This window comes from Stutzerimonas urumqiensis, assembly GCF_003640395.1.
Taxonomy (GTDB): domain Bacteria; phylum Pseudomonadota; class Gammaproteobacteria; order Pseudomonadales; family Pseudomonadaceae; genus Stutzerimonas; species Stutzerimonas urumqiensis.
Map to the genome: position 1 here is coordinate 1 of NZ_RBZQ01000005.1, position 54723 is coordinate 54723.

Annotated in this window: 56 protein-coding genes and 3 pseudogenes (1 of these 59 only partly in view); 18 read left to right on the top strand and 41 right to left on the bottom strand. The window is 65.0% G+C overall.

Annotation, left to right across the window (positions count from 1 at the left end):
- Positions 1 to 922: 922 nt before the first annotated feature.
- Positions 923 to 1162 carry a hypothetical protein gene (locus tag D7325_RS10770; RefSeq protein WP_120995583.1) on the top strand — a complete coding sequence of 80 codons (240 nt, stop codon included), beginning with the start codon at positions 923 to 925 and terminating at the stop codon, positions 1160 to 1162.
- Between the two features lie 82 nt (positions 1163 to 1244).
- Positions 1245 to 1526, top strand: coding sequence for a peptidylprolyl isomerase (locus D7325_RS10775; protein WP_120995584.1), 282 nt, complete (start codon positions 1245 to 1247; stop codon positions 1524 to 1526).
- A 42-nt stretch (positions 1527 to 1568) separates the two neighbouring features.
- On the opposite strand, the pseudogene D7325_RS19275 reads toward D7325_RS10775, so the two are convergent.
- The 4 genes and pseudogenes from D7325_RS19275 to D7325_RS10795 all read right to left on the bottom strand — a co-directional run.
- Positions 1569 to 1775, bottom strand: a pseudogene (locus tag D7325_RS19275) (AAA family ATPase); the annotation flags it as partial.
- A gap of 35 nt (positions 1776 to 1810) precedes the next feature.
- Positions 1811 to 2539, bottom strand: coding sequence for a DUF72 domain-containing protein (locus D7325_RS10785; protein ID WP_120995586.1), 729 nt, complete (start codon positions 2537 to 2539; stop codon positions 1811 to 1813).
- Between the two features lie 132 nt (positions 2540 to 2671).
- Complete coding sequence (gene mepA / locus D7325_RS10790) at positions 2672 to 3481, bottom strand: penicillin-insensitive murein endopeptidase (protein WP_162988038.1); 810 nt, start codon at positions 3479 to 3481, stop codon at positions 2672 to 2674.
- A gap of 8 nt (positions 3482 to 3489) precedes the next feature.
- Complete coding sequence (locus tag D7325_RS10795; protein WP_120995588.1) at positions 3490 to 4662, bottom strand: alpha/beta hydrolase family protein; 1173 nt, start codon at positions 4660 to 4662, stop codon at positions 3490 to 3492.
- A gap of 198 nt (positions 4663 to 4860) precedes the next feature.
- Here D7325_RS10795 and D7325_RS19205 point away from each other — a divergent pair, with 198 nt between their 5' ends.
- From D7325_RS19205 to D7325_RS19375, 3 genes and pseudogenes are all read left to right on the top strand, one after another.
- Complete coding sequence (locus tag D7325_RS19205) at positions 4861 to 5022, top strand: hypothetical protein (protein ID WP_218565182.1); 162 nt, start codon at positions 4861 to 4863, stop codon at positions 5020 to 5022.
- A 15-nt stretch (positions 5023 to 5037) separates the two neighbouring features.
- Positions 5038 to 5310 (top strand): annotated as a pseudogene (locus D7325_RS19395) (PAS domain-containing protein); the annotation flags it as partial.
- 54 nt (positions 5311 to 5364) lie between these two features.
- A complete protein-coding gene (locus D7325_RS19375; protein ID WP_342769573.1) occupies positions 5365 to 6279 on the top strand; it encodes a GGDEF domain-containing protein in 915 nt (304 codons plus the stop codon).
- A 25-nt stretch (positions 6280 to 6304) separates the two neighbouring features.
- Here the strand turns inward: D7325_RS19375 and D7325_RS10805 are convergent, their stop codons facing one another.
- Positions 6305 to 7171, bottom strand: a complete 867-nt coding sequence (locus D7325_RS10805) for a CAP domain-containing protein (protein WP_120995589.1) — start codon at positions 7169 to 7171, stop codon at positions 6305 to 6307.
- 117 nt (positions 7172 to 7288) lie between these two features.
- Here D7325_RS10805 and D7325_RS10810 point away from each other — a divergent pair, with 117 nt between their 5' ends.
- Both D7325_RS10810 and D7325_RS10815 read left to right on the top strand, forming a co-directional pair.
- Positions 7289 to 7723: a GFA family protein gene (locus D7325_RS10810; protein ID WP_120995590.1), complete on the top strand. Its 435-nt coding sequence runs from the start codon at positions 7289 to 7291 to the stop codon at positions 7721 to 7723.
- Positions 7724 to 7821: 98 nt separating this feature from the next.
- The gene (locus D7325_RS10815; RefSeq protein ID WP_120995591.1) at positions 7822 to 8796 is read left to right on the top strand and encodes a 2-hydroxyacid dehydrogenase; all 975 of its coding nucleotides are present in this window, start codon (positions 7822 to 7824) and stop codon (positions 8794 to 8796) included.
- 814 nt (positions 8797 to 9610) lie between these two features.
- On the opposite strand, the gene D7325_RS10820 is transcribed toward D7325_RS10815, so the two are convergent.
- The gene (locus tag D7325_RS10820) at positions 9611 to 9868 is read right to left on the bottom strand and encodes a DUF2789 domain-containing protein (RefSeq protein ID WP_120995592.1); all 258 of its coding nucleotides are present in this window, start codon (positions 9866 to 9868) and stop codon (positions 9611 to 9613) included.
- Positions 9869 to 10029: 161 nt separating this feature from the next.
- On the opposite strand from D7325_RS10820, the gene D7325_RS10825 reads away from it, so the two are divergent.
- Positions 10030 to 10764, top strand: a complete 735-nt coding sequence (locus D7325_RS10825) for a sulfite exporter TauE/SafE family protein (protein WP_120995593.1) — start codon at positions 10030 to 10032, stop codon at positions 10762 to 10764.
- Between the two features lie 6 nt (positions 10765 to 10770).
- On the opposite strand, the gene D7325_RS10830 is transcribed toward D7325_RS10825, so the two are convergent.
- Both D7325_RS10830 and D7325_RS10835 read right to left on the bottom strand, forming a co-directional pair.
- On the bottom strand, positions 10771 to 11031 hold the full coding sequence (locus tag D7325_RS10830) for a hypothetical protein (protein WP_120995594.1): 261 nt from the start codon (positions 11029 to 11031) through the stop codon (positions 10771 to 10773).
- Positions 11032 to 11189: 158 nt separating this feature from the next.
- Positions 11190 to 12032, bottom strand: a complete 843-nt coding sequence (locus D7325_RS10835) for an inositol monophosphatase family protein (protein ID WP_120995595.1) — start codon at positions 12030 to 12032, stop codon at positions 11190 to 11192.
- Between the two features lie 148 nt (positions 12033 to 12180).
- Between D7325_RS10835 and D7325_RS10840 the strand changes: the two genes are divergently transcribed.
- Complete coding sequence (locus D7325_RS10840; RefSeq protein ID WP_120995596.1) at positions 12181 to 12516, top strand: YajD family HNH nuclease; 336 nt, start codon at positions 12181 to 12183, stop codon at positions 12514 to 12516.
- A gap of 82 nt (positions 12517 to 12598) precedes the next feature.
- On the top strand, positions 12599 to 13072 hold the full coding sequence (locus tag D7325_RS10845) for a DUF3597 domain-containing protein (RefSeq protein WP_120995597.1): 474 nt from the start codon (positions 12599 to 12601) through the stop codon (positions 13070 to 13072).
- Between the two features lie 30 nt (positions 13073 to 13102).
- On the opposite strand, the gene D7325_RS10850 is transcribed toward D7325_RS10845, so the two are convergent.
- From D7325_RS10850 to D7325_RS10860, 3 genes are all read right to left on the bottom strand, one after another.
- Positions 13103 to 13702, bottom strand: a complete 600-nt coding sequence (locus D7325_RS10850; protein ID WP_120995598.1) for an exopolysaccharide biosynthesis protein — start codon at positions 13700 to 13702, stop codon at positions 13103 to 13105.
- Positions 13703 to 13786: 84 nt separating this feature from the next.
- The gene (locus D7325_RS10855; protein WP_120995599.1) at positions 13787 to 14995 is read right to left on the bottom strand and encodes an ammonium transporter; all 1209 of its coding nucleotides are present in this window, start codon (positions 14993 to 14995) and stop codon (positions 13787 to 13789) included.
- Between the two features lie 258 nt (positions 14996 to 15253).
- Entirely contained in the window at positions 15254 to 15667 is a 414-nt protein-coding gene (locus D7325_RS10860; protein ID WP_120995600.1) for a MerR family transcriptional regulator, read from the bottom strand.
- A gap of 63 nt (positions 15668 to 15730) precedes the next feature.
- On the opposite strand from D7325_RS10860, the gene D7325_RS10865 reads away from it, so the two are divergent.
- On the top strand, positions 15731 to 16339 hold the full coding sequence (locus D7325_RS10865; protein ID WP_120995601.1) for a cation efflux transmembrane domain-containing protein: 609 nt from the start codon (positions 15731 to 15733) through the stop codon (positions 16337 to 16339).
- 1 nt (position 16340) lies between these two features.
- Here D7325_RS10865 and dgt read toward each other — a convergent pair whose 3' ends face one another.
- Together dgt and D7325_RS10875 are read right to left on the bottom strand one after the other, a co-directional pair.
- A complete protein-coding gene (gene dgt / locus D7325_RS10870) occupies positions 16341 to 17834 on the bottom strand; it encodes a dGTPase (RefSeq protein ID WP_120995602.1) in 1494 nt (497 codons plus the stop codon).
- A gap of 119 nt (positions 17835 to 17953) precedes the next feature.
- Positions 17954 to 19894 carry a sodium:solute symporter family protein gene (locus D7325_RS10875; protein WP_120995603.1) on the bottom strand — a complete coding sequence of 647 codons (1941 nt, stop codon included), beginning with the start codon at positions 19892 to 19894 and terminating at the stop codon, positions 17954 to 17956.
- 132 nt (positions 19895 to 20026) lie between these two features.
- Between D7325_RS10875 and D7325_RS19280 the strand changes: the two genes are divergently transcribed.
- A complete protein-coding gene (locus tag D7325_RS19280; RefSeq protein ID WP_245962067.1) occupies positions 20027 to 20461 on the top strand; it encodes a GNAT family N-acetyltransferase in 435 nt (144 codons plus the stop codon).
- Positions 20458 to 20880, top strand: a complete 423-nt coding sequence (locus D7325_RS19285; RefSeq protein WP_245962068.1) for an NUDIX hydrolase — start codon at positions 20458 to 20460, stop codon at positions 20878 to 20880. Before D7325_RS19280 ends, D7325_RS19285 begins: the two co-directional genes overlap by 4 nt.
- A 1-nt stretch (position 20881) precedes the next feature.
- On the opposite strand, the gene D7325_RS19085 is transcribed toward D7325_RS19285, so the two are convergent.
- The 8 genes from D7325_RS19085 to ispF form a co-directional block, all read right to left on the bottom strand.
- Positions 20882 to 21025: a hypothetical protein gene (locus D7325_RS19085; protein ID WP_162988039.1), complete on the bottom strand. Its 144-nt coding sequence runs from the start codon at positions 21023 to 21025 to the stop codon at positions 20882 to 20884.
- Positions 21026 to 21493: 468 nt separating this feature from the next.
- Entirely contained in the window at positions 21494 to 22492 is a 999-nt protein-coding gene (gene rpoS / locus D7325_RS10885; protein WP_120995604.1) for an RNA polymerase sigma factor RpoS, read from the bottom strand.
- A 95-nt stretch (positions 22493 to 22587) separates the two neighbouring features.
- The gene (locus D7325_RS10890; RefSeq protein ID WP_120996118.1) at positions 22588 to 23421 is read right to left on the bottom strand and encodes a peptidoglycan DD-metalloendopeptidase family protein; all 834 of its coding nucleotides are present in this window, start codon (positions 23419 to 23421) and stop codon (positions 22588 to 22590) included.
- Positions 23422 to 23465: 44 nt separating this feature from the next.
- Positions 23466 to 24401 carry a polyprenyl-phosphate transporter gene (locus D7325_RS10895; protein WP_120995605.1) on the bottom strand — a complete coding sequence of 312 codons (936 nt, stop codon included), beginning with the start codon at positions 24399 to 24401 and terminating at the stop codon, positions 23466 to 23468.
- A gap of 16 nt (positions 24402 to 24417) precedes the next feature.
- Positions 24418 to 25053 carry a protein-L-isoaspartate(D-aspartate) O-methyltransferase gene (locus tag D7325_RS10900; protein ID WP_120996120.1) on the bottom strand — a complete coding sequence of 212 codons (636 nt, stop codon included), beginning with the start codon at positions 25051 to 25053 and terminating at the stop codon, positions 24418 to 24420.
- A gap of 41 nt (positions 25054 to 25094) precedes the next feature.
- Positions 25095 to 25844: a 5'/3'-nucleotidase SurE gene (gene surE, locus D7325_RS10905; RefSeq protein WP_120995606.1), complete on the bottom strand. Its 750-nt coding sequence runs from the start codon at positions 25842 to 25844 to the stop codon at positions 25095 to 25097.
- Positions 25844 to 26884 (bottom strand): tRNA pseudouridine(13) synthase TruD, encoded by a 1041-nt coding sequence (gene truD / locus D7325_RS10910; protein WP_120995607.1) that lies wholly within the window; start codon positions 26882 to 26884, stop codon positions 25844 to 25846. The genes surE and truD overlap by 1 nt, the downstream gene beginning before the upstream one ends.
- On the bottom strand, positions 26881 to 27354 hold the full coding sequence (gene ispF / locus D7325_RS10915; RefSeq protein ID WP_120995608.1) for a 2-C-methyl-D-erythritol 2,4-cyclodiphosphate synthase: 474 nt from the start codon (positions 27352 to 27354) through the stop codon (positions 26881 to 26883). Before ispF ends, truD begins: the two co-directional genes overlap by 4 nt.
- Before the next feature lie 164 nt (positions 27355 to 27518).
- Here ispF and D7325_RS10920 point away from each other — a divergent pair, with 164 nt between their 5' ends.
- Together D7325_RS10920 and D7325_RS10925 are read left to right on the top strand one after the other, a co-directional pair.
- A complete protein-coding gene (locus D7325_RS10920; RefSeq protein ID WP_120995609.1) occupies positions 27519 to 27821 on the top strand; it encodes an ArsR/SmtB family transcription factor in 303 nt (100 codons plus the stop codon).
- 35 nt (positions 27822 to 27856) lie between these two features.
- Complete coding sequence (locus tag D7325_RS10925) at positions 27857 to 28906, top strand: alkene reductase (protein WP_120995610.1); 1050 nt, start codon at positions 27857 to 27859, stop codon at positions 28904 to 28906.
- Positions 28907 to 29143: 237 nt separating this feature from the next.
- Here D7325_RS10925 and fghA read toward each other — a convergent pair whose 3' ends face one another.
- Entirely contained in the window at positions 29144 to 29989 is an 846-nt protein-coding gene (gene fghA / locus D7325_RS10930; protein ID WP_120995611.1) for an S-formylglutathione hydrolase, read from the bottom strand.
- A gap of 92 nt (positions 29990 to 30081) precedes the next feature.
- Positions 30082 to 31194 (bottom strand): S-(hydroxymethyl)glutathione dehydrogenase/class III alcohol dehydrogenase, encoded by a 1113-nt coding sequence (locus D7325_RS10935; RefSeq protein WP_120995612.1) that lies wholly within the window; start codon positions 31192 to 31194, stop codon positions 30082 to 30084.
- 103 nt (positions 31195 to 31297) lie between these two features.
- On the opposite strand from D7325_RS10935, the gene D7325_RS10940 reads away from it, so the two are divergent.
- The 3 genes and pseudogenes from D7325_RS10940 to D7325_RS10950 all read left to right on the top strand — a co-directional run bounded on the left by D7325_RS10940 (position 31298) and on the right by D7325_RS10950 (position 33851).
- Positions 31298 to 32212: a LysR family transcriptional regulator gene (locus tag D7325_RS10940; protein WP_120995613.1), complete on the top strand. Its 915-nt coding sequence runs from the start codon at positions 31298 to 31300 to the stop codon at positions 32210 to 32212.
- Positions 32213 to 32338: 126 nt separating this feature from the next.
- Positions 32339 to 32641, top strand: a pseudogene (locus D7325_RS10945) (HPF/RaiA family ribosome-associated protein); the annotation flags it as partial.
- Positions 32642 to 32693: 52 nt separating this feature from the next.
- Positions 32694 to 33851 (top strand): baeRF3 domain-containing protein, encoded by a 1158-nt coding sequence (locus D7325_RS10950; RefSeq protein WP_120995615.1) that lies wholly within the window; start codon positions 32694 to 32696, stop codon positions 33849 to 33851.
- Between the two features lie 6 nt (positions 33852 to 33857).
- On the opposite strand, the gene ispD is transcribed toward D7325_RS10950, so the two are convergent.
- The 18 genes from ispD to D7325_RS11040 form a co-directional block, all read right to left on the bottom strand.
- Positions 33858 to 34568, bottom strand: coding sequence for a 2-C-methyl-D-erythritol 4-phosphate cytidylyltransferase (ispD, locus tag D7325_RS10955; protein ID WP_120995616.1), 711 nt, complete (start codon positions 34566 to 34568; stop codon positions 33858 to 33860).
- Positions 34565 to 34843 carry a septum formation initiator family protein gene (locus D7325_RS10960; RefSeq protein WP_120995617.1) on the bottom strand — a complete coding sequence of 93 codons (279 nt, stop codon included), beginning with the start codon at positions 34841 to 34843 and terminating at the stop codon, positions 34565 to 34567. The genes ispD and D7325_RS10960 overlap by 4 nt, the downstream gene beginning before the upstream one ends.
- Positions 34844 to 35011: 168 nt before the next feature.
- On the bottom strand, positions 35012 to 36301 hold the full coding sequence (gene eno, locus D7325_RS10965) for a phosphopyruvate hydratase (protein WP_120995618.1): 1290 nt from the start codon (positions 36299 to 36301) through the stop codon (positions 35012 to 35014).
- Positions 36302 to 36339: 38 nt separating this feature from the next.
- On the bottom strand, positions 36340 to 37185 hold the full coding sequence (gene kdsA, locus D7325_RS10970) for a 3-deoxy-8-phosphooctulonate synthase (RefSeq protein ID WP_120995619.1): 846 nt from the start codon (positions 37183 to 37185) through the stop codon (positions 36340 to 36342).
- Entirely contained in the window at positions 37182 to 38813 is a 1632-nt protein-coding gene (locus D7325_RS10975) for a CTP synthase (protein ID WP_120995620.1), read from the bottom strand. The genes kdsA and D7325_RS10975 overlap by 4 nt, the downstream gene beginning before the upstream one ends.
- A gap of 150 nt (positions 38814 to 38963) precedes the next feature.
- Positions 38964 to 40289, bottom strand: a complete 1326-nt coding sequence (tilS, locus tag D7325_RS10980) for a tRNA lysidine(34) synthetase TilS (protein WP_120995621.1) — start codon at positions 40287 to 40289, stop codon at positions 38964 to 38966.
- 56 nt (positions 40290 to 40345) lie between these two features.
- Positions 40346 to 41296, bottom strand: a complete 951-nt coding sequence (locus tag D7325_RS10985; RefSeq protein ID WP_120995622.1) for an acetyl-CoA carboxylase carboxyltransferase subunit alpha — start codon at positions 41294 to 41296, stop codon at positions 40346 to 40348.
- A 117-nt stretch (positions 41297 to 41413) separates the two neighbouring features.
- A complete protein-coding gene (dnaE, locus tag D7325_RS10990) occupies positions 41414 to 44935 on the bottom strand; it encodes a DNA polymerase III subunit alpha (protein ID WP_120995623.1) in 3522 nt (1173 codons plus the stop codon).
- A 115-nt stretch (positions 44936 to 45050) separates the two neighbouring features.
- Positions 45051 to 45695: a ribonuclease HII gene (rnhB, locus tag D7325_RS10995; RefSeq protein WP_120995624.1), complete on the bottom strand. Its 645-nt coding sequence runs from the start codon at positions 45693 to 45695 to the stop codon at positions 45051 to 45053.
- Positions 45679 to 46824, bottom strand: coding sequence for a lipid-A-disaccharide synthase (gene lpxB, locus D7325_RS11000; protein WP_120995625.1), 1146 nt, complete (start codon positions 46822 to 46824; stop codon positions 45679 to 45681). Before lpxB ends, rnhB begins: the two co-directional genes overlap by 17 nt.
- A 1-nt stretch (position 46825) precedes the next feature.
- Positions 46826 to 47602, bottom strand: a complete 777-nt coding sequence (gene lpxA / locus D7325_RS11005; RefSeq protein ID WP_120995626.1) for an acyl-ACP--UDP-N-acetylglucosamine O-acyltransferase — start codon at positions 47600 to 47602, stop codon at positions 46826 to 46828.
- A complete protein-coding gene (gene fabZ, locus D7325_RS11010) occupies positions 47599 to 48039 on the bottom strand; it encodes a 3-hydroxyacyl-ACP dehydratase FabZ (RefSeq protein WP_120995627.1) in 441 nt (146 codons plus the stop codon). The genes lpxA and fabZ overlap by 4 nt, the downstream gene beginning before the upstream one ends.
- A 90-nt stretch (positions 48040 to 48129) precedes the next feature.
- Complete coding sequence (gene lpxD / locus D7325_RS11015; protein WP_120995628.1) at positions 48130 to 49176, bottom strand: UDP-3-O-(3-hydroxymyristoyl)glucosamine N-acyltransferase; 1047 nt, start codon at positions 49174 to 49176, stop codon at positions 48130 to 48132.
- Positions 49177 to 49192: 16 nt separating this feature from the next.
- Entirely contained in the window at positions 49193 to 49696 is a 504-nt protein-coding gene (locus D7325_RS11020) for an OmpH/Skp family outer membrane protein (RefSeq protein ID WP_120995629.1), read from the bottom strand.
- Positions 49697 to 49726: 30 nt separating this feature from the next.
- Positions 49727 to 52087 carry an outer membrane protein assembly factor BamA gene (gene bamA, locus D7325_RS11025; protein ID WP_120995630.1) on the bottom strand — a complete coding sequence of 787 codons (2361 nt, stop codon included), beginning with the start codon at positions 52085 to 52087 and terminating at the stop codon, positions 49727 to 49729.
- 64 nt (positions 52088 to 52151) lie between these two features.
- Positions 52152 to 53501, bottom strand: coding sequence for a sigma E protease regulator RseP (gene rseP / locus D7325_RS11030; protein WP_120995631.1), 1350 nt, complete (start codon positions 53499 to 53501; stop codon positions 52152 to 52154).
- Between the two features lie 12 nt (positions 53502 to 53513).
- Positions 53514 to 54704, bottom strand: coding sequence for a 1-deoxy-D-xylulose-5-phosphate reductoisomerase (gene ispC, locus D7325_RS11035; protein WP_177431791.1), 1191 nt, complete (start codon positions 54702 to 54704; stop codon positions 53514 to 53516).
- Positions 54704 to 54723 carry the final stretch of a phosphatidate cytidylyltransferase gene (locus tag D7325_RS11040; RefSeq protein ID WP_120995633.1) on the bottom strand. It continues 793 nt past the right edge of the window, so only the last 20 of its 813 coding nucleotides appear in the window; its start codon lies off the right edge, out of view — the gene reads right to left on this strand; its stop codon occupies positions 54704 to 54706. The genes ispC and D7325_RS11040 overlap by 1 nt, the downstream gene beginning before the upstream one ends.

The window sequence follows — 54723 nt, forward strand, 5'->3', positions numbered from 1 at the left end:
GAGGGGACCCCGGCAAAGCCGGGGCCGGATGCAGGGGCAAGCGGTTTTGGTTACTTTTGCCGCGATTGGCAAAAGTGACGCGCCGTGCAGGGCGCAATCGGTAGTTCGGGCCGAGGAAAGCGCGGCGGCCAAAACACCTCAGCGAGACGCCAAGAAACAGAAGCAAAAGCATCGCCCGCAAGCGGGCTCCTACAAAAACATTTCGCGCCGTGCAAGGCACAACAGAACGCCGCCGATGCCAGAGTGTGCATTGCTTCGCGAATGCACCCTACGTGTACGGTTGCCGCTCGTTCGAGACTACAACAGCTCCGCTTTCTGCTTTTCTGGCTTTGCCACACCCAAACCATCAGGCCACACCACTCGCCCCTTCAGCAGGCCGAGCGCAGGTGTCGTGGAGGGGGTTGAGCGGCAGGGATGCCGCGAGAGCCGCGAGGGCCATGGATGGCCCTTCGTGGCGGGCCCCTGGAACGGCACCGGAGCGAGGGAACCCCGGCAAAGCCGGGGCCGGATGCAGGGGTCGCCTTCTCTTTGGTTACTTTCTCTTGGCGAGACAAGAGAAAGTGACGCGCCGTGCGGGGCGCAATCGGTAGTTCGGGCCGAGGAAAGCGCGGCGTCCAAAACCCAGACCCGCAAAGCCAAGAGACAAGAGCATCGCCCGCAAGCGGGCTCCTACAATTTTTCCGCCATGCAAGGCGCAACCTGTCGTCCGGGCCGAGGAAAACGCGGCGGTCAGAACACCTCAGCGAGATCCGAGAAACAAAAACAAAAGCATCGCCAGCAAGCCGGCGCCTACACCCCCACGCCCACACATCCAGCAAGGCCCACCACGCCGGAACACATCCCCCCAACCGACGGTCGCAAGAAAACCATGCCGCCCAGAGCGGCCACTCACCCGCAGGGATGCGTCGACCGGAGACCTGCCATGCCTCGAACCCTGCCCCCGACCCATTCCCTGCCCCGCCGCCTGCTGGGCGTTTGCCTGCTCGGCGCCTGCCTCGGTCTTGCGGCGTGCGATGGCGAAGCCGAAATGCCCGAGGAAACCCCCGCCTCGGTCACCGAAGACGTGGTCGAACCCGTGAACCCGGGCGAAGAACCCGCCCAGACCGTCGACCCGAACGTGCTCGAAGAAACCGCGCCGCAGGATGAGGACGCCAGCCGCTGATCACCTGCCGGCCTGAACGCGCCAGAGCAAAACACGCGACGATTGCGCTACCCTCGCGCCTCCATTCATCGAGGAACACACCATGCCACGCGCCACTGCCCGCCACATCCTGGTTCCCAGCGAAGCCAAGTGCAACGAACTGAAGGCCGCCATCGAAGGGGGCGCCGATTTCGCCCAGGTCGCCAAGGACAACTCCACCTGCCCGTCCAGCCGCGACGGTGGCAACCTCGGCTCGTTCGGTCCGGGCCAGATGGTTCGCGAGTTCGACCAGGTCGTATTCAGCGCACCGGTCGGCGTCGTCCAGGGGCCGGTCAAGACCCAGTTCGGCTACCACCTGGTCGAAGTGACCAGCCGCCAGGACTGATCCTGCCGGGGCCTCGCACGAGGCCCCTCCCCTGCCCACTCGTCATCCCTGATCGGGCCAGCGCCACGCGGGCTGATCGAGCAAGCCCTCCTGTCCCTGAATCGCCGTCTGCCCGACGTGTTTCTCCAGCACCAGGCAGTTGCAGTCCGAGGCCTCCCGCAAGGCCGCGACCAGCCGGTTCGCATGCGAGACCACCCAGACCTGACCCCGCCTCGATGCCTGCACGATCAGCCGTCCCAGCGCCGGCAAATAGGAAGCACGCCATCCATTTCGGCTGGTCGCGGCTACTCGCCCATCCGCTCCAGCAGGTCCAGCGCATTCCCCGTCGCCGCGCCGCTGGCGGTGTTGTCGAAGATGCACCACACCTGCGCGCCGTCGGCCAGCGCCGTTTCCAGTCGCCGTGCCAATGCCTCGAGCCAGGCCGGCTCATACGCCGAGAAGTAGAGGCGCGGCGAGCCGTGCAAGCGGTAATAACGCAACCCGCTCCAGCCACCCGGTTCGTCCCAGTGCGCGACCGGCGGTGGATCGGCCGCCACCCTGGCGATGCGCTGCTCGACCAGCAGCGTCTCGGCCGTCTGCCAGCTCGCATGGCGCGGCTCCAGCGCGATATTGCCGGCGTACCGCGCGCGCAGGTGGCCGAAGAAGGCGCGCGCCACCTCGGCGTCGTAGGCCAGTGAAGGCGGCAACTGAACGAGCAGGCAATCGAGCCGCTCACCGAGTGCGCCGCACTGCGCGAGAAAGGTCTCCAGCAGCGCCTCGCAATCCACCAGCCGGGCCGCGTGGGTGATCTGCTTGGGGACCTTGACGCAGAAGCGAAACGTCGCCGGTACGCTGTCGGCCCACTTGCGGTAGGTCTCGGGTCGGTGCGGGCGGTAGAAGGACGTGTTGATTTCCACCGCGGGCAAGCGTGTCGCATAGCGCATCAGGTGCGTGCCCTGCGCACCGAAGGCTGGCCAGTGCTCGCGCGGCAGGCTCCAGCCGGCACAGCCGAGTCGCACGCCGCCCGCCGTCATGGTGCGTGCCCCGGTAGCGCAACCCCGTAGATCATCCGCCCGCGGGCTTCGCTGGCGATGCGAATGTGCAGACGCTCGGCTCCGGCCGCTCGATCGCACCCTGCCAGACGGCCGCCAAGCGGCGCCGTGGCCCTACCCATGCGGCTGCTCCAACACGGACTGGCAGGCGGCGGGCAGGGGCGGTGCAGGGCTCGGTTCGGCCGCGACCACCGCACGAGGCGTTGCCGCGATCGCGTCGCAGCCCTCGCCCGGCGGAGGCTCCGGCTGGTCGATGCAGGCCTCGTCGCCTGGCGGGCAGCGCAGCCGTACGTGCAGGTGTTCGTCGTGAGCGGGCCAGGGGCGAATCCGCCGCAGCCAGGCGCGGTCATCCCACTCGCGCGCGCAGAGATCGCGCTTGATCGCGGCATCGACGAAGACTCGCGCCACCCGCGGATCATCCGCCGCCAGACGGACCAGCCGCGCGTGCGCCGCGCTCCAGCGCGGATCGAGCCGCCCCTGGGCGTCGACCAGCACCGGTTGCGCCAGCCCGGTGCGCTGGTCGGCGGGCAGAGACGGCACATCGAGCCGGAACCAGATGTCGACGTCGAGCCCGGTCTGATGGCTGACGTGGCCGTAGCTCATCGGTCCGCCGCGCGGCTGGGCCAGGTCACCGATCAGTACCGGGCCGATGCCGGCGTGCGACAGCCGCTCGCCGAGCGCCTGCAAGTAATCGATCAACGTCGGGTGGCCGTAATAGCGGTTGCGCTGCAATTCGACGGCCTGGTAGCCGGGGCCTTCCGAGGGAAGCGCCTGGGCGCCGGCGAGGCAGCCGGCACCAGGCTGGCCGATGCTGCGTGCCGGCCCGGCGACCGGCGCGGTGACCTCGCCCCACCCCTCGGCCAGCAACGGGACGGGCATCGCGAGGCCCAGCCCAGCGCACAGGCGGGCAAGCGATCGCCGCATCGCAGGCTTCATTCCTGGCGCTGGCGCGCGAGCCATTCCAGCGCCGGTCGATACAGCATGTCGTGCCCGCCCTTGAACAACACCAGCTCGGCCGGGCCGGAGCGCAGGTACAGCAGCACGTCGGCGCCGGCTTCGGCGAAGCGCGGGAATTCGCGACCGCCGTGCAGCGAGCGTTCGCGCAGTGCGGGCGGCAGCTCACGGCGATCGTTGACGTACTCGATGTGATGTTCGGGAATGCGATCGTCCTCCAGGGCCAGGTCGTTGAAGACACGCAGCGACTGGCCCGGCGGGACCACACGATCGCCCATCCCGTGGGCGATGAAGACGCGCAGTTCGCCGGCCACCGCGGGCAAATGCGCACGCGGGCTGCGCGACAGGCACTCGGCATGGGCCGCGCTGCCCTCGGTCGGCGCACCGCCGCAGGCCTGGCTGATCTCGCTCGCGTATTTCTCGCCGCGGCGCGCGGTGTAGTCGTACCAGCGCGTCAGGTCATGAATCGGCACCCACACCGACACCCCGGCGAATACCTGTGGGTAGCGCGCCGCCGTGCGCAGGGCATTCATCGCCCCGCCGGAATAGCCGAGCAGGTACAGGCGGGAAGGATCGACCCGCGCGTTGTCACGGGCATAGGCCAGCGCGTCGGCAATATCGGTCATCACGGTGTCGGACGCGGTGGTCTGCGGCCGGCCGTCGTTCGGGCCGCGAGAATCGGGGTGCATGAACACCCAGTCGTTGGCGATCGCGAACTGCGCCAGCGGGATGTCGACGCTTTGCAGGTAGTTGGTGCTCCAGCTATGCAGCACCAGCAGCAGGGGCTTGGCGCGGTCGGAGCCGGAATCGTAGAACAGCGCCGGCTGCGTGGTGGCGTCCGCCGAGGAGGCGATTTCGACCTGCCGCACCGCCGGCACCTGCTCGTTCCAGGTGGCGAGATCGGCGTGGGTGAGGTCGGTGGGATAGCGCGTCACCCTCAGGTAATCGCTGGGATGCCGCACCTTGACCGTGCCATCACCAAGCTCCGCACTCGCATCCGCCGGCCGCCCGGCGGCCTGGTCCTCGGCCAGGATGAGCGCCTCCTCGGAACCGTTGCAGGCGCACAGCCCCAGCAGGATGGCCAGCGACGCGACGAGACGGACACAGCCTCTGCCGAGGCGCGGCGGAACGAAACGACGAGATGACGTCATGGGCGTACTCCTGGCTGCGTCCATGCCGATTGAACGGCACGCCGAAACGGCCGCCCTCATAACGCTGCGACCTCCCGCCGCAGCGGGCGTTCCTTGGCGTCGTTCGGATCGCCACCGCTCAAGCACGGCGATCGGGGACCGGTAGCGCCGCCTCGGCGGTCGGCCGTTGCATCGGGCCGTCCGACTGACGAGCGCACATTGCCGATACCCCTCGGCTGGACTACATTTCAGCGCCTCGCCGACACCCTGCGGCGCCAGCGCTTGACCACGACCATGACCACCGACGCCGCGCGCGATGCCGACCGCCGCGAAATCAAGCGCTTGCGCGAACTTATCGCGCACAACTCCGACTGGTTGTGAGAGGTCGATGCGCAAGGTCGCTACACCTTTTGTTCGGAGCACAGCCTGGCGCTGCTCGGCTATCCGCCGCAGGAGGTGATGGGCCGTACGCCCTTCGATTTCATGCCGCCCGCCGAAGCCGAGCGGGTGGGCGCCGAGTTCGCGGCGATCGTCGCCGAGCGCCGTCCCTTCGCCGGTCTGATCAACCGCAACCTGCACGCCGATGGCCGCATACGGGTGCTGGAGACCAGTGGCATCCCGCTGTTCGCCGAGGACGGGAGCCTCGCCGGCTACCGGGGCATCGATCGCGACATCACGCCCCTCATCGGCTCGCTCAGCCCTCGACTGGTCCAGCTCGAAGCGCTGTACGCCGCCGCGCCCGTCGCGCTCGGCCTGATCGATCGCACCGGCTGCTTCGTCACGGCCAACCGGGCGTTATGCCAGTTGCTGAGCCCTGGCGGCGATGCCTCGCTGATCGGCCAGCACGCCGCCGATCACCTGCCGGCTGACCAGTTGGACGTCACCGACCTGTTCACCCGCCTGCTGGACGCCGAGCGATTGCCCGCGCAACCGCTCGAGCGGGATGGGCGCACCTACCAGGCCAGCGTGCAGGCCGTACGCGCCTCCGACGATGCGTTGATCGGCCTGACCCTGGCGATCACTGACGTCACGGAGTTGCAGCGAATACGCCGGCAGCTCGCCGAGACCAACGCGCAGCTGGAACGGGCCAACGCGCGGCTCAGCGAGCTGGCCGAAACCGACCACCTGACCGCCCTGCCCAACCGGCGCCGCTTCGACGAAACCCTGCAGATCGAGACGGCGCGAGCGCTGCGCGAAGGCACCCCGCTGTCGCTGCTGCTGATCGATGTGGATTTCTTCAAGCGCTACAACGACCGCTACGGGCACCAGGCCGGCGACGAATGCCTGCGGCTGCTGGCCCGGCTCCTGCGCGAGATCGTCCAGCGACCGACCGACCTGCCCTGCCGCTTCGGCGGCGAGGAATTCGCCATCGTGCTGCCGGCGACCGGTGCGGCGGCCGCCCAGCAGGTGGCCGAACGCCTGCGCCACCGGCTGCATGGCTGCGCCGTGCCCCACGGTAGTTCGCCCGCCGGCCGGATCACCGTCAGCATCGGGACGGCGACGCTGGACGAGCAGCCCACGGTGACCGGCCCGCTACGCCTGGGCGAGCTCGCCGCCAGCCTCGTCGAGGTCGCGGACCGCTGCCTGTACCTGGCCAAGCGCGAGGGGCGCAACCAGGTGATGGCGGCGCGGGTGTGATCCGAAGCGTCGCCCTTTGCCTTTATCAGCGCGGCGTGCCGAACAGCTGCGTCCAGTAGATGACGCCGTCGCTGTCGGCATTGACCGCATAGGCGGCGCCCATTTCCTCGAACGCCGGGTTCATCAGGTTGCGGCAATGCTCGGGGCTTGCGAGCCAGCCCCGCACCGCCTCGTCCGCCGAACCCGGCCCGCTCGCCAGGTTCTCGCCGATCCGCAGCCAGCGATAGCCCGCCCGGCGCGCACGCTCGTCGGCGTAGCTGCCGTCGGGTGCGCGGTGGGCGAAGTAGTTCTGTGCGGCCATGTCCTGGCTGTGGGCCAGCGCGGCGTGGGCCAGGGTCTCGTTCCAGACCAGCGGATCGGCCGCCTCGAACGCCTCGCCACCGCAGCGGCGCGGCTCGGCGCGGGCTCGGTTGGTCGCCGCCAGGACCGCCTTGCCGGCCTGCGTCCAGGTGCCCAGGGCATCGGTCAGCAGCGGCTGGGCGAGCACGATCAGCCAGCGGTTGCCGGCCTGCTGCACACCGATGGCGGAGAAGCGTGGATCGAGCAGAACCTGGCAATAATGCTGCTTCAGGACGCCCATCACGGCCGCTGGATCAGGCGATCCGGACAGGCTGATCGCCTGCGCATGGGCCGCCGGATAGCCGGCCTCGCGCAAGGCATCGGCCCACTGCGCCGGGTCGCTCAGCCGAACCTCAGTCAGGCGCGGATCGGAGGTCAGCGGACCGGGCACGCCGTCGGGTCGCCCGGGACAGCCGGTCGGGAGCTGGCGATAGTCGTTGATCAGCGCAACCAGCGGCCGGTGCTCATCGTGAGCCGGGGCCTGGGCGTGAACATGGGTCAGCAACGCCAGCGCAAGGATCGCGCCGGTCGTCGCGCATGCAACAGGGGACATGGTCGTCTCTCGTCAACCTTTCAACCTTCGACCCGCCTCGCCCCGCGGCGTGCCCGTCGCTCGTCTATGCTCGACGCCAGGCCGGCCATCCCGGACGGCCGCGACGGAGCCATCAGCATGACCCAGACCGAGCGACAAGGCCGCTGCCTGTGCGGCGCGGTGAGCTTCCACCTCGAACTCGACAACCATCAGGTCGGCGCCTGCCACTGCGACATGTGCCGGCGCTGGGGCGGCGCGCCTTCGATGATGGTCGAATGCGCCACACCGCCGCGCTTCGCGGGCGACAGCCATGTGCGCGTCTATGCCTCGTCCGACTGGGCCGAGCGCGGGTTCTGCGACCAGTGCGGCAGCCACCTGTTCTACCGCCTGAAGGACGGCGGCTTCTACGCCGTTCCGGTCGGCCTGCTGGAGGGCGCCGACCAGCCCTGGACGCTGGCGATGGAAGTGTTCATCGACGAGAAACCCGCCTTCTATGCCTTCGCCAACGACACCCGGAAGCTGACCGGCGCCGAGCTGTTCGCCCAGCACAACGACGGTGGACAGGACGGGTGAGCGAGAAAAACGCAGCAGGGGCACCCCGCTGGGTTATGGTTGTCTGACAACCCCAACCCAGCGATAGCCGCGCCACGGTGCGCGTACGGACCCTGCCCATGAAAAAAACCGTTCTTGCCTTCAGCCGCCTCTCGCCCGCCATGCTCGACGCCCTCGCCGAGCGCTACGAGGTGATCGCCCCCAGCCCGGACAAGGGCGACCTGGACGCGCAGTTCGCCGAGGCGCTGCCTCACGCCCACGGGCTGATCGGGGTCGGGCGCCGGCTGGGACGCGAGCAGCTGGCCGACGCCGCGCGGCTGGAGGTGGTCTCCAGCGTCTCGGTCGGCTACGACAGCTACGACGTGGGCTACCTCACCGAACGGGGGATCATGCTGACCAACACCCCGGACGTGCTCACCGAAAGCACCGCCGACCTCGCGTTCGCCCTCATCCTCGCCAGCGCCCGGCGCGTTGCCGAGCTGGACGCCTGGACCAAAGCCGGCAACTGGCGGCGCACCGTGGAACCGGCGCTGTTCGGCTGCGACGTGCACGGCAAGACGCTCGGCATCGTCGGTCTCGGCAACATCGGCGCGGCAATCGCCCGGCGCGGCCGACTGGGCTTTGGCATGCGCGTGCTGTACAGCGGCAACACGCCCAAGCCGGCACTCGAACGCGAGCTGGACGCGCGCTTCGTCCCGCTGGATGCATTGCTGGCCGAAAGCGATTTCGTCTGCCTGGTCGTGCCGCTCAGCGATAAGACCCGCCAGCTGATCGGCCGACGCGAGCTGGCGCTGATGAAGCCATCCGCCATCCTCGTCAACATCGCACGCGGTCCGGTCGTCGACGAAGCCGCGCTGATCGAGGCGCTCCAGAGCGGCCGCCTGCGCGGTGCAGGGCTGGATGTCTATGAAAAGGAACCCCTGGCCGAGTCGCCGCTGTTCGCCCTGCCCAACGCCGTGACGCTGCCGCACATCGGCTCGGCCACGCGCGAAACACGCCAGGCGATGGCCGAGCGCGCGATGGAAAACCTCCAGGCCGCCCTGGAAGGCCGACGCCCGCGCGACCTAGTCAACCCGCAGGTATGGCGCGGCTGAACGCGGCATCGCCAGGTCAAAATGCCGCTCGCGACGGCAACGCTCTTGTAGGAGACAGCTTGCTGGCGATTGCGCCGCCACGCCGTTGGTTCTGTCCCGCCCGCCATCGCCGGCAAGCCGGCTCCGACAGGATTTGCTACGTTCCGGTGAAGGAAAACGCCGCTTGTGTAGGAGCCAGCTTGCTGGCGATCACGCCGCCACGCCGTTGGTTCTGTCCTGCCCGCCATCGCCGGCAAGCCGGCTCCTACAGAATCCGCTGCGTTCCGGTGAAGGAGACGCCCGCCTGTGTAGGAGCCAGCTTTCTGGCGATCACGCCACGCTGTTGGATCGGTCCCGCCGCCATCGCCGGCAAGCCGGCTCCTACAGGATCCGTTGCGTTCCGGTGAAGGAAACACCCGCCTGTGTAAGGAGCCAGCTTGCTGGCGATCGCGCCGCCACGCCGTTGGTTCTGTCCCGCCCGTCATCGCCGCCACGCCGTTGGTTGTCCTGCCCCGCCATCGCCGGCAAGCCGGCTCCTACAGAATCCGTTGCGTTCCGGTGAAGGAAACGCCCGCTTGTGTGGGAGCCAGCTTTCTGGCGGTCACGCCACGCTGTTGGATCGGTCCCGCCGTCATCGCCGGCAAGCCGGCTCCTACAGAATCCGTTGCGTACCGGTGAAGGAAAGGCCCGCTTGTGTAGGAGCCAGCTTGCTGGCGATGGCGCCAACTCGGTCCTTAGACGGCCACGTATCCAGATGCCGCCTCAGACCGACGGCACAACATCACCGCCGCTCGCGTAGAAGCCCGTTCGGCACAGGGGCTCGCCCGCTCGCCGATTACACGGCGCCTGCGCCGCCCTTGTTCTGGTGCAGACGCACGTTGAGTTCGTCGATGAAGGGCTCCCAGTCGTCATCGGCGACCCAGTGCTCGCTCAGCATCGCCACCTGGCCGGGCGACCAGAACGGCGCCTCGGTCAGCTTCATGTCGTCGGGCAGCGGGTAATGCTGCTCGATGAAGGCGTCGATGCTGGCCGGATCGCCGTCCAGGCCGAGTTGCTCGAACAGTAGGCCAAGGGATTTGTTTTCCGCGTCCATCAGTACTCCAACAGCCGGCGCATGGCCGTGCGGTGATTGCAGTGGGTGTCATCGATAGAGGCGTCGGGGCGGCGACAGTTCCGGCGAACGGCACGCGCCGACGTGCCAGCCTCCTTCGCGCTTGCTAACCTGCACGCCCTTCCCGCCGGCGCTGTGCCCCGATGTCGCTGACCGAGTTCCTGCTGTTCGCGCTGCCTGCAATCTTCCTCACCGGCTTGTCCAAGGGCGGCTTCGGTGGCGCGCTCGGGGGTATCGCCGTGCCGCTGCTGGCCTTGGCGGTCTCGCCCAAGCAGGCCGCGGCGATCATGCTGCCGATCCTTTGCCTGGCCGATGTGGTGGGGTTGAAGGCCTATTTCGGCCGCTGGGACGTGGCGAATCTCAAGGTGATGATGCCGGGCGCGCTGATCGGCATCGGGCTCGGCTCGCTGACCTTCGGCTTGCTGGACGAACGCATGGTCGGCCTGATGATGGGCGGCATCGCCGTCGGGTTCGTGCTGCTCGGGCTGGTCAACCGCAGTGCCGCGCCGCGACCGCTGCAACGCGGGCGCGGCACGCTGCTCAGCGCGATCGCCGGCTTCACCAGCTTCGTCGCGCATGCCGGCGGCCCGCCAGCGATGATGCACCTGTTGCCGCAGCAGCTTCCGAAGCTCAGCTACATCGCGACGATCAACGCCTTCTTCCTGCTGACCAACGCGCTGAAGCTGATTCCCTACGCGGCACTCGGCCAGTTCAGCCGGGAGAACCTGCTGCTCAGCCTGACGCTCGCGCCGATCGTGCCGCTCGGGGTGTGGACCGGGCTGTGGCTGCAGTCGCGCATCAACCACACCTGGTTCTACCGGATCGCCCGGCTGGGCATGTTCCTCGCCGGGCTGCAACTGATCTGGCGAAACCTCTGATTGCGCTCAGGCCGCCTGCGCCATCAGCGCACGGCCATGATCGAGGCATTGATCCACCAGCCATTTGCCGTGGGCGATGGACGCACGCTGGGCCTGCTCCAGTTCCGCCAGGAAGGCGTGCCCCACGGGCAGCGGCAGGCGGCGGGTGGTAGTCCCGGCAGGGTCGGTGATCCGGCAGCCGCCGGCCCAGGGCAGCGGCATGCCGGGGTGTTCGCGGACGTCGGCGACGATGGTGTGGTCGCGGTAGGTGCATTGCATGGTCGTCATGGCGCGTTCCTCCTCGCTGGGTGAAGAGACCCGCCCGGGGACGGGCCCGCTCCGCGTCGGCGGGGGCGCTACGCCCCCACGACCGGTATAGCACAGGGCCGGCCCGTCGGACCCCCGCCGGCCGGTCGGCGCGACGAGCGTTGCTTCGCTCCGACCGATCAACCGTTCATGGCCGGCGCATCGAGCCAGGGGCCGATCATCTCGGCGATCTGGTCGTAGACGCCCGGTGCGGCCACCAGGTAAGGGTTGCCCTTGAGCAGCCCGTCGTCGCGGAAGAAGTCATTCAACCGGCCGCCTGCCTCGAGCACCAGCACCACGCCGGCCAGACAGTCCCAGCTCTTGAGGTGCGTCTCGTGGTAGGCGATCAGACGACCCGCCGCGACGTAGGCGGTCATCAGGGCGCCGGAGCCATTGCGCACGAACATGCCGCCGGCGCCGAGCAACCGCTCCAGGAAGGGGATGAAGTGCCGCTTGCCGGGCTCGTGGAAGGTGCCCACGCCCATGACGCCGTCGCGCACGTGGGTCGCCGCGCTGATGGCCAGCGGCGTGTCGTTCACATAGGCGCCCCGCCCCCGGCAGCCATGAAACAGCTCGTCATGGTTGGGATCAGCGATCGCACCGAGCGCCGGCTCGCCGTCGACCATCAGGCCCACCGAGACGCACCAGCTGTGCAGGCCGTTGACGAAGCAGGCCGTGCCGTCGATGGGGTCGATGACCCACACGCAACGGGCGTCCAGATCGGCCGAGCCGCTCTCCTCGCCGAGAAAACCGTCCTGCGGGAACGCGGCGGCCAGCTCGGCGCGGATGAAGTCCTCCAGGGTCTTGTCCGCCAGGCTGACGACGTCCTGCCGATTGCCGCCCTTGTGCTCGACCACCAGCTCGTTGCGCTGGCGATAGAAAGCCATGCCCTGCTCGGCGGCAGCACGGGCGATGCGACGCGCAGCCTGATAGCGGCTGTCCAGGTCGATGCCATCGAAGGAAGGGGTATGCGCGGACTGCATGGTAGGCCTCGTGATTGCCGGAACGGGCCGACAGGGTAGCCGGATCGGGCGCCGCTTTCTTGCCTGGATGACGAACCACGCCGGGGTATTCGGCGCGGCCGGCTTGCGCCATGATCGCCCAAAGGCATGACCACACGACGGAGTTTCCATGAGCACCAAACCGGTTCCCTACAGCCAGCGCGAAGCGGGTTACCGCGAGAAGGCGCTGAAGATGTACCCCTGGGTCTGCGGACGCTGCGCACGGGAGTTTTCCGGCAAGCGCCTCAGCGAGCTGACCGTCCACCACAAGGATCACAACCACGACAACAACCCCGAGGATGGCTCGAACTGGGAGCTGCTGTGCCTCTATTGCCACGACAACGAGCATTCGCGCTACACCGACGCCCAGTACCAGGCGCCCGCCACGCCGGGCGGCGACCTGGGGCCGAAGGAGACCTACAAGGGCCTGGCCGGATTGGCCGAGCTGCTCAAGGGCAAGGGCTGACGGCGGCGATCCGACCTGCGGAGCGAATCAGCCTGGCTGGCGGCGGTCTGAATCTGCGATCCCCGCAGAAGAGGTAACTCCGATGAGCCTGTTCAATCGCATCAAGGAAGCGCTCGGCGTCGGCCCGGGCGTCGGCAACGAGCCGCACGTCAAGGCGCCGCCGCCCGGGCCGGGTGCTCCCTCGGCCAGTTCGCTGACCGACCGTCCCACCACCACCGAGAATGCCACCACCGCACCGGCGGCTCCGTCGACCACCTCGGCAGCCGCCACCGCCGCACCGGCTTCCACGACGCCTCACGTCGACATCGCCGGCAAGCTCGACGGCATGGCCGCCCAACACGGCGAAACGCTCAACTGGCGCACCTCGATCGTCGATCTGCTCAAGCTGCTGGGCATCGACAGCAGCCTGGAGTCACGCCGCGAGCTGGCCACCGAGCTGGGCTGCCCGGCGGACAAGATGGGCGACTCGGCACAGATGAACATGTGGCTGCATCGCGCCGTACTGAAGAAGCTCGCCGATCACGGCGGCCAGGTCCCGCCCGAGCTGTTGCACTGAACCCGACCGGCAGCTCGCGGGCTGCCGGCTTCAGCTACCGGTCAGCATCGACAACACCAGATAAACCGTGCCGCCCGAGGCGAGCAGGCCCAGCAGCACGACCAGTCCGTCACGCGCCGTAAGGCCGAGACCGAACAGGCAGATCGCGGCGAACGGCGCGCTGCTCGCAAAAGGCACCAGCTCCAGCGGCGGCACGGTGCAGGCCAGCAGCAGGCATGCCAGGGCGATCAACCGCACGAAGGCACCGCGCGCGGCCCAGCCGAGACGAGGCCGCACCAGGCGATCGAGCCAGCGCACCAGCGGGCGCATCTTCCGTAACCCCTTGACCAGCTTGCCGCTGTGCAGCGACCGGTCGCGCAGCACGTGCGGAATCCAGAACCGCTGGCGCCCGAGCGCCATCTGGACGCAGAAGATCGACACCAGCAGCGCCAGCAGCGTCGGCACGCCCGGTATGCCGCCGACCGGGCTGATCTCCACCAACGCCGGCAGGAACAGGAACGGCCCGTAGCTGCGCGGACCGATGCATGCCTGGATGTCGCCGACCGAAACGCTTTCCCGCGTCTGGCCCAGTTCGATCACGGTGTCCAGCACCTCTTCCAGGCGCTGTTCGCCCTGCTCGCTCGACGGCATTCGGCTTCTCCGGCAACGCCCTCCGTGCGAGGGCCTACCGGGTTAGAGACCGGTCGCCGACGGGGATTCCCTTCCTCGCTGCGTTCAGTCGTGGCTGACCGCGCCGATCTTGTGGATCGACAGGTCCGCGCCGTAGTACTCGGCTTCCTGGCTCAGGCGGATGCCGACCGTGCGCTTGAGCAGCCCGTAGACGGCGAAGCCGCCGATCGTCGCGACCACGATGCCGAGCGCGCTGCCGATCAGCTGACTGGCCAGGCTGACACCGCCAAGCCCGCCCAGGGCGGTCTGCCCGAACAGGCCGCAGGCGATGCCGCCCCACACGCCGCACAGGCCGTGCAGCGGCCAGACGCCGAGCACGTCGTCGATCTTCCAGCGGGTCTGGGTCGCTGTGAATGCCCAGACGAACAGCGCACCGGCCACCGCCCCGGTGGCCAGCGCACCGATCGGGTGCATCAGGTCGGAGCCGGCGCAGACCGCCACCAGCCCGGCCAGCGGGCCATTGTGCAGAAAGCCCGGGTCGTTGCGACCGACCAGCCAGGCCGCCGCCGTGCCGCCGACCATCGCCATCAGCGAATTGACCGCGACCAGCCCGCTGATGCCGGCGACGGTCTGCGCGCTCATGACGTTGAAGCCGAACCAGCCGACGATCAGGATCCAGGAGCCCAGCGCCAGGAAGGGAATGTTCGACGGCGCGAACGCCACCAGGCGGCCGTCGCGGTAACGACCATCACGCGCGCCAAGCGTCATCACCGCGCCGAACGCCAGCCAGCCGCCCATCGCGTGCACCACGATGGAGCCGGCGAAATCATGGAACGGCGCACCGAACTGACGCGTGAGCCAGTCCTGCACGCCGAAGTTGCCGTTCCACACGATGCCCTCGAAGAAGGGATAGACGAAGGCGACGATCAGCAAGGTGGCGCACAGCTGCGGGCCGAAGCGGGCGCGCTCGGCGATGCCGCCGGAGATGATCGCCGGAATCGCCGCGGCGAAGGTCAGCAGGAAGAAGAACTTCACCAGCGCATAGCCATGATCGGCCGCAAGCGTCGCCGCCGGCTGCAAAAACGTCACGCCATAGGCGATCCAGTAGCCGACGAAGAAGTACGCCAGGGTCGAGACGGCGAAGTCGGTGATGATCTTCGACAGGGCGTTGACCTGGTTCTTGAGCCGCACGGTGCCGACTTCGAGAAAGGCGAACCCTGCGTGCATGGCCAGGACCATGACGGCGCCCATGAGAATGAAGAGCGTGTTGGAGCCGTGGACGAGCGTCTCCACGGCACTGCTGAGATTTTCCATGCGGCCACTGCCTCCGGTGCACCAAAACGAACGACGCGCCGGCACCGCGCCCTGCATTGGGGCGTCGGCGGTCGGGCGCCGCGTGGGCAACCCTTCTTCATCGTGCGGGCGGCCGGACCGAACCAGCCACCCAAGCTCTTGATCTGGCAAAGCAAAGCGCACAACGAAGGAGATTGCGCGCCAGCGGGTCACGCCCCATGCGGGGGCAGCCGGACCCGCCGACGCACCGTCGGATTGCAAGGGCCGTACCAGCGCTGCTCAAGCGTGGGGCAGCGGTGCTCCGGCAAGCGCCTCGATGATCCGGCAATCGCTGGCACGCCGCTCGCTGCAGCACGCCAGTCCGGCAAGCTCGGCGTGCAGGCGCGACAGGTCGGCGATGCGCTGCTCCACTTCGGCCAGGTGTTCCCTGACCAGCCGATCGGCTTCTGCGCAGGGTTGCTCCGGCTGTGCCGCGAGCTGGAGCAAGGTGCGGATCTCATCGATGGAGAAGCCCAGCTCACGGCCGCGTTTGACGAAGCGAAGCCGGCCGATGTCGTCGTCGTTGTAATGCCGGTAGCCGGATTCGGCGCGCCGCGGCGGTGGCAGCAGGCCGATGCGCTCGTAATAGCGGATGGTTTCGATGCCGACGCCGGCCTCGCGACTCAGCGCGCCGATGGTGCGGGAACTGGCCATGTATTGACCCTGTAGTGGCTACAGGGTCTAGGGTAGCCGCACCTCATCCCGGTGGAGAACCGCATGTCCGCTTGTTGCCAAGGCCCGCGCCCGCCCGCTCAGGATCCTCGCTACCGCAAGGTGCTGTGGATCGCGCTTTACATCAACGTCGCCATGTTCCTGGTCGAACTCGCCTCCGGGATCGGTGCCGGCTCGGTCTCGCTGCTGTCCGACTCGCTGGATTTCTTCGGCGACGCCGCCAACTACGGCATCAGCCTGATGGTGCTCGGCATGGGCGTGGTGGCGCGGGCTCGCGCCTCGTTGCTCAAGGCGGCAACGATGGGAGCGTTCGGTGCAGGGGTGTTGATTGTCGCCGCGTGGCGGTTCGCCGAAGGCGGCGCGCCCCATGCCATGACTATGGGCGTCGTCGGCTTCCTGGCGCTACTGGCCAACGTGGGCGTCGCCTGGATGCTCTTCGCCTTTCGCCAGGGCGACAGCAACATGCGCAGCGTCTGGCTGTGCAGCCGCAACGATGCGCTGTCGAACATCGCGGTGATGCTCGCTGCCCTGGGCGTGTTCGGCACCGGTTCGGCCTGGCCCGACCTGCTGGTGGCCTCGATCATGGGCCTGCTGGCGCTCTCCTCGGCCTGGCAGGTCAGCCGTCAGGCCTTCGGAGAGCTGCGCACCGCCTGAATCAGGTCGCCGACAGGGTGCGGAATTCGTCCTGCGCGTGCTGATCGGTCATTCCGCTGACCAGGTCCTGCAGCAGTCGGCAGCGATGGTAGAACTCCCACAACGGAGCATCGCTGCCCGCGGCCTGCTGCCGGACCGCCTCGCGATAAGCCTGCACCAGATGGCTCGGCAGGCGGCGCATCAGCATTTGCAGGTGCGGGTGCGCACGGCCCCGCCCATCGATCAACCCATCGAACACCGGCGCCGGTACGCCGAGCAGCGGCGCGTAGAAATCCAGCAGCCCCTGGATGATGCGAAAGCCCTGAAGTTGCAGCGTCTCGACCTCGCGATGGCAGAACACCTTGTCCATCGCGACGTCCTTGAAGGTCTGGACGATCGCGTGCGGCACGCTGTCGTCTTCCATCAGGGCGCGATCGAAGGTGCCGTCGTATATCGGCTCGATGTGGGCGATGAACTGCTCGGCGGCGTGATGAACCAGCGGGTGGATCATCCGCACCCGCAGGCCGATGAAGAACTCACCGATCCGATTGATCTCCTCGGCCCGCGCCCGTACCAGCGCGCCCTCGACCAGCTCGGCGAAACGGCGCCCGGTGCCCGGCACGGGCTCATCCGCCGGCGCCAGCTCGGCAAAGCGCGTGATCAGCAAGCGCGCCACCGTCTCGATGTCGAGGATGCCCTTCTCCACGGAATCTTCGATGTCGGCCAGGCAATAGGCGATGTCATCGGCCGCCTCCATCACATAGACGATCGGATGCCGCGTGCCGGCCGCCATGCCGAGCGAATCCCTCAGCCCTTCGATGAACGGCGCCTCGGACAGGTAGAACCCCGGCTTCTTGTTCAGGTACGCCCCAGGCGCGGTCTTGCCGGGGCGTGGTTCGGCAGCCGGACGGACGTACTTGAGCAGGCCCGCGGTCTGCGTATAGGTCAGGTTCAGGCGCAGCAGCTTGACCACCAGCCGCACGGCCTGGGCATTACCTTCGAATGCCGAGAGATCGGCGAGCATCCGTTCGCGCAACGCCGCGTCGCCGGTCTCGACCGGTACGGCCGCGGCGAACAGCCCACGCAGACGCTGCGCGAACCAGTCGCCGAGCGCGTATTCGCCGAAGTGGCCGAAGGGCGGATTGCCGATGTCGTGGGTCAGGCAGGCCATCTCCACCAGCGTTTCGAATGCCGGTTCCAGCCCCGCCAGCCCGTAATCCCGCGCGCGATCGCCCAGCGCCTTGTACAGCGTGCGGACGATATAGCGACCGGTCTGCTGCACTTCCAGCGAATGGGTCAGGCGACTGCGCACCGCCGCGTTGCGCTCCAGCGGAAACACCTGGGTTTTCTGTTGCAGACGTCGAACGGCGGCCGAGTTGATGATCCGTCCGCGATCGCTTTCCAGCTCATGCAACAGTTCGTCGAGGCTGCACTGCGTGGCGAGCAAGCGCTCGGACGGGCCGCCGCGTGGGCGCGCTCGGGAAATTCTGGTGCCGTAGTCCAACGCTCGCTGCATGCCGGTCGCCTCGCTATCGTTCGAGCGTGCAGCCTAACGTCGCGGGCGACCCTTTGCACGGCAGCCATCCGAAACGAAGAAGGCCGGACTCGGGCCGGCCTTCTTTCAGGGTTGCAGGGTCAGGCGCGTCCCGCCTGGTGCTCCTCTTCGGCCAACAGCATGGGTTCGTCTTCCGGCGCGAGGTCCTGATCCTTGTTCAGCAGGATCTTCAGCCAGAACGGGATCAGCACCAGCCCGACGATGATGCAAACCCAGCTGATGACATCGCCGCCCTGCGGTGGCGGGAAGAGCAGCCGGCCGACGCCCACGAGCAGGGCGAACAATGACGCACCCGTGATCGCGACCGCCCAGAGCTGCTTGCCCAGCGCGCGCATGGCCGTTGCGCTGCTCACGCCGCAGAGCGCGGTCGCTCGCGGCCACCGCCCCAATGGCCGGACGCGCTGATAGAAGCGCTTGAGCACCGCGTCGTCGGTTTCCGGGGTGATGAAAGTCACCAGGATCGCCGCCGTGGTGGTCACCAGCGCCATGATGCCGAGGCGAATCCACTCCTGCTCCGGGTCGGTCCCCAGGTAGTACAGCAGGATCGGCGCGGTGATCAGCGACACGCCCATCGCCGTCAATTCCGAATAGAGGTTGATGCGCTCCCACAGCCAGCGCAACACCAGCACCGATCCCATACCGGCGCCGAACAGCAGCGAGATGAACCAGGCGGTCTGGATCGAACCCAGGTTGGCCATGATGATCATCGCGATGACCAGGATGAGCACGTTGGATAGCCGGGCGACGATCACCAGCTCGCGATCCCTGGGCTTGCGCTTGAGCAGGTGGGGCGCGACCACACCGCCATATACGTCGTTGCTCCAGTAGGACGCACCCCAGTTGAGATGGGTGTCGACGGTCGAGGCCAGAGCCGCCAGCAGCCCCACCAGCATCAGGCCCGAAAATCCTGGCGGGAGCAGGTCTTCGATGCCCTGCACGAAAAGCGCTTCGCGGCCGGCGGTGAAGCCGTCGCTGCCCATGTCCGCCGGGGTGAACGGATAGAGCACCAGCAGGCCGATCGCGATCGCCAGCCAGAACAGGCTGCGCAGCAGGATCTGCAACCAGGCGAACACCACGCAGGCGATGCGGGCTTGCCGATCGGTCGTACAGGCCATGCTGCGCTGCGCCAGGTAACCCGTTCCATCGGAATTCATCTGAAAGAACCATTGCAAGCCGATGATCACCAGGAACGGCAGCAGGGCTTCGCCCGCATTGGACGGCGGCGAGAAGGACAGCATCTTCGTCGCCTGCTCCATGCCGTACAGCTCGACCACACGCTCGGTCAGCCCACCGAGACCGCCGGCCGCATCCACCACGAACCAGGCGTACGCGAGGGTACCGACCATCGCCAGCGAGAACTGCACCACGTCGGTGTCGATCACCGCCCGCAAGCCGCCGGTGATCGAATACATCGCGGTGAACGCGAGGATGAGCAGGATCGAGATGAGGTTGTTGGCGGTCAGCACCTGTGGTTCGAGCCCGGTTATGCTCTCGCCGAGCTGCATGCCCGTGCTGGTGACGAAGGCGACGATGGGGTCGTACAGACCCGCCGGCAGCCACAGGTGCCAGGGCAGGAATACCTCGGCGATCCGAATCGCTGCGACCAGCACCATCGCCAGCACCACACAGTTGATGACCGTGCCGTAATAGACCGCCTTGAGCAGCCGCAACGGCGTGACACCCTTGCCGCTGTAGCGCACCCGCGTGAACTCGGCATCGGTCAACACGCCGGCGCGCCGCCAGCCGACGGCGAAGACGAAGGCCATCAGCAGAAACGCGAGCCCGTAGATCCACAATCGCCACAGCGCGAACACGCCCGCGGTGGCAACGAGGCCGGTGACCAGCAAAGGCGTGTCGGCGGCGAACTGGGTAGCGGCCATCGAAAAGCCGGCACGCCAGCCTTTGATGGTGCGGCCCGCGAGGAAATACTCCTGCAGACTCTCGGACGCCTTGCTGCGCGACCGCAAACCCGACACAAGCCCGTAGAGGACGAACAACAGAACGATGAGTAGATCCAACATCTTGTTATTCCTGTCGTTGGAAGGTTCTCTTCGTCAGAGCGCGCAAACGCCAGAAATATGCAACGAGTGGACGAATGGTCGCGCCGCGCAAACCCGCCGTCTTGAGCGGCCTCGAGCCAGGCCGATCAACCGATGAACCAGCACCTGCGCATCGAGCGCCTCGACCCGCTGCACAAGCCGCTGCTGGCCAGGTTCTACCGAGCCAACGGCGGGCGCCTGCGCGGGGTTTCGGGTGGCAGTTACTGGGTGGCTCGCGAGGTGGCGCTGGTCGGCGCCCTGACGCTTTCGCCCGTTGCGGGCGGAACATGGCTCACCGGCCTGCTGGTTGCGCCCGAGGCACGCGGCCGTGGGATCGGCAGCAGCCTGGTGCGCCAGGCGACCGCGGGAACCGGCGGCCCTGTCTGGCTCTTTTGCGAGCCGACGCTATTGGATTTCTATGCACCGCTTGGCTTCGAATGCGCAACCGACCTGCCCGCCGAGCTGAGCGCGCGGCTGGTACGCTACCGCGCCAGCAAACGGCTGATCGCGCTCGGCTACGCGCACCGGAACGAGGATTCGAATCGATGAACCGCCCTATCCTGCACATCGTCATTGCCTGCCTGTACGACCGAAACGGCCAGGTACTGGTCGTGCGCAAACGCGGGACGCGCTACTTCATGTTGCCGGGCGGCAAGGTAGAGGGCGCCGAGACGCCGCTCGCGACGCTGGCTCGCGAGCTGCACGAGGAACTGGGAATGCACATCGAGGCAGAGGCGTTCGATGAACTTGGCGAATTCGAAGCGCCGGCGGCAAACGAGCCGGGCCACTGGGTCATGGCCAAGGCCTTCATCGCACCACTGCATCAGACTGTCGAGCCGCTCGCCGAAATCGAAGAGCTCGCCTGGCTCGATCCGCATGCACCGACGCCCAGCTATCCGCTGGCGCCACTGCTCCGCGAACAGCTCTTACCGCAGCTGCGAGCCGTTCCGGCGCTTGCTGACGCTTGATTCAAGGCGAGATGGGATCGCTCGCGGGAAAGGTCTCCTCGAGCGCTTCGTCAAGCTGCTCGTCTTCGGAGTCGGGTGAGGGTTGCTCGATTTCGTCGGCCTTGTCGCCGGAGCTGCCGCCATCTTTTTCGCCGTCGCCAGCCATGCTGCGTCCTCCAATGGATTGCCCATTAGGCCTGGCTGAGCGTGAGAGGTTCGGCGAATGGCAAGGGACAGGGCAAAAAATAAAGGGGCGGGATTAGCCCGCCCCTTCTTCCCTGCTTCCCTGTTGTTTCCTGCTTCATCGTCCTGATGAACCGCTGTCCTTGCGGTGTCCTGGCCGGCTTCCTGCTGGCCCGTGCTGCGTCCTGAGCACGGAAGCGATATTAATCGCACCGCCGACCGCCGCAACCGGCGAAAATTCCTTTCATAACTGTGATGAGATTTTTCAGGCCGATGAAATGCCTTATTTTTCAATAAATTATTGAATAGCGAAGCGCCAAATGGCGACCGGACGGGTCATGTGCGATGGCTTGGCTGACAGCGCTTGTAAGCAAATGCTTACGAGCCGAGAGGAAAAGATTGAGACCGGGCGAAATAGGTACGGCCCGCCATTGCGACGGGCCGTTGGGTATTACTGGAAGAGCGCATCACCCGACAGGCCATTGCGCTCGAAAATCTCGCGCAGGCGCTTGAGCGCCTCGACCTGAATCTGGCGTACTCGCTCGCGCGTGAGGCCGATGTCTTGGCCCACCTCCTCCAGCGTGCAGCTCTCATGGCCACGCAGCCCGAACCGACGGATGACCACGTCGCGCTGCTTTTCGGTGAGTTCCAGCAGCCACTGATCGATGCTCTGTGCGAGGTCATCGTCGAGCAGCAGATCGCAGGGGTCGGAGGGCTTCTCGTCGGTCAGCGTGTCGAGCAGCGTCTTGTCGGAATCAGGGCCCAAGGCGATGTCGACGGAGGTCACGCGCTCGTTCAGGCCGAGCATGCGCTTGACGTCGCCGACCGGCTTTTCCAGCAGATTGGCGATTTCTTCGGGGCTCGGTTCGTGGTCGAGTTTCTGCGTCAACTCCCGTGCGGCGCGCAGGTAGACATTCAACTCTTTCACGACATGGATGGGCAGGCGAATGGTGCGCGTCTGATTCATGATCGCCCGCTCGATCGTCTGCCTGATCCACCAGGTGGCGTAGGTGGAAAAACGGAAGCCGCGCTCCGGATCGAACTTCTCGACCGCGCGAATCAGGCCCAGGTTGCCCTCTTCGATCAGATCGAGCAGCGACAGGCCACGGTTGACGTATCGCCGGGCGATCTTGACCACCAGGCGCAGGTTGCTTTCGATCATGCGCCGGCGGCCGGCAGGGTCACCCTTCTGCGCGAGACGGGCGAAATGCACTTCTTCGGCAGGGGTCAGGAGGGGGGAAAATCCGATTTCGTTGAGATACAACTGAGTCGCGTCGAGCGCCCGGTTGTAGTCAATGTGCTTGTGCTGCTTCGATACCGACGACCTGGACTGCGTGCCCTTCGTTGAAGATGGGCTGTTTTCAGCGGTGTTATCGAAGGCGATGTCCGGTTCCAGAAGGAGTACGTCATCGTCTACGTCAAACTCCGGCGCTTCTTTTTTGAGAGCCATTATTGTTGTCCCGTGCTGAGTTCGACCACAGCTCGGCGCACCCGCCTTGGCGTCGCCAGAGCCTTTCCTAATGGCTGGCGCGGGAGCTTGGAAAGTCAGCGACGGGGAAGGTATTGCTGAGGATCCACGGGTTTTCCTTGGCGGCGAATCTCGAAATGCAGCTTCACCCGGTCGGTTCCCGTCGATCCCATCTCTGCAATGGTTTGCCCGGCTTTGACCTTTTGACCCTCTCGCACCAGCAACCTTCGGTTATGACCGTAGGCGCTTACATAAGTGTCGCTGTGCTTGATGATCACCAACTCGCCATACCCACGCAGGCCACTACCGGCGTACACCACGGTCCCATCAGAGGCAGCCAAAACAGGCTGTCCCAATTCCCCAGCGATATCAATGCCTTTATTCAAACTACCGTTTGACGAAAATCGGCCGATAACCGCACCGTTCGCAGGCCATGCCCAACCGCTGGCCGAACGCTCCACAGGCTGGATCTTGATCGGCGTTGCCGGTGGCTGCGGCTCGGGCGGGCGCGTCACCAGCGGCGGTCGATCCGGAACGGTCGCAACCTGCACCGCTGGCTCGGTGGGCTTGACCGCCGGCGCGGGAACAGGCGCTCGGCCCGGTGCGGGCGTGGCGCGACGGCTATTGCCGAACACGATACGTTGGCCGGGATGAATGACGTACGGCGCCGAGATGCCGTTGTGCTGGGCCAGCGCTCGCCAATCCCAGCCGAACCGAATGGCGATGGACGATAGCGTATCGCCGCGACGCACTAGGTAGCTGCCCTCGGAGACGGGTGCGCGCTGGTTGCGATCGACCACCGGAACGCCACCGGGCGGCGGCGTCGCACAGCCGGCGAGCAACAGACCGAGGACCGCCGCGCAAAGCCATGCCGGGCCGAACGCGCTACGAATTTGCCGCTGATTGGCCATGCGCTTCAATCGCCACTCCACCGCCTGAAGGATTCGCAAGGACGTCACACGCTCTCGGCGACAAGTGACTGCCGCTTGGCGAACCACTCGAGGCCAACCACCAGCAACACCCCGGCCAGCGCCATCGCGATTGCCAGGAGCAACTGCGGATCCTCGCCCGCGTAGGCCGCATAACCGGCCGGGGAAAGGTTCTGCTGAAGCAGCGGCGCGCGTTCGCCATGCGCGTCGAGCTGCCAGGTCAGGGTCTCTTTCCAGGGCCACACCTTGTTCAGTGAGCCGAGCATGAGCCCGGTGAGCAGTGCCAGCGTAAGATCGCGCCAGCGCTGCAATAACCAGCCGAGCAGGCGCGCGAAGCTGAGGATGCCGACCAGGCAACCGCTGGCGAAGACGACGAGGACCGCCAGGTCGAGACCTTTCACGGCCGCCAGCACGGTCGGATACAGACCCAGCAAGACCAGAATGAAGCTGCCGGAAATCCCGGGCAGGATCATCGCGCAGATGGCGATGGCGCCGGCAAGGAACAGGCTCCAGGCGCTGTCGCTCCACTGCATCGGCGCGGCGACGGTGACCCAGTAGGCGATGGCCACGCCTGCGACGAATGCAACGAGGCGCGAAGGCCCCCAGTGCGACACGTCTCGGCGAATCAGATGGACCGAGACCAGAATGAGGCCGAAGAAGAACGACCACACCGGAATCGGATGCGCCTCGAGCAGGTAGCTGATCAGCTTCGCCAGGCTGAACACGCTGGTCAGGATCCCGGCGAACAGAATCAGCAGGAAGTTGGCGTTGGCCGTGTTCCAGGCTTGAGCGACGCGGCCGCGCAACAGCTGGGTGGCTGCGACCGGAATCGCGGCGATCGAGCGCAGCAGCTCGTCGTAGATGCCGGTGATGAAGGCGACGGTCCCGCCCGATACACCGGGGACGACGTCGGCCGCGCCCATGGCGAGGCCCTTGGCGTAAAGCATGAAGGGGTTGTTCATGGATCCTTCCGGAAAGTCAGATGACGGGGCCATTCAAAAGCGGCACGAAGCGGACGCTATCGAGCACATGGCGCGAAAAGCCCTCGTCTTCCCGGATGATCAGCATGAGCTGCTGGACCTCACCGGCGCCTACCGGAATGACCAGGCGTCCACCGGGTGCAAGCTGGTCGAGCAGTGCCTGGGGCACGTCCGCCGCCGCTGCCGTGACGATGATTCCGTTGTAGGGTGCCAGGGCGGGCCAGCCCTCCCAGCCGTCGCCCCAGCGAAAGACCACGTTGCGCAGTTTGAGTTCGGCCAGCCGCTCTTTGGCGCGGTCCTGCAGTACCTGGATGCGCTCGACCGAAAAGACCCGCTCGACCAGTTGCGCCAGCACGGCCGTCTGGTAGCCCGAGCCGGTGCCGATCTCCAGCACCTTGTCCAGCGGACCGTCAGCAAGCAGCAGCTCGCTCATGCGCGCGACCATGAAGGGTTGCGAAATCGTCTGGTTGTGGCCGATCGGCAAGGCGGTGTCTTCGTATGCCCGGTGGGCCAGCGCCTCGTCGACGAACAGGTGGCGAGGCGTGCGGCGAATCACCTCGAGGACGTGCGGGTTGGAGAGGCCCTCTTCGTACAGCCGCTGGATGAGCCTGTCCCGCGTGCGCTGGGAGGTCATGCCGGTACCGTGGCGAAGCCGGTCATCATGGCCGCGATGAATCACAGCAGGCCCTCCATCCAGCGGTCGAGTCCCTTGAAGGCTTCATGAAAGGTGCGATCGAGCTGCAGCGGGGTGATGGACACATAGCCCTGCATGACAGCGTGAAAGTCGGTGCCGGGACCGCCGTCCTCCGCGTCGCCTGCCGCGGAGATCCAGTAGCCTTCCTTGCCGCGGGGATTGGCCTGCTTTACCGGCGGACGGGCGCGTCGGCGGTGGCCCAGACGCGTCAGCTGGATGCCGCGGATATGGTCGAGCGGCAGGTTGGGAACGTTGACGCTGAGCACCGTGCGCTCCGGCAGATCGAGACGATCCTGCGCCTCGATCAAGGTGCGTGCGATGCGGGCCGCGGTCGGCAGATGCTCCGGCGAGCGGGAAACGAGCGAGAACGCGAAAGCGGGACGACCGGTGAAGCGCCCCTCGATCGCCGCCGCCACGGTGCCGGAATACAAAACGTCGTCGCCCAGGTTGGCGCCAAGGTTGATGCCCGAGACGACCGCGTCGGGAACCGGATCCAGCAAGCCGTTCAGGCCCAGGTGGACGCAATCGGTCGGCGAGCCGTTGAGGCCGATGAAGCCGTTCGGCAAGACCACCGGATGCAGCGGGCGGTCGAGCGTCAGTGCGCTGCTGGCGCCGCTCATGTCCTGGATGGGCGCAACGACGGTGCACTCGGCGTAATCCGCGAGCGCGTCATGCAGCGCGGCGAGCCCGGGTGCATACACCCCGTCGTCGTTGGCGATCAAAATACGCATCAGATATCCGTCTGTCCTGCCAGGCTGACCAGTTCACGGACCACGGCGGTGGCGAAACACCCGGTCGGCAGGACGAATTCCAGTTGCAGAATGTCAGGCGCCGGATAATGCCACGACAATCCCTTGATGGGGAGGCGGAGGATACGCCGTTCGTGCGCCAGACCCGCTCCGGCTAGCCAAACGGCAAGCTCGGTTTCGGCCGCGACGATCCGCTGCTCCAAGGCGTGCACCTGGTCCGTAGCCGGCGATGCGCCAGCGCCCCATAGCGGCCCGGTCGGGTGCACATCCAGCTGTGCCAGCCGCGGGTCGGCGCACTGCTCGGGACCGGCGGGGAAGAAGCTTCGGCTGTCGGTGAACGACAGCAGGTCGCCGACCTGCGCAACGGCCCAGGTCCCGGCCGCGACCCGCTCGGCCAGCACCCGGTTGAACAGGTAGCTGCGCGCGGCCGAGAGCGTGCGGGAGCGAAGGTTGCGCTGTGCGGGCAGCTCGCCGCGCTGGGCAAACTGACGGGCCTGCTCCAGGTTGCCGCCCGCGTGACCGAAGCGCTGCGGTCCGAAGTAGTTGGGTACGCCCGCCTCGGCCAGGCGTTGCAGGCGTGCATCCAGCGCGGCGCGATCGGCGTGCAGCGAGGTCAATCGCAACCTGAAGCCGTTCGCCGAGTGCGCACCGCGCTGGAGCTTTCGCGAATGGCGGCGCTGTTGCAGCACGGCGAGGGTTTCGTCCTGCGCACGACCGAAATCGGGGTCGGCCTTGCCGGGCAGATGCAGGCTGAACCATTGGCGTGTCAGCGCCTGACGATCCTTGAGCCCGGCATAGCTGATCGCACGCAGGGGCACACCAGCCGCTTTCGCCAACCGTCTGGCGGCCTCCTCGGTATTGAGGTTGCGCTTTTCCACCCATAGCCACAGGTGCTCCCCCTGCCCCGAGAGCGGAATCTCGAGCACTTCGTCCACCTGGAAATCCTCGGCGGTCGCCTTGAGCACGGCGTGGCCGAGCGGTGCGCCGTGGGCGGTCGGTCCGAGCAGCTCGTTCTCGGTCATCGCGCGATCAGCAAGGCAACCGCATGCACCGCGATGCCCTCCTCGCGCCCGACGAAACCGAGCTTCTCGGTAGTCGTCGCCTTGACGTTCACCTGACTGAGTTCCACCTGCAGATCCGCGGCGATGCAGCCGCGCATGGCTTCGATGTGCGGCGCCATCTTCGGCGCCTGGGCAACGATGGTGGCGTCCACGTTACCGACGCACCAACCCTCTGCCTGCACGAGTTCGACGACGTGCCGCAGAAGCGCACGGCTGTCGGCGCCCTTGAAGCGCGGATCGGTATCCGGGAAGTGCTTGCCGATGTCGCCAAGGGCCGCCGCCCCGAGCAGCGCGTCGCTCAAGGCATGCAGCAGAACGTCACCGTCCGAATGGGCAACCAGCCCGCGAGAATGGGCGATATGAATCCCGCCCAGCGTGATGAAGTCACCTTCGCCGAAGCGATGAACGTCATAGCCATGACCGATGCGCATACTGACTCCTGCTCGTTGAGGCCGCGCATTCTACAGGAGCGACCGATGCCCGCGTCCGGGTCGTGAATCGCCGATCGACGCTGGCGATCCGCACTATTAACCGAATCGATCCTGTATCGTCGCGAGGCGATATAAGGTTCGCCTCGACACGATGAAGGCCAACGATGACCGACTCCCTCGATGCCGTTCTCAAAGCCCTGGCGCATCCCGTGCGGCGAGACATTCTGCGCTGGCTGAAAGAGCCCGCCCGCTGGTTCGCTGACCAGGAGCATCCACTGGACATCGGCGTCTGTGCCGGACAGATCGAGCGACGCTGCAAGCTGTCGCAATCTACCGTGTCGGCGCACCTGGCCACCTTGCAGCGTGCCGGCCTGGTCAGCAGCCGCAAGGTCGGCCAATGGCATTTTTTCAAGCGCGACGAGGCGGCGATCCAGGCGCTGGTACGCCACCTCGCCGACCATCTCTGACGAGCGAACCCCGTTTCGATAAGGAGCGACACCCCATGACCACCCTGTTCGACCCCATCACGATTGGCGATCTCGAGCTGCCCAACCGCATCATCATGGCGCCGCTGACCCGTTGCCGAGCCGAACCCGGACGCGTGCCCGGCGACCTCATGGTCGAGTACTACACCCAGCGGGCGGATGCCGGGCTGATCATCAGCGAGGCGACGTCGGTCACCCCGATGGGCGTGGGCTACCCCGACACGCCCGGCATCTGGTCCGCCGAACAGGTCCAGGGCTGGAGGAAGATCACCGACGCGGTCCACGCCAAGGGCGGCAAGATCGTTCTGCAGCTGTGGCATGTCGGCCGCATTTCCGACCCGATCTACCTCGACGGCGCGCTGCCCGTCGCGCCCAGCGCCCTCAAGCCGGCCGGCCACGTCAGCCTGGTCCGCCCGATGAAGGACTACGAAACACCCCGCGCACTGGAAACCCACGAGATCCCCGGCATCGTCGAGGCCTATCGCAAAGGCGCGGAGAATGCCAAGGAAGCCGGCTTCGACGGCGTGGAGATTCACGGCGCCAATGGCTACCTGCTCGACCAGTTCCTGCAGGACAGCACCAACCGGCGCACCGACCTGTACGGTGGCTCGCTGGAAAACCGCGCACGGCTTCTGCTCGAAGTGACCGATGCGGCCGTCTCTGTCTGGGGCGCAGGCCGGGTCGGCGTTCACCTCGCACCGCGCGCCGATTCGCACGACATGGGTGATTCCAACCGACCGGAAACCTTCGGCTACGTGGCACGCGAACTGGGCAAGCGCGGCATTGCCTTCATCTGCACCCGCGAGAAGGCCGGCGAAGACAGCCTGGGGCCGCAGCTCAAGCAGCAATTCGGCGGCGTCTACATCGCTAACGAACGCTTCACCAGGGAGCAGGCCAATGCCTGGCTGGCCGAAGGCAAGGCCGACGCCGTGGCATTCGGCATTCCGTACATCGCCAACCCTGACCTGGTCGAGCGTCTACGCCAGGATGCGCCGCTCAACGAGCCCCGGCCGGAGCTGTTCTACGCCAAGGGCGCCCAGGGCTATACCGATTATCCGTCGCTCTAGCTCCCAGCGATGGAAGGCCCGACCGGTTTCCCGGCCGGGCCTTTTTTGTTTCTGCGCCGAGCAGTCAGGTGCACCCCGCGATCGCTGTCAGCATCAATCGATGATCCAAGCGCGCCGTCGCGGACGGGCAGCAGCGCAGGGTGGAAAACCGCGAAGCGTTTTCCACGCGTGTCGTTGTGTCATGCGCCAGCCATCGGCCCAACCGCACGCGTGGATGAGGCTGCGCCGTCATCCACCCTACGCCTTCAAGGCCTCGGCGTGATGGCGCAGGTGGTCCTCGATGAAGCTGGCGATGAAGAAATAACTGTGGTCGTAGCCGGGCTGCATGCGCAGGGTCAGCGGATGCCCGGCGGCCTGTGCGGCGGATTCGAGCGCCTCAGGCTTGAGCTGGCTGCTCAGGAAATCGTCTCGGTCGCCTTGGTCGACCAGGATCGGCAAGCGCTCGGGCGCATCGGCGATGAGCGCGCAGGCGTCCCACTCGCGCCATTTCGAACGGTCTTCGCCGAGATAGCGGCTGAAAGCCTTCTCGCCCCACGGACATTCCGTCGGGTGGGTGATGGGTGCGAAAGCCGATACCGACCGATAGCGCCCCGGATTGCGCAAGGCGCAGACCAGCGCGCCGTGGCCGCCCATGGAATGCCCGGCGATGCCGCGGCGATCGGATACCGGGAAGCTCGCCTCGATCAGCGCCGGCAATTCCTGCACCACGTAGTCGTGCATGCGGTAATGCCGCGTCCAGGGCTCCTGGGTCGCGTTCACGTAGAAGCCGGCACCAAGGCCGAAATCCCAGGCGCCGTCGGGATCGTCCGGCACGCCTTCGCCGCGCGGACTGGTATCCGGCGCAACGATGATCAGCCCCAGCTCGGCCGCGGCGCGGAAGGCGCCGGCCTTCTGCATGAAGTTCTCGTCCGTGCAGGTCAGGCCCGACAACCAGTAGAGCACCGGCAGCGTTTCGCCCTGCTCGGCCTGCGGCGGCAGGTAGACGGCGAAGACCATGTCGCAATTGAGTGACGTCGAGCGATGGCGATAGCGCTTGTGCCAGCCGCCGAAGCTTTTCTGGCAGGAAAGGTTTTCAAGGGTCATAGGCAGGCCTCACGTAGGGTGGAAACCGCGAAGTGTTTTCCACCAATCGAGGCGGATAAGCCGCCCGGCGACGGCGTTATCCACCCTACTGGTCAGAAATGGATGACGGTGCGGATGCTCTTGCCTTCGTGCATCAGATCGAACGCCTGGTTGATGTCCTCCAGCCCCATGGTGTGGGTGATGAAGGTATCCAGCGGGATGTCGCCCTTCTGCGCCTTTTCCACATAGCTCGGCAGCTCGGTGCGGCCCTTGACGCCACCGAAGGCCGAGCCGCGCCAGACGCGCCCGGTGACCAGCTGGAACGGCCGGGTGCTGATTTCCTGGCCGGCGGGCGCCACGCCGATGATGGTCGATTCGCCCCAGCCCTTGTGGCAGCACTCCAGCGCCGCCCGCATCAGCTGTACGTTGCCGACGCACTCGAAGCTGTAATCCACGCCGCCATCGGTCATCTCGACGATGACCTCCTGGATCGGCTTGTCGTGGTCCTTCGGGTTGACGAAATCGGTCGCGCCCAGCTCCTCGGCGATGGCGAACTTGGACGGGTTGATGTCGATCGCGATGATGCGGCTGGCCTTGGCCATCTTGGCGCCGATGATCGCCGCCAGACCGATGCCGCCGAGACCGAAGATGGCGACAGTCGCACCCTCTTCCACCTTGGCGGTGTTGAGCACCGCGCCGATGCCGGTGGTGACCCCGCAGCCGAGCAGGCAGACCTTCTCCAGCGGCGCCTCGGTCGGAATCTTGGCTACCGACACCTCGGGCAGCACGGTGTATTCGGAGAAGGTCGAGGTGCCCATGTAGTGGTAGACCGGCTCACCGTTGTAGGAGAACCGCGTGGTGCCGTCCGGCATCAGGCCCTTGCCCTGGGTCGCGCGCACCGAGCTGCACAGGTTGGTCTTGCCGGATTTGCAGAATTTGCACTGGCGGCATTCGGCCGTGTACAGCGGGATCACGTGGTCGCCCACCGCCACCGAGGTGACGCCCTCGCCGACCGCCTCGACGATACCGCCACCCTCGTGGCCGAGGATGCAGGGGAATACGCCTTCGGAATCCTGCCCGGAGAGCGTGTAGGCATCGGTATGGCACACGCCGGTCGCGACGATGCGGACCAGTACCTCGCCGGCCTTCGGCGGCGCCACGTCCACCTCGACGATCTGCAACGGTTGATTGGGGCCGAAGGCGACGGCAGCGCGCGACTTGATCATGGCGGGACTCCAGGCAGAGAACGTGAAGCAGCGAGTGTAATTCAGCGCCAGGCAGGGATAATCACCACCCAGGTAATAGATTGGTGCCACACAGGGATAATCGATGGAAACGCATGGCTGGGATGGTCTGGACGAGTTCGTCGCCGTGGTGGAAACGGGCGGCTTCTTGCGGGCGGCCGAGCGGTTGCGGGTGTCGTCGTCGCATGTCAGCCGCCAGATCGCACGCCTGGAAGAACGGCTCCAGGCGCGGCTGCTGTACCGCACCACCCGGCGGGTGTCGCTCACCGAAGCCGGGCAGGCGTTTTATGTCCGCTGCCAGCGCCTGATCGAAGAACGCAACCAGGCCTTCCAGGCGGTCAGCGACCTGAACAGCGCCCCGACCGGCCTGCTCCGCATGACGGCGGCGGTCGCGTACGGCGAGCGTTTCATCGTGCCGCTGGTCAACGAATTCATGGGGCGCCACCCTCGGTTGCGGGTCGAGATCGAACTCACCAACCGCACGCTCGATCTCGTCCAGGAGGGCTACGACCTGGCCATTCGCCTTGGCCGCCTGAACGACTCCAGCCTGGTGGCGACCCGCCTGGCGCCACGGGCGATGTACCTCTGCGCAGCGCCGGAGTACCTGGCGCGCTACGGACGCCCGCACACCCTCTCGGAACTGGCGCAGCATAACTGCCTGATCGGCACCAGCGATGTCTGGACCTTTCGCCAGGACAATCGCGAGCACAGCATCCGGCCAACCGGCAACTGGCGCTGCAACAGCGGCGAGGCGGTGCTCGACGCGACGCTGCGCGGCTTCGGCCTCTGTCAGCTGCCGGACTACTACGTACTGGAGCCACTGCGCCAGGGTCGGCTGGTCTCGCTGCTGGAGACCAACCAGCCGCCGAACACGGCCGTCTGGGCGGTCTACCCGCAGCGCCGCCTGCTCTCGGCCAAGGTGGCGCAACTGATCGAAGCGCTGAAGGCCGGCCTCGCCCAGCGACCGGAGTACCGACCGGTTTCCGCCCCCAGACCCTGAGCGCAGCGGCGCTGCTGACCGATGGGCGGATCGATCGGAACCCTCTCGAGGTCCTCCCGTCGTAACTGCAAAGGGCCGACCGCCCTTTTGCGCCCCACTGCGCCTTGCGCCATTCAGGAGACCTCCATGCACATCCAAGTGAATAGCAATCAGAGCATCGACGTGACTCAGGGCCTGGAAGACAGCATTCGCGCCACCCTGGAGAGCGAACTCGAGCGTTTCGAAGACTTCCTCACCCGGGTGGAGGTACACATCAACGACGAAAACGCGGGCAAATCCGGCCCGCAGGACAAGCGTTGCCAGATCGAGGCGCGAATGAAGCACCACGATCCGCTATCGGTAACGCACAAGGCCGAGTCCCTCGACCTGGCGATCGATGGCGCCGCCACCAAGATGACCCATGCGCTGGAGCACACCATCGGCAAGCTCAGCCGCTGAGCACAACAGACCTGACGCTGATCACTCCGTTACGAGGTGCCTCATGTCACTGACCCGTGAAACGCTCAAACGCCTTCTGGCCGTGAAGGAAAAACCCTGCCTCTCGCTGTACCAACCCACGCATCGCAGCTTCCCCGAGCGCGAGCAGGACCCCATCCGCTTCAAGCAGCTCGTCCGCCAACTTGAAGATTCGCTGAAAAAGCAGGGAGTTACCGACTACCAGTCGCTCACGGCGCCCTTCCATAAGCTGATCGACGACGTCGATTTCTGGAATTCGAATCGCGACGGCCTGGCCGTGTTTGCCGCGCCGGGTTACTTCGAGTGGTTCCGCCTGCAACGCAAGGTCCCGGAGCTGGCGGTCGCGAACGACCGCATGCACGTCAAGCCTCTGCTGCGCATCGCACAATCGGCCGATCGCTACCAGATACTCGCCATCACGCTCGACTCGGTGAAGCTCTACGAGGGCAACCGTGACGGTATCGACGAAATCCGCCTGGCCGATGGCGTGCCGGCCACCCTCGAGGAGGCGCTTGGGCGCGAGCTGACGGAAAAAGGCCAGTCCGGCTTTCCGCAGGGGTTCAGCCGCGCCAGCGAACGCGGCGACCCGATGCAGATGGAAGCGGGCGGCGCCGGGCGCCAGGATGAGATCGACCGCGACCGCGAGCGCTTCTTTCGCGAAGTCGACAAGGCGATCCTCGAACATCACTCCAAGCCAAGCGGCCTGCCCCTGATTCTCGCTGCGTTGCCGGAGCATCAGGCCGTTTTCCGCAAGCTCAGCCACAACACCTTCCTGCTGCCGGAGGGCATCGAGAAAGACCATGCACTGCTCGGCCGGGACGAACTGCGTCAGTTGAGCTGGGACGTCATGCAGCCCAGATACCTGAAACGCCTGACGGGCCTGCTCGATCAATTTGGCGAATCCCGCGGCCAGGGCCTGGCGACCGATGAAATCGAAGAGATCGGCCACTCGATCGTCGAAGGCCGCGTGGCGACCCTGCTGGTCGAGGCCGAGCGGCAGATACCCGGCCAGGCCGATCCGACGGAGGGCAAGGCATTGCCAGCCACGGCGCAATCGGCCACGACCCCCGACCTGCTCGACGAACTGACGGTCTGGACCTTCGAGCACGGCGGAGACGTAGTGGTGGTGCCCAAGGACCGCATGCCGACCAAGAGCGGCGTGGCCGCCCTCTACCGCTACTGAAGCGAACTACAGCGGGTCGCCCCAGGCCCGCTGTAGCCACTCCAGGTCTTCCGGCCGGGTAACCTTGATGTTGTCGGTCCGCCCCTCGACCAGTCGCGGGGAATAACCGAGACGCTCCATGGCCGATGCTTCGTCGGTCACCTGGGTGCAGGCTGCCAGCGCATCGCTCAGGGCGGCGCGCAGCAGGCCGAGACGAAACATCTGGGGCGTGTAGGCCTGCCAGATCGCGGCGCGGTCGAGCGTCTGCACGACGCGCCCGTCGGGACCGATGAGCTTGAGAGTGTCGCGACTCGGCCCGGCAAGCAGGCCGCCCACCGGGTCGTCGGCCAGCGTCGCGAGCAGGCGCGCCAGGTCTTCTGGAGCCAGGTTCGGACGAGCAGCGTCATGCACCAGCACCCAGGCGTGCTCATTCACGCCAGCGGCCACCAGCCGGTCCAACGCACTGAGCACCGAGTCGGCGCGCTCCTTGCCGCCGGGTGCGGTCCACACCCGCTCGTCGGCAGCCTGTGCAACATGCGGCCAGTAAGGGTCGTCGGAGGAAAGGCTGACGACCACGCGCTGCAGCCCCGGCTGAGCCAGCAGCCGTGCAAGGGTGTGTTCGAGAATGGTCCGCCCGGAAAGGGTCAGGTACTGCTTGGGCCGATCGGCCCGCATGCGACTGCCAACGCCGGCCGCGGGGACGACGCACCAGAACGGCAGAGAAGAAGGAGGGTTCATTCGGTCAGCTGGTAAAGGGTTTCCCCTTCCTTGAGCATGCCGAGTTCGTGGCGGGCGCGTTCCTCGACGGTTTCCATCCCTTCCTTGAGTTCCATCACTTCCGCTTCCATGAGACGGTTGCGCTCGAGCAATCGCTCGTTCTCGCCGCGCTGTTCGGCAATCTGGCGCTTGAGTTCAGTGACCTGCGCCAAGCTGCCCTCGCCAACCCAGAGACGGTATTGAAGGCCGCCCAGCACCAGCAGCAGCCCGATGAAAATCCAGTAACGGCTACGCATGGCGAACCCCGGATACCGACGGGCGCAGGCCCCCAACAACCCTGACGACGGCCGCGCGAGCACGGATCGAACGGGATCGAATGGGAGCGAAAACGGGTCGGGACGAATACATGGGGGTCAGTGCCATTGAAAAGGGCGGCAAGGGCCGCCCTTTTATCACGCCTTCGATCAGCCGCGGAACTCGCTGCGGCCACGGTAAGCGGCCTTTCCGCCCAGTTGTTCTTCGATGCGCAGCAACTGGTTGTACTTGGACACCCGATCCGAACGGCAGAGCGAGCCGGTCTTGATCTGGCCCGCCGCGGTACCGACCGCCAGATCGGCGATGGTGCTGTCCTCGGTTTCGCCGGAGCGATGCGAAATCACCGCGGTGTAGCCGGCAGCCTTGGCCATCTGGATGGCTTCGAGCGTCTCGGTCAGCGAGCCGATCTGATTGAACTTGATCAGGATCGAGTTGGCGATGCCCTTGTCGATACCTTCCTTGAGGATCTTCGTGTTGGTGACGAAGAGATCGTCGCCGACGAGCTGGACCTTCTCGCCGATCTTGTCGGTCAGTGCCTTCCAACCGTTCCAGTCGGACTCGTCCATGCCATCTTCGATGGAGATGATCGGGTAACGCTGAGTCAGCCCGGCCAGGTAATCGGCGAAACCGTTGGCGTCGAACGTCTTGCCCTCGCCGGACAGGTTGTACTGGCCGTCCTTGTAGAACTCGCTCGAGGCGCAGTCCAAGGCCAGGGTGATGTCGCTGCCGAGCTTGTAGCCCGCCTTTTCCACCGCTTCGGCGATGGCACCCAGAGCATCCTCGTTGGATGCCAGGTTCGGGGCGAAACCGCCCTCGTCGCCCACCGCCGTATTGAGCCCGCGCGCCTTCAGCACCGCCTTGAGGTGGTGGAAGATCTCCGCGCCCATGCGCAGCGCGTCGGCGAAACTCTTCGCGCCGACCGGCTGGACCATGAACTCCTGGATGTCGACGTTGTTATCGGCGTGCTCGCCGCCATTGATGATGTTCATCATCGGCACCGGCATGGAGTACTGGCCAGGCGTGCCGTTGAGGTTGGCGATGTGCGCGTACAGCGGCAAATCGGCATCCTGCGCTGCGGCTTTGGCGGCGGCCAGCGACACGGCGAGGATGGCATTGGCGCCCAGCTTGGCCTTGTTCTCGGTGCCGTCCAGCTCGATCATCGCGCGGTCGAGGGCCTTCTGGTCCGCCGGATCCTTGCCCAGCAGGAGGTCGCGAATCGGTCCGTTGATATTGCCGACCGCCTTGAGCACGCCTTTGCCCAGATAACGGCTCTTGTCGCCATCACGCAGCTCCAGCGCCTCGCGGGAGCCGGTGGAGGCGCCAGACGGGGCGCAGGCGCTGCCGACGATGCCGTTGTCGAGGATCACGTCCGCTTCGACGGTTGGATTGCCGCGCGAGTCCAGAACCTCACGTCCCTTGATGTCGACGATTTTTGCCATTGTTATCAACACTCCATAAGTGGCTTCAAGCAGGGGCTTCAAGCGGTTTCGATTGGCGGAAAGCTCTTGATCAGGTCATCGAGGCGCTTGAGCTGCGTCAGGAACGGCTCGAGCTTGTTCAACCGCAGGGCGCAAGGGCCGTCGCACTTGGCCTGTTCAGGGTCCGGATGCGCCTCGAGGAACAGGCCGGCAAGCCCTTGGCTCAGACCGGCCTTGGCCAGATCGGTCACCTGCGCACGGCGGCCGCCGGCGGAATCGGCTCGGCCGCCGGGCATCTGCAAGGCATGAGTGACGTCGAAGATCAGCGGGTACTGGAACTGCTTCATGATGCCGAAGCCGAGCATGTCGACGACCAGATTGTTGTAACCGAACGACGAACCCCGCTCGCAGAGGATGAGCTGTTCATTTCCGGCTTCCTCGCACTTGGCGAGGATGTGCTTCATTTCCTGGGGTGCAAGGAACTGGGCTTTCTTGATATTGATCACCGCCCCCGTCTTGGCCATCGCCACCACCAGGTCGGTTTGCCGCGACAGGAAGGCCGGCAACTGGATGACGTCGCAGACCTCGGCGACAGGCTGCGCCTGGTAGGGCTCGTGCACGTCGGTGATGACCGGGACGTTGAAGGTCTTCTTGATCTCTTCGAAGATCTTCAACCCTTCGTCCAGGCCCGGGCCACGGAAGGAATTGATTGAGGACCGATTGGCCTTGTCGAAGCTGGCCTTGAAGACGTAGGGAATGCCGAGCTTGCCGGTGACTTCCACATAGGCCTCGCAGATCTGCATGGCGAGGTCGCGGGACTCGAGCACGTTCATCCCGCCGAACAGCACGAAGGGCTTGTCGTTGGCGACGTCGATCTGGCCGACACGGATGGTCTTCTGAGTCATGCCTTGCTTCCCTTGTAGGTCAGAGCGGCGTTGACGAAACCGCTGAACAGCGGGTGACCGTCACGCGGTGTCGAGGTGAATTCCGGGTGGAACTGGCACGCCACGAACCAGGGATGATCCGGCGCCTCTACCACCTCGACCAGCGCGCCGTCACCGGAACGGCCGGTGATGCGCAGGCCGGCGGCCTGAATCTGCGGCAGCAGGTTGTTGTTCACCTCGTAGCGATGGCGATGGCGCTCGACGATACGATCCTTGCCATAGCAGTCGTGGACATGGGAGGCGGGTTCCAGCTGGCACTCCTGAGCACCAAGGCGCATGGTGCCGCCCAGATCGGACGCTTCGGTGCGGGTTTCCTTGGAACCGGTCGCATCGGCCCACTCGGTAATCAGGCCGACCACCGGATGAGCGCTGTTGCGGTCGAACTCCGTCGAGTTCGCATCGGTCCAGCCGAGCACGTCACGCGCATATTCGATGACCGCCACCTGCATGCCCAGGCAGATGCCGAGATACGGGATCTTGTTTTCCCGGGCATATTTGACCGTGGTGATCTTGCCCTCGACCCCGCGCAGGCCGAATCCGCCCGGCACGAGGATGGCGTCCATTCCTTCGAGCAGCCCGGTGCCCTGGGTCTCGATGTCTTCCGAATCGATGTAGCGTACGTTCACCTTGGTACGACTCTGTATGCCCGCGTGGCTCAGCGCCTCGATCAGAGATTTGTAGGCATCCAGAAGTTCCATGTACTTGCCGACCATGGCGATGGTGACTTCTTTCTCAGGGTTGAGCTTCGCGTCGACGACCCGGTCCCACTCGGACAGGTCGGCGCCGCCGCATTCCAGGCCGAAGCGCTCGACGACGTAATCGTCGAGCCCCTGAGCATGCAGCACGCCTGGGATCTTGTAGATGGTGTCGACATCCTCGAGCCCGATGACAGCGCGCTCTTCAACGTTGGTGAACAGCGCGATCTTGCGCCGCGAGGACATGTCGATCGGATGATCGGAGCGACAGATGAGCACATCGGGCTGCAGGCCGATGGAGCGCAGCTCTTTCACGGAGTGCTGGGTCGGCTTGGTCTTGGTTTCACCCGCCGTGGCGATGTAAGGCACCAGCGTGAGGTGCATCAGCATGGCGCGCTTGGCACCCACTTCCACGCGCAGCTGGCGGATCGCCTCGAGGAACGGCTGGGATTCGATGTCACCGACGGTGCCGCCGATCTCGACCAGCGCGACATCCGCATCGCCGGCACCCTTGATGATGCGCCGCTTGATCTCGTCGGTGATGTGGGGGATGACCTGGATGGTCGCGCCGAGGTAATCGCCACGACGCTCGCGCCGCAGCACGTCCTCGTAGACGCGACCGGTGGTGAAGTTGTTGTTCTGGGTCATGGTCGTGCGGATGAACCGCTCGTAATGCCCAAGATCGAGGTCGGTCTCGGCGCCGTCGTGGGTGACGAAGACTTCGCCGTGCTGGAACGGGCTCATGGTGCCCGGATCGACGTTGATATAAGGGTCCAGCTTGAGCATCGTGACCTTCAGGCCCCGCGCCTCCAGGATGGCCGCCAAAGATGCCGAGGCGATGCCCTTCCCCAATGAAGAAACAACACCACCCGTGACGAAGATGTAGCGCGTCATAAGAACCCTAGAAGTCTGCGTTAAGCGGCTGGCGCCGCTGGGGAAAGCGAAGGTGCCAGCGCCTTCGTGGCGGCATGGCGAAACCCTGCGTGGCACTTGGCGCCATGCAGAAGCTTGGATAAGACGGGAGCGTAGTCTACTGGAAAGGCCCTACCAGCTCAAACCCGACTCCCGGCGGTCGGGCGACCAGCGCAACACCGGGTGACCCGTCTCGTCGTTCGTGAGGTTGGCGACCGCGATCAGCTCATCTCCCCGGTAAAGCAACGGGATGCGAGCGCGCAGGAACGGCGGCCAGCCTCGCTCGCTCAGCAATCGCTTCAGGTCGCGCCGTCCGCGCCCCGGCAGGAGGAGCGTCTCACCGCCAACGCGGTAGCGAATGTTCAAATCGGCGTTCAGATCACCGTTTAAAAGCTTCGAGACTGGCGCCACCCGGCCATTGCCTGGCAGGTCGAGCTCGCGAGCGGGGTCATGCCATGTCACTGGCGCCACGGCTGGAATCAACCAGGCGCGAGGAACGAACCAGACGCGGTCGCGGGAGCGTTGCAGTTCGCCGCCTTCGAGGCCCCAGACCGGATTCCGATCGACCGCCGCATCGCGCAGGCAGGCCCAGCCGGCCCAGTGAGCGCTGTCCGGCATCCGGCTGAAGGCGGCCAGCCAATGGCGCAGAGCATTGCGTTGGCGTGCCTCGGAAAGCGCCCGCAGCGGCGCCAGCGCCAGGCTCGGTACATCGAGCCAGGGCAGCGGTGAACCGCCGCGCGCCAGGGCAAGGTCGAGCTCGGCCAGATCGCCCAGCAAGCCATCGGCCTCACGCAAATGGTCGGCTGCGCGAGCGATCGCGGCCGGCGCCTGGGGCCAGCGCGCCTGCAAAGCTGGCAATACGGTGCGACGCAAGAGGTTGCGGGAAAGATCCGTATCGAGGTTGCTCGGATCGTCGATCCAATCGAGCCGATGGACGAGGGCGTAACGTTCGAGTTCGGCGCGGGTCACGTCCAGCAAGGGTCTCAGCAAGACGCCGCCAGAAAAAGGACGCGAAGGCGCCATGCCGCACAGCCCGCGCAGGCCGCTGCCGCGGACCAGACGGTAGAGCACCGTTTCGGCCTGATCATCGCGATGCTGCGCCGTCAACAATACTTCGCCGGCTTCAAGGTGTTTGGCCAAGGCTTCATAGCGAGCAGCCCGCGCCTGGGCTTCCAGGCTCGCCCCCGTGCGGACATTCACGCGCTCCACCGCCAGCTCGATATCCAGCGCTGCGCAGAGCCGGGCGCAATGAGCAACCCAGTCTTCGGCAGCCTGCTGAAGGCCGTGATGAACGTGCACGGCACGGATCGGCGGCAGCCGATGCTCCCGGCGCAGCGTGACGAGAAGGTGCAGGAGAACGGTGGAATCGAGCCCACCCGATAGCGCGACCCTGAACCCTGGCGCACTGAGCCAGGGTTGCAGGTTAGCGAGGAGACGCTGCGGCAGAGAATCAGGCATGGCGGCAGCGGTGCTGTGGGAGAGAGGCACCGCCCATCTGGCGACGCCTCGCGACGTCAGGCGACGCCGTAGCTCATCAGGCGGTCGTAGCGGGACGACAACAGCTTGTCCGTGTCGAGTCCCTTCAGCTCGGCAAGCTGGACGCGGTAGGTTTCGCGCATCGCCTCGGCCATGATCGCCGGATTGCGGTGGGCGCCACCCAGCGGCTCGGAAATGACCTTGTCGACGATCCCCAACCCCTTCAGGCGCTCGGCCGTGATGCCCATGGCTTCCGCCGCATCCGGCGCCTTCTCCGCTGTTTTCCAGAGAATCGACGCACAGCCTTCCGGCGAAATGACCGAGTAGGTGGAGTACTGCAGCATGTTCAACCGATCACAGACGCCGATCGCCAATGCACCACCCGAACCGCCCTCGCCCACGACCGTGGCGATGATCGGCGTCTTGAGCCGCGCCATGACCCGCAGGTTCCAGGCGATGGCCTCACTCTGGTTGCGTTCCTCGGCATCGATACCCGGATAGGCGCCGGGCGTATCGATGAAGGTGAGGATCGGCAGCTTGAAGCGCTCGGCCATTTCCATCAATCGGCAAGCCTTGCGGTAGCCTTCCGGCCGCGGCATGCCGAAGTTGCGCCGTACCTTCTCACGCACGTCCCGCCCCTTCTGATGCCCGATCACCATGACCGGCTCGCCCTCGAAACGGGCCACACCGCCGACGATCGCGTGGTCATCGGAGAAATGGCGGTCGCCATGCAGCTCATCGAACTCGGTGAACAACAGCGTGATGTAATCGAGGGTATAGGGACGGCGTGGATGGCGCGCCAGCTGAGCGATCTGCCAGCTGCTGAGGTTGCTGAAGATGCTCTCGGTCAGCGACTCGCTCTTGTCTTGCAGACGGGCGATCTCGTCGCTGATGTTCAGGGCATTGTCGTTGCCCACCAGGCGCAGCTCTTCGATCTTGGCTTGCAGGTCGGCGATCGGCTGTTCGAAATCGAGGAAATTCGGGTTCATAGTCATCCGTCATGCATCGGCCGTTCGGGCCGGGGCTGTTCCGTTTTTTGCGCCTTACCTTACGGGACGGGGGGCTTCCGGTCGAACGAAAATTACCCCCACGACCCTCGGGCGCGGCTATCGATATTGGAGGAAGACGTTGTCGCGTCCGAACTGGTCACGCAGCGTTTGGATCAGGTTATCGGCCGGGTCGATCCGCCAGTTCTCGCCGAACTGCAGCAACGCGCGGGCATCCGCCCCGGTGTATTCCATGGTGATCGGGCAGGCACCGCGGAAGCGGCCACACACGTCGGCCAGCCAGCGCAGTCGTTCACCCTGCAACGCATCGCGCACGACCCTGACCCTCAAGCTTTCGGCCAGCCCCGTGCGTGCCTCCTCCAGGCTCATCACCCGCTTGGCGCGCAGGCGCAGGCCCCCGGAGAAATCATCGTTGCTGACCTCTCCCTCGACCACCACCAGCGCGTCGGTCTGCAATAGCGCCTGGGCGCTGGCGAACGCATCGGCGAACAGCGATGCCTCGATCCGCCCCGATCGGTCATCGAGTGTGATGAAGCCCATCTTGTCGCCCTTTTTGTTCTTCATGACGCGCAGATTGACGATCAGCCCGGCGAGCGTCTGGGTTTCGCGAGACGGACGCAGGTCGACGATGCGCTGACGAGCGAACCGGCGAACCTCGCCTTCGTATTCGTCGATCGGGTGACCCGTGAGGTAAAGCCCCAGCGTTTCCTTTTCTCCGCGCAGGCGTTCCTTGAGCGACAGTTCACGCGCTTGCCGATGATTGGCGTAGACATCCGCTTCGGGTTCGGCGAACAGTCCGCCGAACAGGTCCATGTGACCGCTGTCGAGGCTGCGGGCAGTCTGCTCGGCCGCCTGGATGGCTTCCTCCATCGCCGCCAGCAGCACGGCGCGGTTCCGGTCGAGGTTCGCCTGGTAGGCCTTGGGCTCGTCGGAGAAATACGGGCCGAGCCGGTCGAGCGCACCGCCGCGGATCAGCGCCTCGAGCGTGCGCTTGTTGATGCGTTTGAGATCGACGCGGGCACAGAAATCGAACAGGTCCGCGAAGGGGCCGCTTTCGTTGCGGCACTCGACGATCGCCTCGACCGGCCCCTCGCCGACCCCCTTGATCGCACCCAGGCCGTAGACGATCCGGTTGTCATCGTCGACCGTGAACTTGAACTCTGAGTTGTTCACGTCCGGCGCGACGATGCGCAACTTCATGTTGCGGCATTCCTCGATCAGCGTGACCACCTTGTCGGTGTTGTGCATGTCCGCCGACAGCACCGCGGCCATGAAGGGCGCCGGGTGGTGCGCTTTCAGCCACGCCGTCTGGTACGAGACCAGACCGTAGGCGGCCGAGTGCGACTTGTTGAAGCCATAGCCGGCGAACTTTTCCACGAGGTCGAAGATGTTGCCGGCAAGCTCCGCATCGATGCCGTTGTTTCGGCAACCCTCGATGAACCCGCCACGCTGCTTGGCCATTTCCTCGGGCTTCTTCTTGCCCATGGCCCGGCGCAGCATGTCCGCGCCACCGAGCGTGTAACCGGCCATCACCTGCGCGATCTGCATCACCTGCTCCTGGTAGAGGATGATGCCGTAGGTGGGCTTGAGCACCGGCTCCAGCCCGGCGTATTGGTAGTCGGGGTGCGGGTAGGAAACCTCCGCACGTCCATGCTTGCGGTTGATGAAGTCGTCGACCATGCCCGATTGCAGCGGGCCGGGGCGGAACAGCGCGACGAGGGCGATCAAGTCTTCGAGGCAGTCCGGCTTGAGCTTCTTGATCAGCTCCTTCATGCCGCGCGATTCGAGCTGGAACACCGCCGTGGTCTCGGCTTTCTGCAGTAGGTCGTAGGTCCTGGCGTCATCGAGCGGAATGAAGTCGATATTGACCGGCTCGAGCCCCTTCTTGGCCTGCTCGCGGTTGATGGTCTCCATCGCCCACTTGATGATGGTCAGGGTCCTCAGGCCGAGGAAGTCGAACTTCACCAGGCCCGCCTGCTCGACGTCGTCCTTGTCGAACTGGGTCACCAGGCCACCGCCCTCCTCGTCACAGGCGATCGGCGAGAAATCGGTCAGCTTGGTCGGCGCGATCACTACACCGCCGGCGTGCTTACCGGTGCCGCGCGTGATGCCTTCGAGCTTGAGGGCCATGTCCCAGATTTCCTGGGCTTCCTCATCGTTCTTGAGGAACTCGCGTAGCGGCTCCTCCATCTCGTAGGCCTTTTCCAGCGTCATGCCCACTTCGAACGGAATCATCTTCGACAGCCGGTCCGCCAGCCCGTAGGACTTGCCCTGCACGCGCGCGACGTCGCGCACCACCGCCTTGGCCGCCATGGTGCCAAAGGTGATGATCTGGCTCACCGCGTTGCGACCGTATGCCTCGGCCACGTAGTCGATCACCCGGTCGCGGCCATCCATGCAGAAGTCGACGTCGAAGTCGGGCATGGAAATCCGTTCGGGGTTGAGGAAGCGTTCGAACAGCAGGTCATAGGCCAGCGGGTCGAGGTCGGTGATCTTCAAGACATAGGCGACCAGCGAACCGGCACCCGATCCGCGGCCAGGGCCGACCGGCACCCCGTTGTTCTTCGCCCACTTGATGAAGTCCATCACGATGAGGAAGTAGCCCGGGAAGCCCATCTGGATGATGATGTCGAGCTCGAAATTCAGCCGGTCGACGTAGACCTGCTTTTTCGCTTCGTAGTCTGGCGTGTCGGCAGGCAGAACTACTTTCAGCCGCTCTTCGAGCCCTTCGAACGACACATGACGCAGGTAATCGTCGATGCCCATTCCATTCGGCGTGGGGAAATCCGGCAGGAAGTATTTACCCAACTGCACCTCGATATTGCAGCGCCGGGCGATCTCGACGGTGTTTTCGAGCGCCTCGGGCAGATCCGAGAACAGCTCCCACATCTCCTCGGGTGTCTTGAGGTACTGCTGATTCGAATAGTTACGCGGCCTGCGCGGGTCATCGAGCGTGCGCCCCTCGCCGATGCAGACGCGTGTTTCGTGCGCCTCGAAATCTTCCGGCTTGAGGAAGCGCACGTCGTTGGTCGCGACCAGCGGCGCACCGCAGCGATCGGCAAGCGCGACCGCCGCGTGCAAATGCTCTTCGTCGTTCACGCGGTTGGTACGCTGGACTTCGAGGTAGAAGCGCTCCGGGAAGACGCCCATCCACTCGTGCAACAGGGCTTCGGCCAACGCCGGATCGCCGCCGAGCAAGGCCATGCCGACCTCCCCCTCCTTGGCCCCCGACAAGGCGATCAGCCCCTCTGCCGCCGCCTTCACCCAATCGCGCTCGATGATCACCAGTTCGTTGCGCTGACCTTCGGTCCAGCCGCGGGAAATCAGCTCGGTGAGATTGCGGTAGCCCTTCGCATTCATGGCCAACAGCGTCATGCGACTGAGCGGACCGTCTTCCTCCCGGCTGGCGAGCCAGATGTCGGCGCCGCTGATCGGTTTGATCCCCGTCCCCATGGCGGCTTTGTAGAACTTCACCAGCGAGCACATGTTGCTCTGGTCAGTGACGGCAACGGCGGGCATGCCGGCGCCAGCGACCGCCTTGACCAACGGCTTGACCCGCACCAGCCCGTCGACCAGAGAAAATTCGGTATGAAGACGTAGATGGACGAACGCGGCGGGCATGGCGGACCTGGCTCAACAAGTGGGGCGCGCGATTGTAACGCCTTTGTCCGAACGGCTGGGGGCCATTGCTAGGCATATGACCGTCGCATGACGACCGGAGCGCAACGATGCCCACTTAACCGACGATGGCCAGCCCTTCGGACAGTTCAGGCACAACGGGAATCGCTGCTTCGAGCGACAGACGGACCGGCGCGAACGATCGCCGATGTATGGGCGTCGGGCCAAGACGGTACAGGGCCTCGAGATGCTCGGCTGTCGCGTAGCCCTTGTGGGCGGCAAAGCCGTAGCCAGGATAGTCGAGGTCGAGCGATTGCATTTCACGGTCACGGCTGACCTTCGCCAGGATCGAGGCCGCGGCGATGGCTGGCACTTTCGCGTCGCCCTGAACGACTGGAGCGCTGGGAACGGCCAGTTTCGGGCAGCGATTGCCATCGATCAGGGCCAGTCTGGGCAATACGCTCAAGCCTTCGACTGCGCGTTGCATCGCCAGCATCGTCGCGTGGAGGATGTTGAGGGTGTCGATTTCCTCGACTTCCGCGCGCCCGATGCACCACGCCAGCGCCTTCTCGCAGATTTCATCGAACAACGCTTCGCGACGCACCTGCGATAGCTTCTTCGAATCGTTGAGCCCAAGGATCGGACGACTCGGATCGAGAATCACCGCTGCGGTGACCACCGGACCACACAGGGGGCCTCGCCCCACTTCGTCCACGCCAGCCACCAGCTCCTCGACCAGCTTGAAATCAAGCCCGAGCTGCATGGTTCGCCCCTATCAATTCGAGGACACCCGCCGCCGCCTCGTCCGAAGCACCTCGGCGCAGCATCCGGTGAATCTCGTCGAATCGCTCCGTCTGCACCTCGCCCCCCTGAAGCAGGCCGGCAAGCAACGATGACATTTCGTCCGGTTGCGCGGCCTCTTGCAGCAACTCAGGTACCAAGGGCGTACCCGCCAGCAGATTAGGCAACGATACGAAGGGACTCCGCACCAGACGGCGCAAAATGCGGTAGGTCAGGGGCGCCACGCGGTAGGCGACTACCATCGGCCGCTTGAACAGCAACGCCTCGAGGGTTGCCGTGCCGGACGCAATGAGCACCGCGTCGCACGCGGCAAGTGCATCATGCGAACGCCCGTCGAGCAGCATTAGCGGCAATTCGCGATGAACCAGCATCGCCTCGATCTGCTCGCGTCGCTGAGGATTAGCGCAGGGCAGCACGAACCGTACCCCTGGCCGCAGGGCACGCAGACGTTCCGCCGTGTCGAGAAACAGCGTCCCGAGCCGAGCCACTTCGCCTTCCCGGCTCCCTGGCATCAGGGCCACCACCGGCTCGTCAGTCGGCATTCCCAGCTGGTCGCGTGCCTCGGCACGGTCGATAGCCAGCGGCACGTCGTCGGCAAGCGGGTGGCCAACGAAGCGGACAGGCACGCCGTGCGTCTCATAGAAACGCGCTTCGAACGGGAAGAGTGTCAGGACCAGGTCACAAGCCGCGCGCATCTTCAACACCCGCTTCTGTCGCCACGCCCAGACTGACGGACTGACGTAATGCACGGTGCGGATGCCCGCCTGCCGCAGGGTGAGCTCGAGACCGAGGTTGAAGTCGGGCGCATCGATGCCGATGAAGACGTCGGGTTGCGCCTCGATGAGCGTGGCGGCCAGGCGCCTGCGGCGAGACAGAAGTTCGGGCAGACGACCGATCACCTCGACCAGGCCCATGACCGACAGGCGCTCCATGGGAAACAACGAGGCCAGCCCTGCTGCTTCCATACGGGCGCCACCGACACCGATGAACTCCACGTCTGGCCGTACAGCCGCAATGGACCGCATCAGGCCTGCGCCCAGGATGTCCCCGGAGGCTTCCCCGGCGACCAAGGCGATACGAAGCCGTTTCATGTCAGCGAGTGATACCGCGGTTCGACGCTTGGATGGAATCGCGGAACAGGGCGACTTCCGAGAACTGTTTGGCGGCTTCGTCGAGCTCGCACAGCGCTTCCTCCACCGTCAAACCCTGGCGATAGACCGTCTTGTAAGCACGCCGTAGGGCCTGCATGGCCTCGCTCGAGAAACCCCTGCGCTTCATGCCTTCGAAGTTCATGCTGCGCGCCTCGGCGGGATTGCCGAACACCGTGACGAACGCCGGCACGTCCTTGCCTATGGCCGTCCCCATGCCGGAAAAGGCGTGGGCGCCGATATGGCAGTACTGGTGCACCAGGGTGTACCCGGACAGGATCGCCCAATCGCCAACGTGCACATGTCCGGCCAGCGCCGTGTTGTTCACCAGGATGCAGTGATTGCCAATGACGCTGTCGTGACCGATATGCGCGTAGGCCATGATCAGGTTGTGGTTGCCCAGGGTCGTTTCGGCACGATCCTGCACCGTTCCACGGTGAATGGTGACCCCTTCGCGGATGACATTGTCGTCGCCGATGACCAGGCGAGTGGCCTCGCCCTTGTACTTCAGGTCAGGCGTGTCCTCACCGATGGAACTGAACTGGTAGATGCGATTGCGCTTGCCAATTCGGGTCGGCCCCTTGATGACGACATGCGAGGCAATGTGCGTCTCCTCACCGATGACTACGTCCGGCCCGATGATCGACCACGGACCCACCGTGACCCCGTCCGCCAACTGCGCCGAAGGATCGACGATAGCCCGGGGATCAATCGATGTCATAGCTTCTTTTCCGCGCAGATGATCTCTGCGGAGCACACCGGCTTGCCATCGACACTGGCCTGGCATTCGAATTTCCAGATGCCGCGCTTAACGCTCAGGAACTTTGCCTCGAGGATAAGTTGGTCGCCGGGCAGGACGGGCTGGCGGAAGCGCAGCTTGTCCGAGCCTACGAAGTAATAGAGGGTGCCATCGGCCGGCTTCACGTCAAGCATGCGAAAACCGAGAATGCCGGCCGCCTGCGCCATCGCCTCGATGATCAACACGCCCGGCATGATGGGATGCTGCGGAAAATGCCCGTTGAAAAACGGCTCGTTGATCGTGACGTTTTTGTAGGCGCGGATGCGCTTGGCGTCCGTGTCGAGCTCAACCACCCGATCGACCAGCAGGAACGGGTAGCGGTGCGGCAAATACTCACGAATCTCGTTGATATCCATCATGTAAAGGAGTGGCCTGTATTAGGTAAAGGGCCCGCCGTCTTGATCGGACAGGCTGTGCACGCTCAGCCAAGCAATTCAGCGGGCGAGCAATCAGGCATCAGAAGCGCCATCGTCGCTTCGGGTCACCGCTGCCAGGCGCTTTTCAAGGTCATGAATCCGGCGAGCCAGATCGTCCAGGTTACGGAACCTTGCCGCGCTGCGCTTCCAATCGGACGCCGCCTGCATCGCCGTGCCGGATGAATAGCTACCAGGCTCGGTAATCGAGCGGGTCACCATCGTCATCCCGGTCACGAAAACATTGTCGCAAACCTCGATATGGCCAACCATGCCGACCCCACCCGCGATCATGCAGTGACGGCCGATCCGCGTGCTGCCGGAAATGCCGACACAAGCGGCCATAGCGGTGTGGTCGCCGATCTGAACGTTGTGAGCGATCTGAATCTGGTTGTCCAACTTCACGCCATCGCCAAGAACGGTATCGGACAAGGCGCCCCGATCAATCGTCGTATTCGCGCCGATCTCCACGTCATCGCCGATCGTCACGCCACCGATCTGGGCGATTTTCTGCCACACGCCTCGTTCATTGGCGAAGCCAAACCCTTCCCCACCAATCACCGCACCGGACTGAATGACTACACGCTTGCCGATCGAAACATCGTGATAGAGCGTCACCCGAGGAGCGAGGCGTCCCCCTTCGCCGATCCGGCTCCGTGCGCCGACGAAGCCATGGGCACCAATGACGACATCCTTCTCGATCACGGCACCCGCTTCGATCACGACATAGGCGCCGATGCTGGCGCTGGGATCGATCTTTGCGCCAGGCGCAATCTCCGCTGTCGGATGTACGCCTGCCACACTGTCAGGCCGGGTCTCGAACAAGTGAGACGCCTGGGCGTAAGCGAGATAAGGATTGGTGACGACAACAGCCACCCCATCGTATGAAAGCGCGTCGGCCTCGGTCAGCAGAACGGCTGCTGCCTGGGTGGAGGCAAGGAAACGCCGATACTGCGCATTGGCCAGAAAGCTGACCTGATCCGGTCCAGCTTCCTGCAGCGTCGCGAGGCCGGCGATCGGTTCACGGCGCTCGCCGCGAACGGTACCTCCTACCCGCTCGGCCAATTGTTCCAGCGTGATCATCGGACCCAGGCCCTTATCAGCGCATCTGGTTCATGCGCTCGATGACCTGGCGGGTGATGTCGAACTGTGGCTTGACGTCCACGACAGCACCACGCTCGAGCACCAAGTCGTAGTCACCGCTCTTGATGACTTCCTCGACAGCCTTGTCGAGCTTGGGCTTGAGCTGCTTGAGCATGTCACGATCAGCTACCGCCTTGGCCTCGTTCAGCTCCTTGGATTGGAACTGGAAATCGCGCGCCTTCTGCTTGAACTCGAGCTCCAGCCGCTCGCGCTCGGCTTGCTGCATCTTTTCGCCGTCCTTGACCAGACGATCCTGGATCCGCTTCGCATCGCTCTCCAGAGCCTTCAGCTTGTCGAGTTGCGGGCCGAACTTTTTCTCCGCATCGACGGCGTAACGCTTGGCGGCGTCCGACTCGAGCAGTGCCATCTGATAGTTCAGGACCGCGATTTTCATCTCGGCAAAAACGGGGCCCGCGACGAGCATCGAAGCGAGAAGGGACAATTGAATGAGCTTACGCACGGGAGACGACTCCTGAATGAAACACGGACATCAGAATGTTTGTCCGAGAGAGAACTGGAAGACCTGGGGATCGGAATTTTCGGGTTTGACGACCGGCATGGCCAAGCTGAAGCTCAGGGGTCCAAGCGCTGTGATCCACGTCAGTCCGACACCAACGGAGCTGGCCATGTCGCCGAAATCGATGTCGCTGCAGTTGCCTTTCGCTTCTGCCGCCGCGGCACAGTTGGTATCGAAGACATTACCGACATCCCAGAAAACCGACGTTCGCAACGAGCGCTGGTCCTTGACGAACGGCATTGGGAACAGCACTTCCAGGCCGCCCTGCACCAATACGTTGCCACCATAAGGGAGCGGGTCCTGATCCGGGTCCTTGACCGTGCCCGGGTTGGTTCCGTCGCTCGGCGTGCTGCGGGGGCCAAGGCTGCTATCTTCGAAGCCGCGAACCGAACTGAAGCCACCCGCATAGTAATGCTCATAGAACGGCAGGCTCGAGGTCGAGCCGAAGCTATCCCCGTAGCCCAGTTGGGTATGCATGCGCAGCGTGTAGGTCCGGCTGATCGGCACGAACAACTGAGCGTCGTAGTCCAGCTTATAGAACGACAGGTCGCTGCCCGGGATGGTCGACTCGAGCACCACGCTCTGCGAATGGCCACGCGTTGCCAGCACGCCGCGGTTCAGGGTCGACTCGGACCAGCCGGCCGACGCTTTGAAGTTGAGGTAGCTATCCCCTTCTTGTTCGATGAAGTCGAAAATCTCATCGACGGTGTAGAGACCGGTATCGATGCTGTCCTGCTGAACCGCAAGACCGAACGACAGACGAGAGGTCTCGCTGATGGGGTAACCGATGTTCATGCCGGCACCCATGCTATCGACGGCATAGCTCGAAATGTCGTAGTCGAGTTCGTCGTAGTCGGTGGTGCGGTAGAAGGCGTTGTAGCCCAGGCTGACCCCGTCCTCGGTCCAGTAGGGATCGACGAAGCCGAAGTTGTAGCGCGTCTGGTATTCGCTGCGCGTCAGACCAAGGCTCACGCGATTACCCGTACCCAGGAAGTTGTTCTGACTGATCGCGCCACCGAGGATGAGGCCCGCATTCTGCGCGAAACCGATACTGGCCGTGATGGACCCGGAAGGCTGCTCCTCGACCGTGTAGTTGACGTCGATCTGGTCGTCCGTGCCCGGCACCGGAGGGGTCTCGACGTTCACTTCCTTGAAGAAGCCGAGCCGCTCGAGCCGAGTCTTGGACTGGTCGATCAGATAAGTCGAAGCCCAGCCACCTTCCATCTGGCGCATTTCACGTCGCAGCACTTCGTCTTCGGTCTTGGTGTTGCCACGGAAGTTGATTCGGTTCACGTAGGCACGCTTGCCGGGGTCGACGACGAACGTGATCGAGACCGTGTTGTCCTCGTCGTTCGCCTCCGGCACACCGTTCACGTTTGCGAAGGTATAGCCTTCATTGCCCAGGCGGCGGGTGATGAGTTCGGAGGTGGTAGTCATCACCTTGCGCGAGAAAACCTGCCCTTCCTTCACCAGCAGCAACGACTCCAGCTCTTCCTGAGGAACCTTCAGGTCGCCACTGAGCTTCACCTCGCTGACACGATAACGCTCGCCTTCATCAACGTTGACGGTGATGTAAACGTCTTTCTTGTCCGGCGTGATGGAGACCTGGGTCGAGCTGATATCCATGTTGATATAGCCGCGATCCAGATAATAGGAGCGGAGTCGCTCCAAATCGCCCGAGAGTTTCTCACGCGCATACTTGTCGTCGTTCTTGAAGAACGAGAGCCAATTGCTGGTCTTCAACTCGAACAGATCGGTCAACTCTTCATCGGAGAAAACCGAATTTCCGACCACATTGATGTGCTTGATCGCGGCGACCGAGCCCTCATTGATGTCGATTTCGAGCGCGACCCGATTGCGCGGCTGAGGAACGACCTTCGCTTCGATATCGGCCGAATAACGACCCTGCGCCACGTATTGGCGCAGCAGCTCGTTTCGAACCCCTTCCAGCGTCGCTTGCTGAAAGATCTCGCCTTCGGCCAGTCCCGACTGCTGAAGACCACTAAGCAAGTCCTCGGTCTTTATCGCCTTGTTGCCTTCAATCTCGATACGCGAAATCGACGGGCGCTCGACCACCGTAACGACCAGCACATCGCCGTCTCGACCGAGTCGGATGTCTTCGAAAAAACCAGTCCGGAACAGGGCCCGCGTCGCCTCGACGAGCCGACGGTCATCGACCGAGTCGCCGACGTTGAGCGGAAGTGCGCCAAAGACGCTTCCCGCTGAGACACGCTGCAGGCCGTTGACGCGGATATCGGAAATGGTGAAGGACTCGGCGTGAACTTCGGTGACCATCAGAGCGGAAATCACCGCAGGTAGCAGCAGACGTTTCATGAAGTCCTTTCTTATACAGACTTGATTGACGAGCCGGCGCGAAGCGCGGACATAGGTCGCAGGGTTAGAGTCGGCCTAGATCGTTGACTAGCGCGAGCAGCATGACGCCCACCACAAGGCTGATTCCGATCTGCATCCCCCATCCCTGCACCCGCTCGGATAATGGACGCCCACGGACCCACTCGATCATGTAGAAGAGCAGGTGACCGCCGTCGAGTACCGGTATCGGTAAGAGATTGAGCACCCCCAGGCTAATGCTCAGATAGGCAAGGAAATTGAGGAAGTCTCCTAGGCCGGACTGGGCAGAAGCGCCGGCCACTTTAGCAATCGTTATGGGGCCACTCAAGTTTTTTACGGAGAGCTCGCCAAGGAGCATTTTCTTCAACGAATCCAGGGTGAGGAGGCTCATTTCCCAGGTTCGCTCGAAACTTCGCGCGACCGCGCTCAAGGGGTCGTAGCTGATCGTGCGCGTCATGCCGTCAGGCCACTGGACGCCCTTCACGCCAGCACCGAGAAAGCCAAACTGCTCGCCTTGCTGCTCTCGCGAACCGAGCGTCACCTCAATCTCTCGAGTCTTGCCGTCCCGCTCGAATTGCAACGCCACCAATTTGCCTGGGCGCGCCCGTACCGCCTCGACCAGATCGCTCCACTGGGTGATCGGCACGTCATCGACCCGCAGCAGCTTGTCGCCGACCGTTATTCCCGCCTGTTCAGCCGGCCCACGGGGCTCGAGCTCAGCAACAACAGCAGGCACTTCGGGGCGCCATGGCCTGATGCCGAGCGCGGCGATCGGATCCGGTTCTTCGACGGACTGAAGCCATTGCCGGAGCGGAACGGACACCGATCGAGAAGCACCGCCCTCTTCCTGGAGTTCCAGCGTGAGCGTGCCCGTCTCGCCAAGCCGTCGGACCAACTGTAGATTGACCGCCGACCAACCGGCGGTAGGCTCGCCATCGATGGAAATGATTTCCTGACCCGGTTCGATACCCGCCTGGGCGGCCAGACTATCCGGTTGCACAGCGCCCACGACAGGTCGTATCTGCTCGCTGCCCAGCATGGCGATCAGCCAGAAGAACAACAGAGCCAGCAGAAAGTTGGCCGCGGGGCCGGCGGATACGATGGCGAAGCGTTGCCTGACGGTCTTGCGGTTGAAGGCCTGCTGAAGGAGTTCCGGCGCCACCGGTGCTTCACGCTCGTCGAGCATCTTTACGTAGCCACCCAGCGGAATGGCTGCGATGACGAACTCGGTGCCCTGCCGATCGTGCCAACGAACCAGCGGCTTACCGAAGCCGACGGAAAAGCGCAGGACTTTCACCCCGCAGTGTCGGGCCACCCAGAAGTGCCCGTATTCGTGGAAGGTGACCAGCACACCGAGCGCAATGAGCGTCCCGATGATCATGTACAGCGCACTCATCTCAACCTCCCACTAATTGGCTCGCTTGGCCAACCAGCCGTCCGCCAGCGCTCTCGCGTGCCTGTCGGCCATCATGACATCCTCGAGCGACGCGATCGTTCGAGCCTCGCTTGCAGCGAGCACGTCCTCGATCAGCGCGGCGATCGCGGTGAAGCCTATGCGCCGCGCCAGGAACGCATCTACCGCCACTTCATTCGCCGCATTCAGCGTGGCCGGCGCCGTCCCTCCTGTCCTAGCCACTTCACGCGCCAGGCGCAGGCACGGAAAACGGGTCTCGTCGGGGGCTTCGAATTCAAGCGATCCGATGCTGAGCAGATCCAGCGGCTGGACGCCCGACTCCAGGCGCGCCGGCCATGCGAGCGCATGCGCGATGGGGGTACGCATATCGGGATTGCCCAACTGCGCCAGGACCGACCCATCGTCATAATCGACCATCGAGTGAATCACGCTTTGCGGATGGACGACGATCTCGACCTGCTCCGGTCGGGCACCGAACAGCCAGCAGGCTTCGATCATTTCGAGCCCTTTGTTCATCATGGTCGCTGAGTCGACCGAAATCTTGCGACCCATCGACCAGTTGGGGTGTGCGCATGCTTGTTCCGGCGTGACATCAGTGAGCTGGGCAGCCGGCGTCTGCCGGAACGGCCCGCCGGAGGCGGTGAGCAAGATGCGCCGTACGCCTACCGAACCAAGCCCGCTGGCGAAGTTGGTCGGCAGGCATTGGAAGATCGCATTGTGTTCGCTGTCGATGGGCAACAGCACCGCTCCACTGTCGCGGTGAGCCTGCATGAACAGCGCGCCGGACATGACCAGCGCCTCCTTGTTGGCGAGCAATACGCGCTTGCCAGCCTTGACGGCCGCCAGCGTGGCCGGCAGCCCGGCGGCGCCGACGATCGCCGCCATGACCGCATCGGTATCCGGGTGAGCGGCAACTTCCAGCAGCCCACCAACCCCAACCAGCACGCGCGTCGGCATTCCGGCCGCATCCAGCTGCTGCTGCAGCGAACGAGCCGCCTGCTCGTCGGTAATCACAGCGTAGGCAGGGCGATGCCGCAGACAGAGAACACGGAGCTCATCGACGCGTGAATGCGCCGTCAGAGCGAAGACCTCGTATCGATCCGGATGCCTGGCAATGACGTCCAGCGTGCTCAGGCCTATCGAACCGGTGGCGCCCAGCACGGTAATACGCAGACGTCCGCCCATCAGCTGCCCCATCCGCTCA

Excerpts from the sequence above, each read along its gene's own strand:
- D7325_RS10770 (WP_120995583.1), top strand. The coding sequence starts at position 923 with ATGCCTCGAACCCTGCCCCCGACCCATTCCCTGCCCCGCCGCCTGCTG.
- D7325_RS10775 (WP_120995584.1), top strand. The coding sequence starts at position 1,245 with ATGCCACGCGCCACTGCCCGCCACATCCTGGTTCCCAGCGAAGCCAAG.
- D7325_RS10785 (WP_120995586.1), bottom strand. The coding sequence starts at position 2,539 with ATGACGGCGGGCGGCGTGCGACTCGGCTGTGCCGGCTGGAGCCTGCCG.
- mepA (WP_162988038.1), bottom strand. The coding sequence starts at position 3,481 with ATGCGGCGATCGCTTGCCCGCCTGTGCGCTGGGCTGGGCCTCGCGATG.
- D7325_RS10795 (WP_120995588.1), bottom strand. The coding sequence starts at position 4,662 with ATGACGTCATCTCGTCGTTTCGTTCCGCCGCGCCTCGGCAGAGGCTGT.
- D7325_RS10805 (WP_120995589.1), bottom strand. The coding sequence starts at position 7,171 with ATGTCCCCTGTTGCATGCGCGACGACCGGCGCGATCCTTGCGCTGGCG.
- D7325_RS10810 (WP_120995590.1), top strand. The coding sequence starts at position 7,289 with ATGACCCAGACCGAGCGACAAGGCCGCTGCCTGTGCGGCGCGGTGAGC.
- D7325_RS10815 (WP_120995591.1), top strand. The coding sequence starts at position 7,822 with ATGAAAAAAACCGTTCTTGCCTTCAGCCGCCTCTCGCCCGCCATGCTC.
- D7325_RS10820 (WP_120995592.1), bottom strand. The coding sequence starts at position 9,868 with ATGGACGCGGAAAACAAATCCCTTGGCCTACTGTTCGAGCAACTCGGC.
- D7325_RS10825 (WP_120995593.1), top strand. The coding sequence starts at position 10,030 with ATGTCGCTGACCGAGTTCCTGCTGTTCGCGCTGCCTGCAATCTTCCTC.
- D7325_RS10830 (WP_120995594.1), bottom strand. The coding sequence starts at position 11,031 with ATGACGACCATGCAATGCACCTACCGCGACCACACCATCGTCGCCGAC.
- D7325_RS10835 (WP_120995595.1), bottom strand. The coding sequence starts at position 12,032 with ATGCAGTCCGCGCATACCCCTTCCTTCGATGGCATCGACCTGGACAGC.
- D7325_RS10840 (WP_120995596.1), top strand. The coding sequence starts at position 12,181 with ATGAGCACCAAACCGGTTCCCTACAGCCAGCGCGAAGCGGGTTACCGC.
- D7325_RS10845 (WP_120995597.1), top strand. The coding sequence starts at position 12,599 with ATGAGCCTGTTCAATCGCATCAAGGAAGCGCTCGGCGTCGGCCCGGGC.
- D7325_RS10850 (WP_120995598.1), bottom strand. The coding sequence starts at position 13,702 with ATGCCGTCGAGCGAGCAGGGCGAACAGCGCCTGGAAGAGGTGCTGGAC.
- D7325_RS10855 (WP_120995599.1), bottom strand. The coding sequence starts at position 14,995 with ATGGAAAATCTCAGCAGTGCCGTGGAGACGCTCGTCCACGGCTCCAAC.
- D7325_RS10860 (WP_120995600.1), bottom strand. The coding sequence starts at position 15,667 with ATGGCCAGTTCCCGCACCATCGGCGCGCTGAGTCGCGAGGCCGGCGTC.
- D7325_RS10865 (WP_120995601.1), top strand. The coding sequence starts at position 15,731 with ATGTCCGCTTGTTGCCAAGGCCCGCGCCCGCCCGCTCAGGATCCTCGC.
- dgt (WP_120995602.1), bottom strand. The coding sequence starts at position 17,834 with ATGCAGCGAGCGTTGGACTACGGCACCAGAATTTCCCGAGCGCGCCCA.
- D7325_RS10875 (WP_120995603.1), bottom strand. The coding sequence starts at position 19,894 with ATGTTGGATCTACTCATCGTTCTGTTGTTCGTCCTCTACGGGCTTGTG.
- D7325_RS19280 (WP_245962067.1), top strand. The coding sequence starts at position 20,027 with ATGAACCAGCACCTGCGCATCGAGCGCCTCGACCCGCTGCACAAGCCG.
- D7325_RS19285 (WP_245962068.1), top strand. The coding sequence starts at position 20,458 with ATGAACCGCCCTATCCTGCACATCGTCATTGCCTGCCTGTACGACCGA.
- D7325_RS19085 (WP_162988039.1), bottom strand. The coding sequence starts at position 21,025 with ATGGCTGGCGACGGCGAAAAAGATGGCGGCAGCTCCGGCGACAAGGCC.
- rpoS (WP_120995604.1), bottom strand. The coding sequence starts at position 22,492 with ATGGCTCTCAAAAAAGAAGCGCCGGAGTTTGACGTAGACGATGACGTA.
- D7325_RS10890 (WP_120996118.1), bottom strand. The coding sequence starts at position 23,421 with ATGGCCAATCAGCGGCAAATTCGTAGCGCGTTCGGCCCGGCATGGCTT.
- D7325_RS10895 (WP_120995605.1), bottom strand. The coding sequence starts at position 24,401 with ATGAACAACCCCTTCATGCTTTACGCCAAGGGCCTCGCCATGGGCGCG.
- D7325_RS10900 (WP_120996120.1), bottom strand. The coding sequence starts at position 25,053 with ATGACCTCCCAGCGCACGCGGGACAGGCTCATCCAGCGGCTGTACGAA.
- surE (WP_120995606.1), bottom strand. The coding sequence starts at position 25,844 with ATGCGTATTTTGATCGCCAACGACGACGGGGTGTATGCACCCGGGCTC.
- truD (WP_120995607.1), bottom strand. The coding sequence starts at position 26,884 with ATGACCGAGAACGAGCTGCTCGGACCGACCGCCCACGGCGCACCGCTC.
- ispF (WP_120995608.1), bottom strand. The coding sequence starts at position 27,354 with ATGCGCATCGGTCATGGCTATGACGTTCATCGCTTCGGCGAAGGTGAC.
- D7325_RS10920 (WP_120995609.1), top strand. The coding sequence starts at position 27,519 with ATGACCGACTCCCTCGATGCCGTTCTCAAAGCCCTGGCGCATCCCGTG.
- D7325_RS10925 (WP_120995610.1), top strand. The coding sequence starts at position 27,857 with ATGACCACCCTGTTCGACCCCATCACGATTGGCGATCTCGAGCTGCCC.
- fghA (WP_120995611.1), bottom strand. The coding sequence starts at position 29,989 with ATGACCCTTGAAAACCTTTCCTGCCAGAAAAGCTTCGGCGGCTGGCAC.
- D7325_RS10935 (WP_120995612.1), bottom strand. The coding sequence starts at position 31,194 with ATGATCAAGTCGCGCGCTGCCGTCGCCTTCGGCCCCAATCAACCGTTG.
- D7325_RS10940 (WP_120995613.1), top strand. The coding sequence starts at position 31,298 with ATGGAAACGCATGGCTGGGATGGTCTGGACGAGTTCGTCGCCGTGGTG.
- D7325_RS10950 (WP_120995615.1), top strand. The coding sequence starts at position 32,694 with ATGTCACTGACCCGTGAAACGCTCAAACGCCTTCTGGCCGTGAAGGAA.
- ispD (WP_120995616.1), bottom strand. The coding sequence starts at position 34,568 with ATGAACCCTCCTTCTTCTCTGCCGTTCTGGTGCGTCGTCCCCGCGGCC.
- D7325_RS10960 (WP_120995617.1), bottom strand. The coding sequence starts at position 34,843 with ATGCGTAGCCGTTACTGGATTTTCATCGGGCTGCTGCTGGTGCTGGGC.
- eno (WP_120995618.1), bottom strand. The coding sequence starts at position 36,301 with ATGGCAAAAATCGTCGACATCAAGGGACGTGAGGTTCTGGACTCGCGC.
- kdsA (WP_120995619.1), bottom strand. The coding sequence starts at position 37,185 with ATGACTCAGAAGACCATCCGTGTCGGCCAGATCGACGTCGCCAACGAC.
- D7325_RS10975 (WP_120995620.1), bottom strand. The coding sequence starts at position 38,813 with ATGACGCGCTACATCTTCGTCACGGGTGGTGTTGTTTCTTCATTGGGG.
- tilS (WP_120995621.1), bottom strand. The coding sequence starts at position 40,289 with ATGCCTGATTCTCTGCCGCAGCGTCTCCTCGCTAACCTGCAACCCTGG.
- D7325_RS10985 (WP_120995622.1), bottom strand. The coding sequence starts at position 41,296 with ATGAACCCGAATTTCCTCGATTTCGAACAGCCGATCGCCGACCTGCAA.
- dnaE (WP_120995623.1), bottom strand. The coding sequence starts at position 44,935 with ATGCCCGCCGCGTTCGTCCATCTACGTCTTCATACCGAATTTTCTCTG.
- rnhB (WP_120995624.1), bottom strand. The coding sequence starts at position 45,695 with ATGCAGCTCGGGCTTGATTTCAAGCTGGTCGAGGAGCTGGTGGCTGGC.
- lpxB (WP_120995625.1), bottom strand. The coding sequence starts at position 46,824 with ATGAAACGGCTTCGTATCGCCTTGGTCGCCGGGGAAGCCTCCGGGGAC.
- lpxA (WP_120995626.1), bottom strand. The coding sequence starts at position 47,602 with ATGACATCGATTGATCCCCGGGCTATCGTCGATCCTTCGGCGCAGTTG.
- fabZ (WP_120995627.1), bottom strand. The coding sequence starts at position 48,039 with ATGATGGATATCAACGAGATTCGTGAGTATTTGCCGCACCGCTACCCG.
- lpxD (WP_120995628.1), bottom strand. The coding sequence starts at position 49,176 with ATGATCACGCTGGAACAATTGGCCGAGCGGGTAGGAGGTACCGTTCGC.
- bamA (WP_120995630.1), bottom strand. The coding sequence starts at position 52,087 with ATGAAACGTCTGCTGCTACCTGCGGTGATTTCCGCTCTGATGGTCACC.
- rseP (WP_120995631.1), bottom strand. The coding sequence starts at position 53,501 with ATGAGTGCGCTGTACATGATCATCGGGACGCTCATTGCGCTCGGTGTG.
- ispC (WP_177431791.1), bottom strand. The coding sequence starts at position 54,704 with ATGGGCGGACGTCTGCGTATTACCGTGCTGGGCGCCACCGGTTCGATA.